At 67.9% G+C, this 56747-nt stretch carries 53 protein-coding genes and 1 other RNA gene (2 of these 54 running past the window's edge); 25 read left to right on the top strand and 29 right to left on the bottom strand.

Going from position 1 to position 56747, the window contains the following annotated elements:
- A protein-coding gene (gene argB / locus H536_RS0117190) for an acetylglutamate kinase (RefSeq protein WP_024351641.1) crosses the window boundary here: on the top strand, positions 1-728 show its 3' portion. The gene continues 175 nt to the left of window position 1, outside the view; 728 of the gene's 903 nt are visible here — the last part of the coding sequence; the start codon falls outside the window, past its left edge; it ends in the stop codon at positions 726-728.
- Here the strand turns inward: argB and H536_RS0117185 are convergent.
- Both H536_RS0117185 and H536_RS0117180 read right to left on the bottom strand, forming a co-directional pair.
- Positions 725-1939 carry an MFS transporter gene (locus tag H536_RS0117185; protein WP_024351640.1) on the bottom strand — a complete coding sequence of 405 codons (1215 nt, stop codon included), beginning with the start codon at positions 1937-1939 and terminating at the stop codon, positions 725-727. The genes argB and H536_RS0117185 overlap by 4 nt on opposite strands.
- Positions 1940-2059: 120 nt before the next feature.
- Positions 2060-2965 (bottom strand): DMT family transporter, encoded by a 906-nt coding sequence (locus H536_RS0117180; protein ID WP_024351639.1) that lies wholly within the window; start codon positions 2963-2965, stop codon positions 2060-2062.
- 88 nt (positions 2966-3053) lie between these two features.
- Between H536_RS0117180 and H536_RS0117175 the strand changes: the two genes are divergently transcribed.
- Positions 3054-3773, top strand: a complete 720-nt coding sequence (locus tag H536_RS0117175; RefSeq protein ID WP_029703511.1) for a pyrimidine 5'-nucleotidase — start codon at positions 3054-3056, stop codon at positions 3771-3773.
- 66 nt (positions 3774-3839) lie between these two features.
- Here H536_RS0117175 and H536_RS0117170 read toward each other — a convergent pair whose 3' ends face one another.
- From H536_RS0117170 to H536_RS0117160, 3 genes are all read right to left on the bottom strand, one after another.
- Positions 3840-4148: a hypothetical protein gene (locus H536_RS0117170; RefSeq protein ID WP_024351637.1), complete on the bottom strand. Its 309-nt coding sequence runs from the start codon at positions 4146-4148 to the stop codon at positions 3840-3842.
- Positions 4149-4324: 176 nt separating this feature from the next.
- Complete coding sequence (locus H536_RS0117165; RefSeq protein WP_244495459.1) at positions 4325-5836, bottom strand: serine protease; 1512 nt, start codon at positions 5834-5836, stop codon at positions 4325-4327.
- A 192-nt stretch (positions 5837-6028) separates the two neighbouring features.
- Positions 6029-7210, bottom strand: a complete 1182-nt coding sequence (locus tag H536_RS0117160; RefSeq protein WP_024351635.1) for a DNA recombination protein RmuC — start codon at positions 7208-7210, stop codon at positions 6029-6031.
- Positions 7211-7375: 165 nt separating this feature from the next.
- Here H536_RS0117160 and def point away from each other — a divergent pair, with 165 nt between their 5' ends.
- The 3 genes from def to truA are packed head-to-tail and all read left to right on the top strand — an operon-like array spanning position 7376 to position 9644.
- Positions 7376-7888, top strand: coding sequence for a peptide deformylase (gene def / locus H536_RS0117155; protein WP_024351634.1), 513 nt, complete (start codon positions 7376-7378; stop codon positions 7886-7888).
- 17 nt (positions 7889-7905) lie between these two features.
- The gene (gene fmt / locus H536_RS0117150) at positions 7906-8865 is read left to right on the top strand and encodes a methionyl-tRNA formyltransferase (protein WP_024351633.1); all 960 of its coding nucleotides are present in this window, start codon (positions 7906-7908) and stop codon (positions 8863-8865) included.
- Complete coding sequence (gene truA, locus H536_RS0117145; protein WP_024351632.1) at positions 8865-9644, top strand: tRNA pseudouridine(38-40) synthase TruA; 780 nt, start codon at positions 8865-8867, stop codon at positions 9642-9644. The genes fmt and truA overlap by 1 nt, the downstream gene beginning before the upstream one ends.
- A 7-nt stretch (positions 9645-9651) precedes the next feature.
- Here truA and H536_RS0117140 read toward each other — a convergent pair whose 3' ends face one another.
- A complete protein-coding gene (locus tag H536_RS0117140; RefSeq protein ID WP_024351631.1) occupies positions 9652-10245 on the bottom strand; it encodes a hypothetical protein in 594 nt (197 codons plus the stop codon).
- Between the two features lie 4 nt (positions 10246-10249).
- Positions 10250-11482: a succinyl-diaminopimelate desuccinylase gene (gene dapE / locus H536_RS0117135; protein ID WP_024351630.1), complete on the bottom strand. Its 1233-nt coding sequence runs from the start codon at positions 11480-11482 to the stop codon at positions 10250-10252.
- Positions 11483-11617: 135 nt separating this feature from the next.
- Here dapE and H536_RS23385 point away from each other — a divergent pair, with 135 nt between their 5' ends.
- Positions 11618-12706: a transglycosylase SLT domain-containing protein gene (locus H536_RS23385; RefSeq protein ID WP_081651967.1), complete on the top strand. Its 1089-nt coding sequence runs from the start codon at positions 11618-11620 to the stop codon at positions 12704-12706.
- A 33-nt stretch (positions 12707-12739) separates the two neighbouring features.
- Here the strand turns inward: H536_RS23385 and H536_RS0117125 are convergent, their stop codons facing one another.
- Both H536_RS0117125 and dapD read right to left on the bottom strand, forming a co-directional pair.
- Complete coding sequence (locus H536_RS0117125) at positions 12740-13510, bottom strand: phosphodiester glycosidase family protein (protein ID WP_244495460.1); 771 nt, start codon at positions 13508-13510, stop codon at positions 12740-12742.
- Positions 13511-13560: 50 nt separating this feature from the next.
- Positions 13561-14415 (bottom strand): 2,3,4,5-tetrahydropyridine-2,6-dicarboxylate N-succinyltransferase, encoded by an 855-nt coding sequence (gene dapD / locus H536_RS0117120; RefSeq protein WP_024351627.1) that lies wholly within the window; start codon positions 14413-14415, stop codon positions 13561-13563.
- Between the two features lie 124 nt (positions 14416-14539).
- On the opposite strand from dapD, the gene H536_RS0117115 reads away from it, so the two are divergent.
- On the top strand, positions 14540-15388 hold the full coding sequence (locus H536_RS0117115; protein ID WP_024351626.1) for an LOG family protein: 849 nt from the start codon (positions 14540-14542) through the stop codon (positions 15386-15388).
- Positions 15389-15632: 244 nt separating this feature from the next.
- On the opposite strand, the gene H536_RS0117110 is transcribed toward H536_RS0117115, so the two are convergent.
- Together H536_RS0117110 and H536_RS0117105 are read right to left on the bottom strand one after the other, a co-directional pair.
- Positions 15633-16949, bottom strand: a complete 1317-nt coding sequence (locus H536_RS0117110; RefSeq protein WP_155898531.1) for a ChaN family lipoprotein — start codon at positions 16947-16949, stop codon at positions 15633-15635.
- A 378-nt stretch (positions 16950-17327) separates the two neighbouring features.
- The gene (locus H536_RS0117105; protein WP_024351624.1) at positions 17328-18560 is read right to left on the bottom strand and encodes a lytic murein transglycosylase; all 1233 of its coding nucleotides are present in this window, start codon (positions 18558-18560) and stop codon (positions 17328-17330) included.
- Between the two features lie 122 nt (positions 18561-18682).
- Between H536_RS0117105 and H536_RS0117100 the strand changes: the two genes are divergently transcribed.
- Complete coding sequence (locus H536_RS0117100) at positions 18683-19075, top strand: GFA family protein (RefSeq protein ID WP_029703500.1); 393 nt, start codon at positions 18683-18685, stop codon at positions 19073-19075.
- Between the two features lie 27 nt (positions 19076-19102).
- Here the strand turns inward: H536_RS0117100 and recR are convergent, their stop codons facing one another.
- Genes recR through H536_RS0117085 form a run of 3 tightly spaced genes read right to left on the bottom strand, consistent with a single transcriptional unit; the run spans position 19103 to position 21960 of the window.
- A complete protein-coding gene (gene recR, locus H536_RS0117095; protein WP_009208116.1) occupies positions 19103-19708 on the bottom strand; it encodes a recombination mediator RecR in 606 nt (201 codons plus the stop codon).
- A 26-nt stretch (positions 19709-19734) separates the two neighbouring features.
- Positions 19735-20058, bottom strand: a complete 324-nt coding sequence (locus tag H536_RS0117090; protein WP_009208115.1) for a YbaB/EbfC family nucleoid-associated protein — start codon at positions 20056-20058, stop codon at positions 19735-19737.
- 9 nt (positions 20059-20067) lie between these two features.
- The gene (locus H536_RS0117085) at positions 20068-21960 is read right to left on the bottom strand and encodes a DNA polymerase III subunit gamma/tau (RefSeq protein WP_024351622.1); all 1893 of its coding nucleotides are present in this window, start codon (positions 21958-21960) and stop codon (positions 20068-20070) included.
- Positions 21961-22236: 276 nt separating this feature from the next.
- On the opposite strand from H536_RS0117085, the gene H536_RS0117080 reads away from it, so the two are divergent.
- Positions 22237-22839, top strand: coding sequence for a methyltransferase family protein (locus H536_RS0117080; protein WP_024351621.1), 603 nt, complete (start codon positions 22237-22239; stop codon positions 22837-22839).
- Positions 22840-22913: 74 nt separating this feature from the next.
- Here H536_RS0117080 and ffs read toward each other — a convergent pair.
- Positions 22914-23011: signal recognition particle sRNA small type (gene ffs / locus H536_RS23835), an RNA gene on the bottom strand.
- A gap of 67 nt (positions 23012-23078) precedes the next feature.
- On the opposite strand from ffs, the gene H536_RS0117075 reads away from it, so the two are divergent.
- Together H536_RS0117075 and nudC are read left to right on the top strand one after the other, a co-directional pair.
- Positions 23079-23492, top strand: coding sequence for an HIT domain-containing protein (locus tag H536_RS0117075; protein ID WP_024351620.1), 414 nt, complete (start codon positions 23079-23081; stop codon positions 23490-23492).
- Between the two features lie 27 nt (positions 23493-23519).
- Positions 23520-24479 (top strand): NAD(+) diphosphatase, encoded by a 960-nt coding sequence (gene nudC, locus H536_RS0117070; RefSeq protein ID WP_024351619.1) that lies wholly within the window; start codon positions 23520-23522, stop codon positions 24477-24479.
- Positions 24480-24503: 24 nt separating this feature from the next.
- On the opposite strand, the gene H536_RS0117065 is transcribed toward nudC, so the two are convergent.
- Positions 24504-25388, bottom strand: a complete 885-nt coding sequence (locus H536_RS0117065) for a prephenate dehydratase (RefSeq protein ID WP_009208110.1) — start codon at positions 25386-25388, stop codon at positions 24504-24506.
- Positions 25385-26119 carry a 3-deoxy-manno-octulosonate cytidylyltransferase gene (locus tag H536_RS0117060; protein WP_024351618.1) on the bottom strand — a complete coding sequence of 245 codons (735 nt, stop codon included), beginning with the start codon at positions 26117-26119 and terminating at the stop codon, positions 25385-25387. The genes H536_RS0117065 and H536_RS0117060 overlap by 4 nt, the downstream gene beginning before the upstream one ends.
- A gap of 193 nt (positions 26120-26312) precedes the next feature.
- On the opposite strand from H536_RS0117060, the gene H536_RS25025 reads away from it, so the two are divergent.
- From H536_RS25025 to H536_RS0117015, 9 genes are all read left to right on the top strand, one after another.
- Entirely contained in the window at positions 26313-27596 is a 1284-nt protein-coding gene (locus tag H536_RS25025) for a c-type cytochrome (protein WP_024351617.1), read from the top strand.
- Between the two features lie 332 nt (positions 27597-27928).
- Positions 27929-29779 carry an extracellular solute-binding protein gene (locus H536_RS0117050; protein WP_024351616.1) on the top strand — a complete coding sequence of 617 codons (1851 nt, stop codon included), beginning with the start codon at positions 27929-27931 and terminating at the stop codon, positions 29777-29779.
- Positions 29779-31659: an extracellular solute-binding protein gene (locus H536_RS0117045; RefSeq protein ID WP_024351615.1), complete on the top strand. Its 1881-nt coding sequence runs from the start codon at positions 29779-29781 to the stop codon at positions 31657-31659. Before H536_RS0117050 ends, H536_RS0117045 begins: the two co-directional genes overlap by 1 nt.
- Before the next feature lie 148 nt (positions 31660-31807).
- Positions 31808-32941: a microcin C ABC transporter permease YejB gene (locus tag H536_RS0117040; RefSeq protein ID WP_024351614.1), complete on the top strand. Its 1134-nt coding sequence runs from the start codon at positions 31808-31810 to the stop codon at positions 32939-32941.
- A gap of 110 nt (positions 32942-33051) precedes the next feature.
- Positions 33052-34176, top strand: coding sequence for an ABC transporter permease (locus tag H536_RS0117035; RefSeq protein WP_029703493.1), 1125 nt, complete (start codon positions 33052-33054; stop codon positions 34174-34176).
- Between the two features lie 79 nt (positions 34177-34255).
- A complete protein-coding gene (locus H536_RS0117030; protein ID WP_024351612.1) occupies positions 34256-35257 on the top strand; it encodes a cation diffusion facilitator family transporter in 1002 nt (333 codons plus the stop codon).
- A 23-nt stretch (positions 35258-35280) separates the two neighbouring features.
- A complete protein-coding gene (locus H536_RS0117025) occupies positions 35281-36948 on the top strand; it encodes an ABC transporter ATP-binding protein (RefSeq protein ID WP_024351611.1) in 1668 nt (555 codons plus the stop codon).
- Entirely contained in the window at positions 36945-37604 is a 660-nt protein-coding gene (locus H536_RS0117020) for an NUDIX domain-containing protein (RefSeq protein ID WP_024351610.1), read from the top strand. Before H536_RS0117025 ends, H536_RS0117020 begins: the two co-directional genes overlap by 4 nt.
- A 3-nt stretch (positions 37605-37607) precedes the next feature.
- Entirely contained in the window at positions 37608-38549 is a 942-nt protein-coding gene (locus H536_RS0117015) for a 2-hydroxyacid dehydrogenase (RefSeq protein ID WP_024351609.1), read from the top strand.
- A gap of 99 nt (positions 38550-38648) precedes the next feature.
- On the opposite strand, the gene H536_RS0117010 is transcribed toward H536_RS0117015, so the two are convergent.
- The 3 genes from H536_RS0117010 to H536_RS0117000 form a co-directional block, all read right to left on the bottom strand.
- On the bottom strand, positions 38649-40856 hold the full coding sequence (locus H536_RS0117010) for a methyl-accepting chemotaxis protein (protein ID WP_024351608.1): 2208 nt from the start codon (positions 40854-40856) through the stop codon (positions 38649-38651).
- A gap of 195 nt (positions 40857-41051) precedes the next feature.
- Positions 41052-41933, bottom strand: coding sequence for a C40 family peptidase (locus H536_RS0117005; RefSeq protein WP_024351607.1), 882 nt, complete (start codon positions 41931-41933; stop codon positions 41052-41054).
- Between the two features lie 78 nt (positions 41934-42011).
- Complete coding sequence (locus H536_RS0117000) at positions 42012-43421, bottom strand: leucyl aminopeptidase family protein (protein WP_024351606.1); 1410 nt, start codon at positions 43419-43421, stop codon at positions 42012-42014.
- Between the two features lie 105 nt (positions 43422-43526).
- Between H536_RS0117000 and H536_RS0116995 the strand changes: the two genes are divergently transcribed.
- Entirely contained in the window at positions 43527-44372 is an 846-nt protein-coding gene (locus H536_RS0116995; RefSeq protein WP_024351605.1) for a tetratricopeptide repeat protein, read from the top strand.
- 302 nt (positions 44373-44674) lie between these two features.
- Here H536_RS0116995 and H536_RS0116990 read toward each other — a convergent pair whose 3' ends face one another.
- The 9 genes from H536_RS0116990 to H536_RS0116945 all read right to left on the bottom strand — a co-directional run bounded on the left by H536_RS0116990 (position 44675) and on the right by H536_RS0116945 (position 53588).
- The gene (locus H536_RS0116990; protein WP_373279286.1) at positions 44675-45655 is read right to left on the bottom strand and encodes a type II secretion system F family protein; all 981 of its coding nucleotides are present in this window, start codon (positions 45653-45655) and stop codon (positions 44675-44677) included.
- A gap of 60 nt (positions 45656-45715) precedes the next feature.
- On the bottom strand, positions 45716-46723 hold the full coding sequence (locus H536_RS0116985; RefSeq protein ID WP_024351603.1) for a type II secretion system F family protein: 1008 nt from the start codon (positions 46721-46723) through the stop codon (positions 45716-45718).
- The gene (locus H536_RS0116980; RefSeq protein ID WP_024351602.1) at positions 46723-48216 is read right to left on the bottom strand and encodes a TadA family conjugal transfer-associated ATPase; all 1494 of its coding nucleotides are present in this window, start codon (positions 48214-48216) and stop codon (positions 46723-46725) included. Before H536_RS0116980 ends, H536_RS0116985 begins: the two co-directional genes overlap by 1 nt.
- Positions 48217-48223: 7 nt before the next feature.
- Positions 48224-49498 carry a CpaE/TadZ family protein gene (locus tag H536_RS0116975; protein ID WP_230788717.1) on the bottom strand — a complete coding sequence of 425 codons (1275 nt, stop codon included), beginning with the start codon at positions 49496-49498 and terminating at the stop codon, positions 48224-48226.
- Positions 49499-49515: 17 nt separating this feature from the next.
- Entirely contained in the window at positions 49516-50178 is a 663-nt protein-coding gene (locus tag H536_RS0116970; RefSeq protein ID WP_230788719.1) for a CpaD family pilus assembly protein, read from the bottom strand.
- Between the two features lie 68 nt (positions 50179-50246).
- Positions 50247-51827 (bottom strand): type II and III secretion system protein family protein, encoded by a 1581-nt coding sequence (locus H536_RS0116965; protein WP_244495461.1) that lies wholly within the window; start codon positions 51825-51827, stop codon positions 50247-50249.
- Between the two features lie 35 nt (positions 51828-51862).
- Positions 51863-52681 (bottom strand): Flp pilus assembly protein CpaB, encoded by an 819-nt coding sequence (gene cpaB / locus H536_RS0116960; protein WP_024351598.1) that lies wholly within the window; start codon positions 52679-52681, stop codon positions 51863-51865.
- 111 nt (positions 52682-52792) lie between these two features.
- Positions 52793-53305, bottom strand: a complete 513-nt coding sequence (locus tag H536_RS0116955; RefSeq protein WP_024351597.1) for an A24 family peptidase — start codon at positions 53303-53305, stop codon at positions 52793-52795.
- Positions 53306-53402: 97 nt separating this feature from the next.
- Positions 53403-53588: a Flp family type IVb pilin gene (locus H536_RS0116945; RefSeq protein WP_024351596.1), complete on the bottom strand. Its 186-nt coding sequence runs from the start codon at positions 53586-53588 to the stop codon at positions 53403-53405.
- A gap of 240 nt (positions 53589-53828) precedes the next feature.
- Between H536_RS0116945 and H536_RS0116940 the strand changes: the two genes are divergently transcribed.
- The 4 genes from H536_RS0116940 to upp all read left to right on the top strand — a co-directional run.
- Complete coding sequence (locus H536_RS0116940; RefSeq protein ID WP_244495462.1) at positions 53829-54293, top strand: pilus assembly protein N-terminal domain-containing protein; 465 nt, start codon at positions 53829-53831, stop codon at positions 54291-54293.
- A gap of 148 nt (positions 54294-54441) precedes the next feature.
- Entirely contained in the window at positions 54442-55635 is a 1194-nt protein-coding gene (locus H536_RS0116935; protein WP_024351594.1) for a phosphopentomutase, read from the top strand.
- Positions 55636-55688: 53 nt separating this feature from the next.
- Positions 55689-56684: an adenosine deaminase gene (locus H536_RS0116930; RefSeq protein WP_029703483.1), complete on the top strand. Its 996-nt coding sequence runs from the start codon at positions 55689-55691 to the stop codon at positions 56682-56684.
- Between the two features lie 33 nt (positions 56685-56717).
- A protein-coding gene (gene upp, locus H536_RS0116925) for a uracil phosphoribosyltransferase (protein ID WP_009208086.1) crosses the window boundary here: on the top strand, positions 56718-56747 show its 5' end (the start). The gene runs 600 nt beyond the window's last position; the window shows 30 of its 630 coding nt (coding positions 1-30); the start codon lies at positions 56718-56720; its stop codon lies off the right edge, out of view.

The raw sequence follows: 56747 nt of genomic DNA, 5'->3' as shown, positions 1-56747 counted from the left end.
AGCAGTCCGGCGTCAATCCGATCGTCGTGCATGGCGGCGGCCCGCAGATCGGCCGCATGCTGTCCCAGATGGGCATCGAATCGCGCTTCGAGGGCGGCCTCAGGGTCACCGACGAGGAGACGGTGAAGATCGTCGAGATGGTCCTTGCCGGTTCGATCAACAAGGAAATCGTCGCGCTGATCAATGCCGAGGGCGAATGGGCCATCGGCCTGTGCGGCAAGGACGGCAATATGGTCTTCGCCGAGAAGGCGCGCAAGACGGTCGTCGATCCCGATTCCAACATCGAGCGGGTGCTCGATCTCGGCTTCGTCGGCGAACCGGTCGAGGTTGACCGCACCCTGCTCGACCTTCTCGCCCGCTCCGAGATGATCCCGGTCATCGCCCCGGTCGCGCCGGGCCGCGACGGCGCCACCTACAACATCAATGCCGATACCTTCGCCGGCGCCATCGCCGGTGCGCTGGAAGCCTCGCGCCTCCTGTTCCTGACCGACGTGCCGGGCGTCCTCGACAAGTCCGGCGAGCTGATCAAGGAGCTCTCGGTCGCCGAGGCCCGCACCCTGATCCGCGACGGCACGATCTCCGGCGGCATGATCCCCAAGGTCGAGACCTGCATCGAGGCCATCGAGAACGGCGTCGAGGGCGTCGTGATCCTCAACGGCAAGAAGCGCCACGCGGTGCTGCTGGAACTCCTGACCGAGCACGGCGCCGGCACGCTGATCGTCCCCTAGGGGCTGCGACGGCGCATGGCCGCGCCGCCAGTGCTGGCCTCGCGTGGCCAGCGTTCGCGGATCATCCGCGGCAGGATGCTCGCTGCGGTGACCGCGGCGATGCCGGCGGCGCCGAGGAACATCGCTTCCGGGCCGAAGGCGCTCGAGGCGAAACCGGCGACGAGCGGACCGACGACGCTGCCAACGGCAACCGCCAGCAGGGCCTCGGTGAAGCTCAGCGACGGCATGGAGGGAAACAGTTCCTCCGACCAGAACGCCATCACCGCGCTCATCATCATCACATAGGCGCCCTGCAGCCCGGCCGAGACGACGACGCCGGCCCAGGAATTCGGAGCCAGCGCGATCAGCGCCAGCGCGGCGGCCGCGGCGACATGCAGAAGCCGCAGGAGCCAGGGCAGCCCGATCAGCGTCTTGACCTGCCCGGTCGTCAGGCCGATGAGGCCGAAAATGCCATAGGACAGGAAGACGATGGCCGGCGCGGCGCCTTCCGGAATGCCGGGCAGTCCGCCGGCCTGCTGGATCCGGTCGGCGGCGAAGGAGATGTAGATCGTCGTGGTGATGCCGAAGGACAGGGCGATCCACAGGAGCGGCCGCGCCGGCTCGGCGATCAGCGATTTCCAGCTTCCTTTCCCCGGGGGCCCGGGATCGCCGGCCAGCTCGCGCAGCGCCCCGATATTGCCGGCCAGCGCCAGTGCCGCCACGACCGCGAAGCCGGCCCAGCCGTAGCGCCAGGACGATTCGCCATAGCTGACCATCAGGGCCGTCGCGCCGGCAGCCGCAACGCCGAGGCTGGTTCCGGTGCTGACCATGGAGAGCGTCGCCGGACGCCGGGCCTCGTCGACCAGACGATGGACGGCGTTGTTGAACGGCGCCCAGGAGAAGCCGGCGCTGGAGGTGGCGAGGAACACGCCGGCGGCCAGCACCCAGGCATTCGGCGCCGCCGCCACGATCGCCATGCCGACCAACGCTGCGAACAGGCCGGACACCACCGGCATGCGCGGCCCGGATCGTGCGGTCATCGCGTAGCTGATCAACAGCCCCAGGAAGAAGCCGAAGAAGCCGATCCCGGAGATCACGCCGGCGATGCCGGTCGACAGGGAGAAGGTCGACTTGAACTCGGCCAGGAACAGGCCGAACCCCATGCGGGCGGGCCCGAAGGTGATGGCGGTCGCCGCGAAGCCTGCCGCGGAAAGCTTGATGAATGGCGTCATGACCTCGCTCCGATCCGGCGAGGAAAAGATCGTGGCCCCGTCACGGTTCCCTTGCGGCCGCCCCGGTTTGCTTCGCTGCGACTTGAACTGCCGTGGCGCTGGCCTGGTGCGAACGCGCTGTCAGGTGGCCGTGCCCAGCAGTGTCAGGATGCCGGCGACGATCAGCAGGCAACCCGCCAGCTCCAGCCGGGCGATCTTCTCGCGGAACCAGAACACCGACGAGGCGAAGGTGAAGATCAGTTCGATCTGGCCGAGCGCGCGGACATAGGCGACCTTTTCCAGCGTCATGGCGGTGAACCAGCAGGCCGAGGCCGAGACGCCGACGAGCCCGACCAGCAGCGCCGGCCGCCAGGCCTTGGCGACGGCGACGAGTTCGGCCCGGTCCTTCAGCGCCATCCAGACGAGCATCACGGCGGTCTGGATGCCAGTCGCCCAGACCAGCGTCGTCGCCGCCCGGGCGAGCACGCCGCCCTCCTCCAGCGACAGCGACGCGCCGCGGAAGCAGACGGCCGAGATGCCGAAGAAGGCGCCCGAGGCGATGCCGATCCCCGCCTCGCGCGAGAAGAGCGCCCGGCGCAGGCTGGTGCCGCCCTTGCGCCCGGCGATCGAGATCAGCCCGACGCCGAAGGCGCCCGCCAGGATGGCGCCAAAGGCGAGCCAGGAGATCGTCTCGCCGAGGATGATCAGGCCGAAGATCGCCGCCTGCACCGGCTCGGTCTTGGAATAGGCCGTGCCGACCATGAAATTGCGGAAGCCGAACAGATAGACCAGCAGGAAAGTCGCGAGGATCTGGGCAATACCGCCGGCCGCAACGGCAATGAGAAATGTCGCGTTCACGCCCGGCAGGGTGGCGCCTCCGACGAGGTCGAGCGCCACGATGTAGAGCACGGCAAAGGGAAAGCCGAAGCCGAAGCGCGCAAAGGTCGCGCCGGTCGAGCCCATCCGGCCCTTCAGCTGTCGCTGCAGCGACGAGCGGAGGTTTTGCAGGAAGGCGGCGGTGATGGTAATCGGAATCCAGAGCGGCACGGGCGATCCGTCAGTTTGTCTTACCGCCCTCGCTCCCCTATTCGGCGACGCTTGGCAAGGCGCCCGACGCTCGAACCTTCCGGACCCCATGACCGCTCACTCGCCGATCCGCCAGACCGCCGATGCCCGCCCGCAGGATTTCGCCCATGTGACGGAGTGGGTCTTCGATCTCGACAACACCCTGTATCCGCGCCACACGAACCTGTTCTCGCAGATCGACCAGCGGATGACCGCCTTCGTCTCGGACTTCCTGACGCTGCCGAAGGACGAGGCGCGGGTGGTGCAGAAGGATTTCTACCGGCGCTACGGCACGACCCTGCGCGGCCTGATGCAGGAGCATGACGTCGATCCCGACGCCTTCCTGCAATATGTCCACGACATCGACTATTCCTGGCTCGCCCCCGACACCGCGCTGGGCGACGAGATCCGCGCATTGCCGGGTCGCAAGTTCATCTTCACCAATGGCGATCGCGGCCATGCCGAACGCGCCGCGCGCCAGCTCGGCATTCTCGACCATTTCGAGGACATCTTCGATCTCGTCGCCGCCGGACTGGTGCCCAAGCCGGCCTCGCAGACCTACGACAAGTTCCTCGGCCTGCACCGGGTCGATGCGGAACGCGCCGTGATGTTCGAGGATCTGGCGCGCAATCTGGAAGTGCCCAAGGCGTTGGGCATGCGCACGGTGCTGATCGTGCCGCGCAACCTGGAAGAGAGCTTCGGCGACGTCTGGGAACATGAAGGCCGCGACGGCGAGCATATCGACTTCGTCACCGACGACCTGACGACCTTCCTGCGCTCCATCCGCTAGGCGCGATGCAAAAGGGCGACCGGATGAAATCCGATCGCCCTGTCTGCGCTTCGCCTGTCATGGGTGTCAGTCGCGGAGAAGCGACCGGTTCGGGCGCGCCAAACCGGCCTGCCCGTCGGTCGCCGCATCCGCCATCAGGTCGGATTCGGCTTTCCCGCTCTTGGGGCCCTTCTGGTTGGCCTCGAAGATCGCTTCCATCTGTTCGGTGCCGTTGGGCGCCGTGCCGCCCTTCGCCTGCTCGCGCTCGGCCTTGCTCTGCGCATCGAGATCGCTGCGCTCCGCCGGGTGCTTCTCGCCGTCCCTGGCCATGTGCTGCGGCGTGTCGCGGTCCTGCTGGTCGCGCATCATCTCCGAGTCGGTGTCGGTCTTCGTCATTGCAATCTCCTGTCCCGGGTCACGGCGCATCGCGCCGGTGATCTTGCGGAAGCAACGCCGCGTCCGCGACACGGGTTCCGGAACGGCCGGTCAGCACGCACCAACGCAAAATGCCGCCGACGGCAGAGAACCGGCGACGGCATTTCTTTATGGACTGCGCGGGAAAGGCCGCGAATTCAGCGACCGACGCAGATGATCGGCAGGACCGAATCCTTGACCGCCGCGGTGGCGTCGGGGACGCTTTCCAGCGGCAGCGAGGCGTCGGCGGTCTTGTAGGCGACGGCGTTGCGGTCGAGGAAGGCCACGGCCGCATCGGGGCGGACGGCGAAATTGATCGACTGCGGGATATCGCCCGTCGCATCGGCGACCGCCACCGCGTTCAGCTTGGCGGTGACCACGCCGACGACACGTCCTGCCAGATCGACGAGGGGGCCGCCGGAATTGCCCGGCTGCACCGGCGCCGAGATCTGCAGATAGCGCTCGTCATTGGCAAGACCCAGGAGCGACGAGACGTTGCCGCGGGTCACGTTGAGGGAATCGGCCAGGATCGAACGCAGCGGATAGCCGAGCGCCAGGACGTCCTCGCCCAGACGCGGCTTCGTGACGGACATCGCCAGCGGTTCGCCGACCACACCGTCGACCTTGACCAGCGCCAGGTCGTTGTCGGTATCGAGGATCGTCTTCGTGGCGACCTGCTGCTCGCCGACGAGCACGCTGGTGCAGGCCCGCACCACATGGGCGTTGGTCAGGAGCCAGCCATCCTCCGAGATGACGAAGCCGCTGCCGGCCATGTCGAATTCCGGCTTCTGGGGAACAGGCGCCGGCTGGGCCTTGGCGGGTGCCGGGGACGGCATCTCGAAGAGGTTCGGCTGCTTCGGATCGACCGAGGCCATCGCGTAGCGGGATTCGAAGGCACCGTTCGTATGGCTGCGAGCCAGCAGCGCCGAGAAGGCGTTCGGCTCGCGCGAAGCGACCAGGGGTGCCTGCGGCTCGCCGGCGAAGGGCTCGAACAGATTGCCGGCCACGGCCACATAGGGCCGCATCACCTTGGCCCGGTCCTTGGCATAGGACACCGAGAAGCCGCGGAGATCGCCGCCTTTTGCCGAGAAGCGCATGACATAGTGATGGTCGCCGGCATTGCCGTCGAGGGTGAACCACTCGCCGCCGAACTCGGCATTGGCGACGCTGCGGTCAGGGGTCGGCGTGCTGAGAACGTCGAACAGGCCGCGCAGGGTCTGGCCGGTACCGGCGATGCGGACGGTCTCGATCTCGACCGTCTTGTCGGCGGCGCGCCACAGATGGCCGACATCCGTCGGTCCCAGATCCTCGACCAGACGCATCGGCAGCGGCACGCGCTGGCCGGTCACCGCATCGTCGATCAGCGCCATGCCGGTCGCCGCCTCGGCGCCGTCGGACTTCTGGATCAGGAGACGCAGCATCGCCTCGTCGATGACGCCGTCCGCGACCATGCCGTGCCGGGCCTGGAAATCGCGGATGGCGCGCAGCGAGGACGCCGCGATGTGGCCGTCGAAGGCACCGGCATAGTCGCCGGTCCAGGACAGACGGATCTGCAGGCCCTTGCGGAAATCGAGATCGGTCTGGTCGTTGTAGGCGACGGCCAGTTGCGAGACCTGCGCGCCGAAAGACGGCGTCGCCATGGGCATGGTGCCCAGAGCCAGTACCGTCATCAAAACCCGCGCCGAGCGCCGCATGTCATCCCCCATCATCAACCGGTGACAGACAAGCAACGTAGGATGCGCGAAATCGATCCACGAGTCCTTTACTTTTTCTTAATATGGTTGCGAATGCAATTCTTCCTGCGACTGACGAAAGTTCCGCCAGTAGACATCCGGCCTGTTGCTGTCGGCTTCAGATCGCGTTCAGACGGCGCCCGGCGCCGTGCGTGTCACCGGCCCGGCGGCCGTTCCGTCATCGCCGAGTTCGGCCGCCTCGATCCGCTCGCCGCGCCGCATCAGCTTGTCGGTCGACACCAGGATCTGGTCGATGTCGCGGCCCGCCTGCCCGAAATGCGTGCGCAGCGCCGACACCCTGGCGTCGAGCCGGACGAGATCCTCGCCCAGAAGCCGGACCTCCTTCTGGATGCGCCCCGCCTCGGCCCGCATCCGGGCATCCTTGAGAATCGCCTGCACCACCTGGATCGACAGGAGCAGCAGCGATGGCGAGACGATCACCACCCGCGCCCGGTAGGCCTTCTGGACGATATCCTCGAAACGCTCGTGCAGTTCGGCGAACACCGCCTCGGACGGCACGAACAGGAAGGCCGTGTCCTGGGTCTCGCCGGGGATCAGATATTTGTCGGCGATGGCCCGCACATGCACGTCCATGTCGCGGCGCATCCGGCTGGCGGCGAAGGTCCGCGCCTCGTCGCTCTCGGCCTCGCGCAGGGCGGTGAAGGCCTCCAGCGGGAACTTCGCGTCGATCGCCAGCGACGGAGCGCCGTTCGGCATGCGGATCAGGCAGTCCGGTCGCTTGCCGTTCGACAGGGTCGCCTGGAAGGAATAGGCGGCCGAGGGCAGCGCGTCGGCGACGATCGCCTGCATCCGCCCCTCGCCGAAGGCGCCACGGCTCTGCTTGTTGGAGAGAATGTCCTGCAGGCGGACGACCTCGCCGGCAAGCCCGCGGATCTCGCCCTGCGCCCGGTCGATCACCGCCAGCCGTTCGGTCAGGGCGGTCAGCGAGGCGCTGGTGGCCGTGCCGGTCTCGCGGATCGACTGGCCGACGCGGGTGGACAGCCCGTCGAGCCGTTCGGCGAGCGTGCGGGTCAGGTCCGCCTGCCGCGAGCCGATGATCTCGGCCATGGTCTGCATGCGGCCGGTGATCTCGGCCTGGGAGCGCAGCACCGCGTCGAGCCGCTCCGACGCCTCGCTGTCGCTGCGGTCGGCATGATCGCCCGCCTCCCGCGCGGCGCGGCTGGCCCGCCGCCACAGGACGAAGAACAGGGCCGCCAGCCCTGCCAGCAACGCTTCGGCCAGCGTCAGCGGATGATCGCCGAGAAAGATGACGGGAGCCGAGAAGGCTGCGGCGAAGGCGGCGCTGTCCATGACCGAACTCTAGCGGGCGACCCTTAACGAATCGGGACCAAAACGCGAACATAGACCATCCCGCCCCACCTGACGACGGCGGAGCCATCATCCGGACCGGCGGAAAGCCGGCCGGGGCCTTCATCCGAGATTGACCGGCTTCGTGCCAGCCATTACCTGAACGCCATGACGATCAAGCCCCTCATCATCCTGCCAGACCCGGTTCTGCGCCAGACCTCCAAGCCTGTCGAAACGGTCGACGACCAGGTGCGTCGCCTCGCCGACGACATGCTGGAGACGATGTACGACGCCCCCGGCATCGGCCTTGCCGCCATCCAGATCGGCGAGCCGCTGCGCATGATGGTGATCGACGTCTCCAAGGAAGAGGAGGAGAACGCGCCGCGCATCTTCCTCAATCCGGAGATCCTGACGACCTCCGACGCGGTCAGCGTCTACGAGGAAGGCTGCCTGTCGATCCCGGACTATTACGCCGAGGTCGAACGGCCGGCCGAGGTCACGGTGCGCTATCTCGGCCTCGACGGGAAGATGCACGAGGAAACCGCTGACGGCATCCTGGCGACCTGTGTACAGCACGAGCTGGACCATCTGAACGGCGTCCTGTTCATCGACCACATCTCCAAGCTGAAGCGCGACATGGTAGTGAAGAAGTTCACCAAGGCCGCCCGCAGGACCGCCTGAGCGACGCGGAGGGGACCATGGCGCTGCGCGTCGTCTTCATGGGAACGCCGGCCTTCTCGGTGCCGACGCTCGCCGCCCTGGCGGCGGCCGGTCACGACATCGCCGCCGTCTACACCCAGCCGCCGCGCAAGGCCGGCCGCCGCGGCCTGACGCTGACGCCCTCGCCGGTTCAGCGCGAGGCCGAACGGCTCGGCCTGCCCGTGCGTTCGCCGCTGAATTTCAAGGACCCGGCCGATCGCGAGGCCTTCGCCGCCCTCGACTGCGACGTCGCCGTGGTGGTCGCCTACGGGCTGCTCCTGCCCCAGGCGGTGCTCGACATGCCCCGCCAGGGCTGTCTCAACGGCCACGGCTCGCTGCTCCCGCGCTGGCGCGGTGCCGCGCCGATCCAGCGCGCCATCGAGGCGGGCGATGCCGAAACCGGCATGATGGTCATGCGAATGGAAGCCGGCCTCGACACCGGCCCGGTTGCGTTGACCGCCGAAACCCTGATCGCCGCGACCGACACGACCGCCGAGCTGCACGACAGGCTGGCGGAGATCTGCGCGACACTGATGGTCGAGGCGCTCGACAAGCTCGAAGCCGGCACCCTGACCTTCGAGGACCAGGATTCGATCGCCGCCCGCACCGGCCGCGCGCCAATCTATGCCGCCAAGATCGACAAGGCCGAGGCGGCGCTCGACTTCACCGGCGACGCGTCCGGCATTGCCCGCAGAATCAACGCCTTTTCGCCCTTCCCCGGCGCCTGGACGATGATGAGCTTCGGCGGCGCCCCCGAACGGGTGAAGTTTCTGCGCGCGGCGGCCGAGACCCGCGACGGCGCACCCGGCACGCTTCTCGACGACCGGCTGCTGATCGCCTGCGGCACGGGCGCGATCCGCATCCTCGAACTGCAGCGCGCCGGCGGACGCCGCATGAGCGCCGAAGAGCTTCTGAAGGGAACGCCGGTTCCGGCGGGCGGCCGCGCCGGCGCGGCCTGATGCCCCGTTTCAAGCTGACCATCGAATATGACGGCAAGCCCTATTGCGGCTGGCAGCGTCAGAAGACCGATTTGTCGGCGCAGGAGGTGATCGAGACCGCGGTGGCAGGCTTCACCGGCGAAGCCGCCACCCTCTTCGCGGCAGGACGCACCGATGCCGGCGTTCATGCGAGCGCCCAGGTTGCCCATGTCGATCTGCAGCGGGACTGGGAGCCGGACACGGTACGCGACGCGCTCAACGCGCATCTGCGCGACGCGCCTATCGCGATCCTCTCGGCCGAGCGGGTGGCCGACGATTTCGACGCTCGCTTCTCGGCCCGCAAGCGCTTCTATCTCTACCGCATCTTCAACCGCCGGGCGCCGCCGGCGCTGCTGATCGGCCGGGTCTGGTGGGTGTCGAAGCCGCTCGATGTCGATGCCATGCACGCGGCAGCCCAGCGCCTTGTCGGCACCCATGATTTCGATACGTTCCGCTCCGCCCATTGCCAGGCGAAGAACCCGATCCGCACGCTGGAGCAGCTGGATGTGGTCCGCGGCCCGGGCGAGGAGATCCACATTCACGCCATGGCGCAGTCCTTCCTGCACAACCAGATCCGCTCCTTTGCCGGATCGCTGAAGCTGGTCGGCGAAGGCCGCTGGACCGAGGCGGATCTCGTCGCCGCGCTGGAAGCCCGCGACCGCAAGCGCTGCGGCCCGGTAGCCCCGCCGGACGGGCTGTATCTGACCCGGGTGGAATACGGCACCGCGCCCAAGCGCACCCTGCCGCCCTATCCGGGCTGAACGCGCGTCAGATCAGCCGGATGCCGGTCAAATCCATCACCGCGCCATAGCTGACCAGCGAGATGACGATCATGCCGATGGTGATGATCGCCGCCCCGGCCATGTCCTTGCCGGTGGCCATGTAGATCAGCCGCACCGTCAGCGCGATGGAGGCGATGGTCACGAGGAGGCCGAGCGCCGACAGGCCATTGCCAGGCCCGAAGGCAAGCATCAGCAGCCAGTAGGGTGCGAACACCCAGGCCAGCAGCGCCCCGCCCCAGTTCGTCGCCACCACCAGCGGCACGATCTTGCGCGAATAGCCGACGCGCTTGGCGACCAGCATCAGGATCAGGATCGGCAGCGTCCAGGCGAGGAAGTCGGCCAGCGCATGGGCGCCATAGACCGGCACCGCGCCGTAGCCCTCCGCCGTGCCGGTGCGCGGCGCCGACGTCTCGAACTCGATCCATGACAGGGCCACGGGCGGCAGCGCCACGAGCATGGCCGAAAACGACTGCCAGAAGCCGTCCGCCGACAGGTCGAGGCGTTTCAGCCCTTCGGCGCGCCCGGCCATCAGAAGGGCGACGCCGGAAAAAAAGTTCAGGACGTGGTCGAGACTCGGCACCAGATCAGGCGTGGGCGGCAAACCAGCGGGCGATGAAGGTTTCATAGATCCTCGTCAGCGTCTCGAGATCCTCGACGGGCACCCGTTCATTGGACATGTGCATCGTCTTGCCGACAAGCCCGAATTCCACAACCGGGCAAAAGTCCTTGATGAACCGGGCGTCCGACGTGCCGCCGGAGGTCGACAATTGCGGCTGGCGGCCGGTGACCGCCTCCACCGCGCCGGCCAGCGCCTGCGTCAACGCGTCGTCCCGCGTCAGGAAGGAGTCCGAGGGCCGTGCCCGCCAGACGATCTCGACATTGGCGGCATCCCGGCCCTCCCGGAACCGGCCCGAAGCGGCCGCCGCCTCGATGCGCCGGGTCAGTTCGTCCTTGAGGCTGTCCGGCGTCCAGCGATCGCTGAATCGCACGTTGAAGAACAGGCGCGCCCGTGCCGGAATGACATTGACCGAGCTGTTGCCCGTGTCGATGGAGGTGATCTCCAGATTGGAGGCCGGAAATTCCGCCGATCCCGCGTCGAGCGGTTCGTCCATCAGCGCCTCGGCAATGGCCGTGAGGGAGCGCAGCGGATTGTCGGCCAGATGCGGATAGGCGACATGGCCCTGAACGCCGGTGACCCGCACTTCGGCCGACAGCGACCCGCGCCGGCCGATCTTGATCATGTCGCCCATCGCCGCCGGATTGGTCGGCTCGCCGACGATGCAGGCGTCGAAGATTTCGCCGCGCGCTCTCGCCCAGTCGAGGAGCTTCACCGTGCCGTTGACCGCCGGGCCTTCCTCATCGCCGGTGATCAGCAGCGAGACCTGCCCGGCCGGGCGCCCGGCCCGCTCCACATGGCGGGCATAGGCCGCAACGAAGGCGGCAATGCCGCCCTTCATGTCGACGGCGCCCCGGCCATAGAGCTCGCCATCGACGATCGCCGCCGAGAACGGGCCCTCGCGCCAGTCGCTCTCGTCGCCCGGCGGCACCACGTCCGTGTGTCCGGCAAAGACCAGATGCGGCCCGGCCGCTCCTGCGCGGGCAAACAGATTCTCGATGTCGGGCGTGTCGATGTCGGAGAACACCGGGCGTTCGACGGCAAAGCCCAGCGGCGCCAGCATCTCTTCCAAAGCGGTAAGCGCCCCGCCTTCGGCGGGCGTCACGGAGGGGCAGCGGATCAGCCGCGTGAGGATCGCGACCGGGTCGGTCGCATCATCGCTGCGGGCGGCGGAAACGGGCAAGGAAACAGTGTCGGTCATGGCCCACCGGGATAGATCAGATGATGCCGCAACGCCACCAGCTGCGGCCGTCTTCCCCGATCCGGCTTCGTGCCACGTTTCCGCCGCCTTCCGGACGGACAGGCAGCACAGGGGACATTGCGCGAGGGAACTTCCATGACACTGCCGAGGACCGCCATTGCCGGCTCTGCGTGCGTCACACGGGCCGCATTGTTCGGCATGATCGCGTCGCTGGCGGCCCTTGCCGGCTGCATCGCCGACGGCCCGGGCGGATCACCCATGGGGATCGCCGTCGCCGGCAAGGAAACGGCAGATGCGGCCGAGGATGCCGACGCACCGGCCGAAGCCGATGTCGCTGTCGCCGCCAGGGAGGCGGAGGCAGGCGCCGAGACCGGCACCATCTCCGGCAGCGCCTCGCTCGACAGGCTGATCGAACGCCATGCCGCCGAGGCCGGCGTTCCCGCCCCCCTCGCCTATGCGGTCGTGCGGGTGGAAAGCCGCTACAATCCGAAGGCGCGCGGCAACGGGGTCTACGGCCTCAGCCAGATCAAGCCGGCAACCGCCCGGTCGCTGGGCTTTTCCGGCCCGACCAGCGCTCTCTTCGATGCCGACACCAACCTCACCTACGGCATGAAATATCTGAAGGGCGCCTGGGAAAAGGGCGGTCACGACGTCTGCCAGGCCTCGATGAAGTACAAGGGCGGTCACCGCGCCACCCGCATGAGCGCCTCGGCCCAGCGCTATTGCTCCGCAGTCAAGGCGCATATGGCCGAAGTGTCGAAGCGCCGCCGGACACCCGGAACGGTCGCCGAGCCCGAATCCGAACCGGGCCTGATGGGCACGCTCGTCGCCGCCGTGACGCCGGCCCCCGAAAAGCCCGCTGCAACGCCGGCCAAGGCCGCACGGCCTGCCGCAGCCGCGCCGACAACGGCCACCGAGGTCGCGACCGCTGCGCCGGCCAGTGAACCGGCCGCAGCGCAACGCGGCGACACGCCCGTGGTCGCAGCCGCCTATGTCGCGGCACCGAAGCCTGCGGCGATCCCGCGGCCCGTTGCGCGTACCGAAGCAGGCGAGACGGCCGCATCAGCGCCCCAGCCTGCGGCGGCCCCGGCTCCTGAAAATGGTAAGGGTGGTCGCATCGCCTCGCGCCCGGCCAGCGCACCCGCCGAGCCCGATTCCCTCGCCGCCCGCATGGCCGGCACGGACGATCCGGCGACGGAACTGCGCGGTAGCGGAGCGGACTGAGCGTCCGCTTCGGCTGAGCCGGTCGGCGGGCCGCTAGTCCGTCTTGTCGGAGACCACCAGCATCGGCCCCAGCCGGTCGCGGCGATAGTCGATGCCGCCGTCCGGATAGGACAGGCTCGACACCTTGCCGTCGAAGAACAGCGCGTCGCGGCAGCCGAGCCGGTCGCGGAAGAACACGGCGAAATCCCAGAAATTGACCGGGCTGCGCGACAGGACGAGACGCACGGTCCGCCCGTCCGCGCTGGCACAGACGCCGTTGCGCACATGCCGGCTGTCGGAACCGTCGATGAAGCGCGGATGCAGCTTGCCGTCGATGAGCAGCATCGGGCCCGACTGGGTCGCGAGCGTCGGCCGGCGGGGCGCGGCGAGATAGGCGTCGGTGGTCAGGACCGCCGCGCGCCCATCCTCGACAAAGAATACGCCATTCGGCTGCATCGAGTAATTGCCGCTGCCGGTTCCGCGCACCAGCGGACTGACCTCGACGCCGTCCTGCACCGCAAGGCCGACCGGACGGCGGTCCTCGTGATACATGCCGGCATTCATGATCAGGCGGACGCGGCCATTGACGCTTGCCGCGGCGCGCTCGAAGGTCCGGTAGGGCGCGTTGCTCGCGTCGACGGCCCGCAGCGCGAGATCGGTGCGATCCAGCGGCACGTCGCAGACCAGATACTCCACCCCCGCCGCAACTTCGCTGCGGCAGAGGCCGTCATGGCCGGCCGGCAGCGAGGGCACGCCCTGCAGCCAGCCGAACAGGCCGCTCGCCGCGATCAGCGAGAGAGGCCAGAAGGTTCGCAGTCGCGCCATCGCGGATCGGCCTTGGGGCAAGGGTCGCGGCTTGGGGCCGCGACGCCGGCTCAGTTGCGCAGCAGCTCGTTGATCGAGGTCTTGGAGCGGGTGCGCTCGTCGACGCGCTTGACGATGACGGCGCAATAGAGGCTCGGCCCCGGCTCGCCATTGCCCATCGGCTTGCCCGGCATCGAGCCTGCGACGACCACCGAATAGGGCGGCACTTCGCCATAGGAGATCGTGCCGGTGGTGCGGTCGACGATCTTGGTCGACTGGCCGAGGAAGACGCCCATGCCGAGCACCGAGCCTTCGCGCACGATGCAGCCCTCGACGACCTCGGACCGGGCGCCGATGAAGCAGCCGTCCTCGATGATCGTCGGACCGGCCTGCATCGGCTCCAGCACGCCGCCAATGCCGACGCCGCCCGACAGATGCACGTTCTTGCCGATCTGCGCGCAGGAGCCGACCGTCGCCCAGGTGTCGACCATCGTGCCCTCGTCGACGAAGGCGCCGAGATTGACGAAGGACGGCATCAGGACGACGCCCTTGCCGATATGGGCCGAGCGGCGCACCACCGCGTTCGGCACGGCGCGGAACCCCATCTCGCGGAAGCGGTCGGCGTTCCAGCCCTCGAACTTCGACGGGACCTTGTCCCACCAGGTCGCCCCGCCCGGGCCGCCTTCAATGACGGTCATGTCGTTGAGGCGGAAGGACAGGAGCACAGCCTTCTTCAGCCACTGGTGCACGGTCCAGCTGCCGTCGGCCTCGCGGCTGGCGACGCGCGCCTCGCCGCGGTCGAGCAGGTCGAGCGACGCCTCGACGGCATCGCGGACTTCGCCGGTCGTCGATGCCGAGATCGAGTCCCGGTCCTCGAAGGCCCGTTCAATGGTGGTTTCGAGGGCGGCGCGATCCGGCGCGGTCATCGGCGAACTCCTGCAGAATGGGGAAAATGCGGGCGCTGCGCACCCTGACCAAGTCGGCGCGGACCCTAGTTGAAGGCCCTGAGGCGGTCAATCGACGGCCCATGCAGGCGACGAGGCAGACACGATGAACGAAACACCCCGCAACCAGAACGGCTGGGACCCCTTTCCGAGCTCGCGGCGGGACAAGGAAGAGACGGCAGTACAGGTCGATACCCCGCAGACCCGCTCCCCCACCTATGCGCTGGCCTATGCCGACGACGACTTCCTGACCCGCGAAGAGACCCGCGGCATCCGGCTTCAACTCGAGCTGATGAAACCCGAACTGGCGCTGAACGAGGCGGGCATCCTGTCCACCGTCGTGCTGTTCGGCGGCGCCCGCATTCCCGAGCCGGGCACCGAGGCCTGGGCGGCGCGCAACGAGACCCAGCGCCGCAACCTCGAGGCCAATTCGAAATTCTACGAGGAGGCCCGCCGCTTCGCCGCCATCGCCTCGCAGCATTCGGCCAACAGCCATGGCGGCAAGGAATATGTCATCGTCACCGGCGGCGGTCCCGGCGTCATGGAAGCCGGCAATCGCGGTGCGGCCGATGTCGACGCCCTGTCGATCTCGCTCAACATCACCCTGCCCCATGAGCAGGCGCCGAACCGCTTCGCCACGCCGGAACTGTGCTTCAACTTCCACTATTTCGCCGTCCGCAAGATGCACTTCCTGCTGCGGGCGAAGGCGATGGCGATCTTCCCCGGCGGCTTCGGCACCATGGACGAATTGTTCGAGGCGCTGACGCTGATCCAGACCCGGCGAATGCAGCGCATTCCGGTGCTTCTGTTCGGGGAGAGCTTCTGGCGCCGCGTGATCGACCTGGAGGCCCTCGCCGAGGAAGGCACGATCGCGCCGGAAGACCTCGATCTCGTGACCTATGTGGACACGGCCGAGGACGGCTGGGCGGCGATCCGGAAATTCTACGATTTCTGAGGATGCAGCGGCGGGACGTCCGACATCACCGCACCGCCCCCTGGCGCCCGTCATCCTCGTGCTTGCCCCGAGGATCCACGCCTCTGCGCCTTAGCGACCATTCCGTCGGAGATCTGCGCCGCGTCACCGGGTACGGCATGGGTCCTCGGGTCAAGCCCGAGGATGACGACCTTGCTTGATGGAGTGGCGCTTCCGCTGAGATTGGGCTCGAAGCCCCGGCAGGCGGAACCTGCGATGGGCGGACTTACTGGTCCGCCTGCCCCATCCGGGCGCGGAGCGCCTCGCAGGGGTCGGAAATGTCGTTGCGCGGCGTGAAGATCGTGTAGTCGTAGGGCGCCGGCGCATCGCTCGTCAGGCCGTAATCGGCGGCCTCGGCCTCGCCGTCGCTGACCTCGACCATCTGCACCGCGACCGTGGCCGCGTCCGGATCGCGTTCCGCGAGGATGTTCGGCACGCCGCGATCCTTGCGGACATGGCCGGAGCCGGCGATCAGCACGGCGCTGCCGCTCTCTTTCGCCGCATCGACCAGCGCATCGGCCAGTGCACCGTCACGGGCCCGCTGGACCGTCGCCATGGCGCCGATGGCGCCCTCGGGCATCAGCCCGCAATGGGCGGTCCTGATGGTGTCGGCCAGTGCGTCCGCCTGTTCCGCCGGCACTTCGAGGCGCAGCGACAGGCGTTCGATCTCGGCTTCGCTCAGGGCGTCGAGGCCGTTTTCGCCGATCGCACGGATCGTCTGGCGGTCGAGATCTCCGGCGCGAAGCGGCAGGCCCTCGGCGACGGCCGCCTCGAAGACGGGCTGGTAGATCGAGAAGGCCGGCCAGCCGCGTTCCGACCATTGCAGATGCTCGGAGAGCGACGCGACATCGCGGTCACCGGTCTCGGCAAACTCCTCCAGAACGTCGGCAAAGCTTTCCGGGATCATCTCGAAGACCACGGCCGGCTCGCTGCCCAGCTTGGCCAGCCCGCCGATGATGTCGGCCTGCAGCTGGTGATGATCGGGATTGTCGTGGATTTCGCCGAGAAGCAGATAGCGGGCGCCGCTGGCGGCCCCCATCAGCGTGTCGCGGCTCGAGCGCGCACCGCGCGCATCGAAGACTTCGCCGACCAGCGGATTGTCGCGGAAATGCTCCGACTGCCAGGCGGTCGCCATCGTCGGCAGGTCGGCGGTCGAAGCACTTGTCGAACGGCCGGTCGTCGCCGCCACCTTCAGCGACAGCGTGCGCGAACTGCCGGCCTGCGCGAGTTCGGCGAGCTTGGCCGACGCGGATGTCGCGACGGGCTTCGACACCGCCGGCTGGGCCAGATCCCGGACATCCGGCGTGCCGTCACCATCGGCGTCGAACGGTTCGACTGTCGCGACCGCGATTTCGGAAAAGGCATTGTCGGCCGGGCGGACGAGGGAAACGTCGAGGGACAGATCGGATTTCGGCGCGACGAACTCGGCGACATCGGTGCCGGCGTCCATCTGCGGCATGACGAGGTCGGCCGTCTTGCCGACGGCGTAACCGAGCCCCGCAAGGAGCATGATGCTGGAAGGTATCCAGATCCGTCGTTTCAATCGGTTTCCCCAAAAACGATTGCAAAGCCCGGAGCGCGAATCGTGCGAGCCGATCCGCAATCTATTGGCTCAGGATGTGGCGAAACTATTGCAGCGAGGGACGAAGGTCACGCAAGCCCTGCAAGGGGTGCAGGTTCGGGCAAGGGCCAGTCACCGGCCGGATGGATAGGGCGGACGGTTCGAAGACCTGCTTCGAACCGTCCGCGTCGCCTCCCCAGGCAACTCCCGCCGCTTGGCAGGCGATCGTGCCGCCTGCTCTCCTCGGGTTCCGTCATCTTCGGTACAAGCCACGTCCCGGCGGCGAAAGGTCGTGGCCGCAACAGGGGAAAGGTTTTGGCAGGGATCGTGTACGAGAGGTTAAATCAACTGTGGATAGCATCACAGCGCGCCGGCGAGCGCCCTTGTCGGCCAGCACGTCTCGCCCATTCCGGACTTGAGCTGGAACGCCCCGATCGAGCGCCGCGTCTTGAAGCCGGCAAGCCCGTCCGCCCCGCCGACATCGTAGCCGCGCGCCTCCAGCTTCTGCTGCATGCGCGCGACGTCGCCCCGCGTCAGCCGGTCGGTGGGCTTCCAGTCTCCCGCCAGCGGTCCCGCCCCGAGCATCCGGTCGGCGACATGGCCGACGAACAGGGCGTAGAGGTCGGAATTGTTATAGGCCTTGATGGCGTAGAAATTCGGCGTGGCGATGAAGGCCGGGCCGAAGCGGCCGGCCGGCATCATCAGGTGGCCCCGCGCCGCCAGTTCGTGGCCCGGAAACGGCCGGCCCGAGACGCGCGTCACGCCGGCGGCGACGAATTCCGAGATCGGACGACCGAGATCCGGCCCCTCATTGGCGCAGGAGACGGCGGCCGGCACCCGCGCCTCGAAGCCCCAGTCGCGGCCCGGCTGCCAGCCGGCCTGCTGCAGGTAATGGGCGATCGAGGCCAGCGTGTCGGGCACCGAATTCCAGATGTCCTTTCGCCCGTCGCCGTCGAAATCCACGGCCAGCGCCAGGAATTTCGACGGCATGAATTGCGGTTGGCCGAGCGCGCCGGCCCAGGACGACTTCATCTCCGAGGTCTTCAGATGGCCGTCGGCGACGATCTGCAGGGCGGCGAGCAGTTCCTCGCGAAACATCGCCTTGCGGCGTGAGAGATAGGCCTTGGTCCCCAGCACCTCGAAGGCGTCATGGGGGATCTTCGCCGCGCCGAAGGCCGATTCCCGCCCCCAGATGGCGACGATGATCGGGGCCGGCACGCCGTAGCGCGCCTCGATCCGGTCGAGAACGGCGCGGTATTTCGCGATCAGGGCGCGCCCCTGGCGGGCATTGCCGGCCACCGCGCCTTCCGACAGATAGGCCGCGCCGCTCTTGAACTCGGCCTGGAAGTTCGTCTCCGCAACGGTCGCCTTCGCGCCGGGAAGCTGCAGGTCGGGCAGCTTCAGATTGGGCGACACGCCCTTGAACGCCGCGTCGAACACCGGCCGCGGCACACCGCGCGCTCTGGCGGCGGGCCAGATGTCGGCCTCGAGGAAATTGCGGAAACCGGCCGTCAGGTTCTGCGCGCTGGCCGGCGCGAACGTCGCAGCACACAGGAGAACGACGGCGGTGAGGAGGCGAAGCGATAGCTGCATCGCTTGAGGGTAGCCGGCTCTGCGAAGCGCGCCAAGACCGGCTGCGATGGATGGACGACGGGCGGCGGCCCGGCCTAGCCTTCGTGCCGCCAAACCGATGAAACAGACGCGGAGGATGCGGCATGGAGCAATATACCGGCGGCTGCCTGTGCGGCGACGTGCGCTTCGTGGCGACGGGCCGGCCCGATCGTGTCGGCCTTTGCCATTGCCTCGACTGCCGCAAGCATCACGGCGCCCTGTTCTACGCCGCCGCGATCTTCCGCCATGACGCCGTGACGCTCACCGGCGAAACGCGTGCCTATGCGGGGCGGCATTTCTGCCCGCGCTGCGGCGCGTCCGTCTTCGCCTGCACCGGTGACGAGACCGAACTGCATCTCGGCGCGCTGGACGCCCCGGACCAGCTGACGCCCACCTACGAATGCTGGACGATCCGCCGCGAAACCTGGCTGCCGCCCTTCCCGGTTGCCGCACGATACGCCCGCGATCGCGACGCCGCGGATGGCGACGAGCCGTAGATCACCGGTGGAAGAATGAAGCCGCCCTCAGAGCCCGGTGCGCGAGCGCATGGCGGCCGAGAGCGTGCCTTCGTCGAGATAATCCAGCTCGCCGCCGACCGGCACGCCGTGGGCCAACCGCGTGACCCGCACCTCGAAGCCCTCGAGCTGGTCCATCAGGTAATGCGCCGTCGTCTGGCCCTCGACCGTGGCGTTCACGGCCAGGATCAGCTCCTTCACCCCGCCCTTGTGGACGCGTTCGACGAGCTGCCGGATGGTGAGGTCGTCGGGGCCGATCCCGTCGAGCGGCGACAGGACGCCGCCGAGCACGTGATAGGCCGCGTTCAGCGCCTTGGCCCGCTCCAGCGCCCAGAGGTCCGAGACGTCCTCCACGACGATCACGATCGACTGGTCGCGCGAACCGTCGGTGCAGATCGTGCAGGGATCGAAGGTGTCGATATTGCCGCAGACCGAGCAGATCGTCACCTTGTCCAGCGCCTCGCCCATGGCGGCCGACAGCGGCGCCAGAAGCTGCTCGCGCCGCTTGACGAGATGAAGCGCCGCGCGGCGCGCCGAACGGGGACCAAGGCCTGGGAGCTTGGCAAGCAGCTGGATCAGCCGCTCGATCTCCGGGCCTGCAATGGGTTTGGCCATAAGGGTCTAGATGCCGCCGGGACGCCTCAGAACGGCAGGCTCATGCCGGGGGGCAGCTGCAGGCCGGCGGTCAGTTCCTGGGTCTTTTCCTGGATGGCCGCATCGAGCTTGCCCTTGGCGTCGTTATGCGCCGCCATGACGAGATCCTCGACGATGTCCTTCTCGTCTTCCTTCAGGAGCGAGGGATCGATCGCGATGCCCTGCATCTCGCCCTTGCCGGTCAGCGTGACCGACACGACGCCGCCGCCGGCCTGGCCGGTCACCGTGATGGAAGCGATCTCTTCCTGGAGGCCGGCCATCTTGGCCTGCATCTCCTTGGCCTGCTTCATCATGCCCATCAGGTCTTTCATCGCGATCTCCTAGATGTCGTCGTCGTCGGACAGCTCCGACGGATCGACCAGAATGTCGTCCTCGACCACGTCCGAAACAAGCGCTGCCTCCTCGGCCGCCGCCTCGGCGTCGCCGCGCAGCCGCACATCGACGACCTTGGCGCCGGGAAACGAGGCGAGGATCGCCGCGACTTCCGGGTCGGATTCGGCGTCGAGCAGCAGCGTGTTGCGGCGTGCGGTCGCGACCTCGTCGAGGGTCGGCTTCGCCTCGCCGTTGGAAATGGTCACAACCCAGCGGCGCCCGGTCCAGTCGTGCAGCTTGCGGGTGAGATCGGTAATCAGCGTGCGCGGCGCCTCCGGCGTCAGCGCGACCTCGAGCCGCCCCGGCACCAGCTTCACCAGCCGCAGATAGCGCCGGATCGACACGGTCATCAGCGAGTCGCGCTTGGATTCGGCCAGCGCGACGAGCTGTTCCAGCGAGGCGATCTCGACCTCCGGCCGTGCCTCTTCGACGGCCGGACGGATCTGCGGCCGCGAGTTCTGCCCGCCGCCCATGCGCGCGCTCATCATCCCGGAGGATTGCGGCCCGCCCGCCGGTGCGGCGGAGCCTTGTGCCGACGGGGCGGCGATGGCCTGCGTTGGCGCAGGAGCCGAACCGCGGGAGCCGGACGCTCCCGCACCGTTGCCGCTGCCCTGCCCGTGCCCGGCCGCGCCGTTGCCGCCGGCCGGTGTCGGGGCCGGCAGATTGCCGAGCTCGCCGCTGCGGATCAGCCGCACCAGATCGTCGGGCGACGGCAGGTCGGCGGCATGGGCGATGCGGATCAACGCCATTTCGGCGGCCTGGCGCGGCGCATTGGCGTTGCGCGTTTCCTCCAGCGCCTTCAGCAGCATCTGCCAGACCTGGCCGAGAGTGCGGATCGACAGGCTCTTGGAAAATTCCAGGCCGCGCTCGGCCTCCATCGGCGACAGCGCGGCGTCCTCCGCCGCATCGGGCACGAAGCGCAGCGTCGTCACGAGATGGGTGAAATCGGCAAGGTCGGCGAGAACCACGGCCGGATCGGCGCCGACGACATACTGGTCGCGCAGCTCCTTCAGCGCCGCCGCGGCGTCGCCCTTCATCAGATATTCGAACAGATCGATGATCCGGACCCGGTCGGCGAGACCCAGCATGTCGCGCACCGCCTGCGCGGTCACCGCGCCCGCCCCGTGGGCGATCGCCTGGTCGGTCAGGGAGAGGGCGTCGCGCACCGAGCCTTCGGCGGCGCGGGCGATCAGCCGCAGCGCATCCTCGTCGACCTCGACATGCTCGGCCGCCGCGATCTTCGTCAGATGCGCCATCAGCGTCGCCGATTCGACGCGCCGCAGGTCGAAGCGCTGGCAGCGTGACAGGACGGTGACCGGCACCTTGCGGATCTCGGTCGTCGCGAAGACGAACTTCACGTGCTCCGGCGGCTCCTCCAGCGTCTTCAGCAGGCCGTTGAAGGCCTGCGTCGACAGCATGTGGACCTCGTCGATGATGTAGACCTTGTAGCGCGCCGAGACCGGGCGATAGCGCACCTGCGCGATGATCTCGCGCACGTCGTCGATGCCGGTATGGGACGCCGCATCCATTTCGACCACGTCGACATGCCGGCCTTCCATGATCGCCTGGCAGTGGATGCCCGGCTCGCCCATGTGGATCGTCGGCTGGTCGATCTCGTCGGTCTGGTAGTTCAGCGCCCGCGCCAGGATGCGCGCCGTGGTGGTCTTGCCGACACCGCGCACGCCGGTCAGCATCCAGGCCTGGGCGATGCGGCCGGTCTCGAAGGCGTTGGTCAGGGTGCGGACCATCGGCTCCTGGCCGATCAGATCGTCGAAGGAGCGCGGGCGATACTTGCGCGCCAGCACCCGATAGGGCGCAGCGTCGCCGGCCTCGGATGAAATCGCAGTGCCGCTTTCGATATCGCTCATCGCGCCCTGGGTCCGGAAATTCGCGTCGCGGGATGGCGGTCGCCTGCCACCTGTCGGCCGGCGCGGCGGCCCCGTGACCGATGCCGCGCTCGCGTCCGGTTCTGAAGCGAATGGGCGGGGGACGCAAGTCCTGCGTGGCCGATGGACACCCGTCGTGATTTCGCCTTGCATGGCGCCGATAGGCGGAGGGAAGATCGCGCAGGACGCGCCGGCTTCAGTCACGAACGGTCGCGCAAACGGAGCGGAACGATGGCACTGACGCAGTATCAGGAGCGGCGCAGGCTGGCGCTGTTCGTCCTGTTGATCGGCGCCTTCCTGGCGCTGCTCTTCGTCGGCTCGGCCTGGAGCGAGGAGGTCCACGAGACCATCGAGGTCGCCGGCCTCGCCCTCATCGTCGTCGGGATCGCCGGCCGGATCTGGTGCACGCTCTATATCGGCGGCCGCAAGGCTTCGGAAATCGTCGCCAGCGGGCCGTATTCGATCTCGCGCAATCCGCTCTACGTCTTTTCCAGCATCGCGGCGGGCGGCGCCGGCGCGGCCACCGGCAGCCTGCTGCTCGGCGCGATCTTCATGCTCGGCTGCGCCGTGGCCTTCCGGGTCGTGATCCTGCGCGAGGAGCGCTATCTGCGCGACGCCTTCGGGGCCGATTTCGACAGCTACGTCGCCCGCGTCCCGCGCTTCCTGCCCAATCCGGCGCTCTACCAGGACATTCGGCGCGTCACCGTCGACACGCGGCTGGTCTATCGCACGCTCACGGACGGGCTGGTGTTCTTCCTCGCCCTGCCGTTCTTCGAGACGGTCGAGCTCCTGCAGGGCAGCGGCTATCTGCCGGTGCTGCTGCGCCTCTACTAGGCGGCTAAACGCGTCACGGGCGCGGCCTGAAGGCGGCACGCTCGCACGCGGTGATATCCTGAAAAGGGGAATGGGTGGGAGGCTGGCACGATGACCCGTGCCGGAGCTCGTTGGGGCTGCTTCCTTCCGGACCTGACCCGGTTGGCGAGTGGCGCGTCCACCACCAACCTCCCGCGCTCCATATCTGCGATCGCTGCCCTAATTGCAACCCGGGCACCCCAGATCGAGGACAGGAATTGATGCCAGCCTTCCAACTCGACCCCTGCCTTGCCAGGGACACGACGTCGATCAGCCGGCTCGGCCTCTGCGACCTGCGCCTGATGAATGACAGTCGCTGGCCGTGGCTCATCCTCGTGCCGCAGCGCAATGCCATTACCGAGTTTCACGAGCTGACGCCGCTCGACCAGACCATGCTGACCTTCGAGATGGGTCTCGTCTCCAAGGCCCTGCAGTCGGCGGTGAAGGCCGACAAGATGAATATCGGCGCCCTCGGCAATATCGTGCCGATGTTCCACCTGCATGTGGTGGCGCGGCGCAGGGGCGATCCCAACTGGCCGGGCCCGATTTGGGGACATGGCACCCCGGTGCCCTATGATGCCGGCGAGGCAGCGCGATTCGCCGACGAGATACGGCGCGCCATCCTGCCGGCCTGACCCTGCGGACAAGCGAGAGAACGACCCTTGAAGGATGACAACCAGCGCGCCGCGATCGCCGATCTGGCGGAGGTGAGCGCCCGCACCGGCTTTGCCGGCAACACGCTGTGGCGCGACGGCGAACGGCGCAGCGACGACAGCCTCGCCGAGGCGTTGGCCCATGACAGGGCACGGATCTTCCTGGCGACGCCCGGTGGCCGATGGCTGTATCGTACCGGTGGTCCGGCCCTCGATGTCGGCTTCGCCCGCACCGACGCCGAGACACTCGGGGCGGATTTTTCCACCTGCATCCTCCTCGGCTTCGAGCCGGACGGCCGCCCGGTGCTGGCCGCCAGCGCCCCGACGGTGACGCTTCCTGCCGAAGGGCTGGAGGACAACGATCTGCGCTCGCTCGCCATGCGGGCGAGTTTCGACCCCGACACCGAGGGCCAGCTCGGCCAGGCCGCCCATCTCCTCGGCTGGCATGCGCGCAACGGTTTCTGCGCCCGCTGCGGCGGGGAAACCCGCTCCGAAGCGGCCGGCTATCGCCGCCGCTGCACGCGCTGCAACGACGTGGTCTTCCCGCGCACCGATCCGGTGACCATCATGCTCGTCCATGACGGCGCCGGCCGCTGCGTGCTGGGACGCCAGCCGCATTTCCCGGAGAATTTCTGGTCCTGCCTCGCGGGCTTCGTGGAGGCCGGCGAGACGGTCGAAGCCGCGGTACGCCGCGAGACGCTGGAGGAATCGGGGCTCGCCGTCGCCTCCGTGCGCTATCTGGCGTCGCAGCCCTGGCCGTTCCCCGGCAGCCTGATGATCGGCTGCATCGCGCGAGCCAGCACCTTCGAGATCGATTTCGACAGCGACGAACTGGAAGCCTGCCGCTGGTTCGACCGCGCGGAAGTGCAGGCGATGCTGGCCGAGGCCCATCCGGAGGGCCTCGCCCTGCCCCGGCGCTTCGCCATCGCCCACCATCTGATCAAGGCCTTTGCCGACGGCGAGGTCTGACGCGGCGCGGCCGGCCCCGGCGGGCTATTCGCCGGCCGGGCGGTCCGTGCCGGCGTTCAGCCGGTCGGGCGCGGCCTCGTAGACCCCGAGGATCGTCACCTTGCGGGTGAAGAAGGCCAGTTCCTCCAGCGCCAGCCGCACCGAATCGTCGTTCGGATGGCCTTCGACATCGGCATAGAACTGCGTGGCGATGAACTGGCCGCCGAGCTGGTAGCTCTCCAGCTTGGTCATGTTGACGCCGTTGGTCGCGAACCCGCCCATCGCCTTGTAGAGCGCCGCCGGCAGGTTGCGCACCTCGAAGACGAAGGTGGTGACCGTATTGCGACCGACCGGGGCCCACAAATCCGTCGGCTGGGCGCCGGGCCGCGACAGGACGACGAAGCGGGTCACGTTGTTGGCCGAATCCTCGACGTCGCGCTCGATGATGTCGAGCCCGTAATGCGAGGCCGCCAGCTCCGGCGCGAGTGCCGCGCGGCTGCGGTCGCCGGCCTGCGAGACCTCCCGCGCCGCGCCTGCCGTGTCGCCGGCCACGACCGGTTTCCAGCCATTGCCGCGAATGTAGCGGCGGCACTGGCCGAGCGCGTGGATGTGGCTCTGCACGGTGCGGATCTCGTCGCGGGCGACGCCCGGCAGCACCATCAGCTGGAAATGGATCGGCATGAAATATTCGCCGACGATCTGCAGGCCGGAATCGGGCATCAGATGGTGGATGTCGGCCACCCGGCCAGCCAGCGTGTTCTCGATCGGGATCATCGCCAGCGCCGCCTCGCCGGATCGCACCGCGTCGAAGGCGTCGTCGAAGGACGGGCACGGCATCGGCTCGTGATCCGGCCGCACCGCCTGGCAGGCCATGTCGGAATTGGCACCGGGCTCGCCCTGGAAGGCAATCTTGGGTCGGATGTCGCTCATGGCTCGACCCCGTACATGATTCGCGCCCGCTCCAAGTCGGCGGGGCCGTCGACGCCCAGCGGTACGGTGTCGATGATCTCGGCGTCGATCCGCATGCCGTCTTCCAGCGCCCGCAACTGCTCCAGCTTCTCGCGATTTTCCAGCGTCGAGGGCCCGAGCGTCACGAAACGTTCGAGGCTCGCCCGCCGATAGGCGTAGAGGCCGACATGATGAAACAGCGGCCCTTCGCCCCAGGGGGCGGTGGCGCGGGTGAAGTAGAGCGCCCGCAGTCGCGACGGGCCGTTGGGCGAGCCGACGATCTTCACCACGTTGGGATTGGTCTTCTCCTCCGCGTCGGTGATCGCGACGCCGAGCGTCGCGATGTCGCAGCGCGGATCCTCGAAGGGGGCCAGCACCTGGCGGATCGCCTCGGGCTCGATGGTCGGCAGATCGCCCTGCACATTGACGATGGTCTCGACCGCACCGTCAGGATCAAGCCCTTGCAGCGCCTCGAAGATCCGGTCCGAGCCCGACTGGTGCTCGACCGAGGTCATCACCGCCTCGTAGCCCGCCGAGACCACCGCATCGAGGATTTCCTGCGAATCCGTGGCGATCACGACGCGACCGATATTGGCCGCCGTGGCGCGCTCGGCGACGCGCACGATCATCGGCCGTCCGGCGATGTCGGCAAGGGCCTTCTGGGGCAGGCGCGTGGAGGCCAGCCGTGCGGGAATGAGAACGAGGATCGACATGAGCGGGCGAGGAACCGGAAATTGAAGCCGCAAAACGCTTGTCTGTAGCGGCGCGGGATGACAAAAGGCGCGGTGGAACCGCCTCTTACAGATATTGCCTTGAAACCGCAAAAGACCTAGGTTCCGCGCGTTTTTGTCAGACAGAAAGCGGCGGCGCCTGGTGCCCCTGCTTGCAGAGGGAGCCCTCCCGCCCATGAATTCGTTCGAGGCCAACAAGATCTTCGGAGCCGTGCTCGGGACCATCTTCGTCCTGTTCGGCGGCAGTCTGCTGGCGGAAGCGCTGTTCCATGCCGAAGCGCCGGAGCAGCCGGGCTACGTGATCGTGGCCGCCGAGCCGGGTGAAGGCGGAGACGCCGCTCCCGCCGCCGCGGAAGATCCGCCGGTCGCCGCGCTGCTGCAGACGGCCGACGTCGAGGCCGGCGCTTCGCAGTTCAAGAAGTGCGCCGCCTGCCACAGCATCGAGAAGGGCGGCCCGAACAAGGTCGGCCCGCATCTGTGGGACGCCGTCATGCGGCCGATCGCGTCGGTCCCCGACTTCGGCTACTCGACCGCCATGCAGGAATTCTCCGAGGGCGGCGAGGTCAAGTGGGACTATGAGCACCTCTACGGCTTCCTGAAGAACCCCAAGGGCTACATCCCGGGCACCGCCATGGGCTTCGCCGGCCTGAAGAAGCCGGAAGACCGTGCAAACCTGATCGCCTACATGCGCGAGCAGGCCGACAGCCCGGCGCCCCTGCCGGAAGCTCCGGCCGAGGCACCGGCTGAAGAGGCCGCTGCCGAAGACACGACCGACGCCGCCACGACGACGCAGGGCGATCCGGCCGCAGGCGGCCAGTCCGCTGCCCAGGCCGGCGGCACGGCCGATGCCGAGCCGGCACCCCAGCCGGGCGCCGAACAGGCTCCGACCATGAGCGAGGAAGAGCGCCCGACGCCGCCTGCCGCCGACGCGCCGCAGGACGCCGGCGCAGCGCAGGCCGAGGACCAGCAGGGCGCCGGCACCGGCACCGAGGCGGCTCCGGGCGCCGAGGAGAACGTTCCGGGCGAAGAGAACGCCGCGGACGAGGAAGCTGCAGCAGCACCGGCCGAAGGCGCGGCGGGCGAGACCCAGGTCGCCGCTGCCGAGCCGGCCGCCGTGTCCGGCGATCCGGAAGCCGGCAAGAAGGTCTTCCGCAAGTGCCAGGCCTGCCACGCCGTCGGCGAAGGCGCGAAGAACAAGGTCGGCCCCGAGCTGAACGGCATCGTCGGCGAGGCCATCGCCGCGGTCGAAGGCTACAGCTTCTCGCCGGCGCTGGTCGTCTATGCCGAGGAGCACCCGACCTGGAACGTCGAGGAGCTGTCCGCATGGCTGGCCGATCCGCGCGGTCTGGTGAAGGGCACCAAGATGGTCTTCCCCGGCCTGAAGAAGCCCGAGGATGTCGCCAACGTCATCGCCTATCTCGCCACCTTCGACGAGAACGGCGCGACCACCGGCAACTGAGCCGGCACGGCACCGACATCGAGAAACATCCGCAAAGCCCCGGCCCTCGCCGGGGCTTTGTTCGTTTCGGCCTGCCGTTGCTCCCGTCAGCCGCTGCCCGAAGCCCTGTCCGGGCTCGATTACGCTTTCGTCACGTGACTTTACCCGCCCCCCTTCCCTAGATTGGGTCAAGACCCGATCGCGGGACCATCGCCCGCCTATTTGCATGGAGGCCGCCCTTGTCGTTGCCGAACCGTCTCGTCCGTCTTGCCGTCGCGAGCAGCCTCGCCTTCGGTGTCATCGGCGCTCCGGCCCTTGCGCAGGACAATGCGGCCACCCAGCCGGACCAGCAGGTGGAGACCGGAACGGCAGAGGCCGAGAACGCGGTGGCCGCCGCCCCGAAGGCCGAGGGCGCCGGGGAATGGCATGAATCCTCGTCGCTGATCGAGGGGTCGAAATATCCGGACGACTTCGCCCATTACGACTACGTCAATCCCGATGCGCCCAAGGGCGGCACGCTGAACCAGATCGCCATCGGCTCCTTCGACAGCTTCAACCCCTTCATCGTGCGCGGCACGCCGGCGGCGGGCCTTGCCACCTTCGGCGGCGGCCTCCTCTACGACACGCTGATGGACCAGTCGCCGGACGAGCCGGGTACGGCCCATGCGCTGATCGCCGAAGCCGTCCGCTACCCGGCGGACTTCTCCTCGGTGACCTACCGCCTCAACCCGGAGGCGCGCTGGCATGACGGCGAGCCGGTGACCGTCGAGGACGTGATCTGGAGCTTCGAGACGCTGACCGAACTGCACCCGCAATGGTCGGCCTATTACAAGAACATCGTCTCGGCGGAGCAGACCGGCGACGGCGAGGTGACCTTCACCTTCGACCAGACCGGCAACCGCGAACTGCCCAACATCGTCGGAGACCTGACCATCCTGCCCAAGCACTGGTGGAAGGGCACCGACGCCAGCGGCAACAAGCGCGACATCACCCAGCCCACCTCCGAGGTGCCGCTCGGCTCAGGCCCCTACCGCATCAAGTCCTACGACATCGGCCAGTCCATCACCTGGGAGCGCGTCGCCGACTATTGGGGCCTCGACAATCCGACCCGGGTCGGCCGCTACAATTACGGCGAGATCCGCTACGTCTATCTGCGTGACACCAACGCGGCCTGGGAGGCGTTCAAGAAGGGCGGCCTCGATGACTGGCGGCTGGAGAACATGTCGCGGCGCTGGGCCGAGGGCTACGACTTCCCCGCCGTGAAGGACGGCCGGGTCATCCGCAAGACCATCGACAGCGGTCAGGTCCAGTCGATGCAGGCCTATGTGCTGAACAACCGGCTGGAGAAGTTCCAGGACCGACGGGTGCGCAAGGCGCTGACGCTGGCCTACAATTTCGAGGAGATGAACCGCACGCTGTTCTTCGGCCTCTACGAGCGCATGCACTCCTATTTCGAGAACAGCGAGCTGGCCGCCAAGGGGCTGCCGGACGAGCGCGAGCTCGCCTATCTGGAGCCGCTGCGCGGCCAGATCCCCGACGAGGTCTTCACCGAGGAGTTCGCGCTGCCCGCCTATAACGATCCCGGCGCAGCCCGAAACTATCTGCGCGAGGCGCTCGGCCTCCTGAAGGAAGCCGGCTACGAACTGCGCGGCACGACGCTGGTGAACGCGCAGACCGGCGAGCCCTTCACCATCGAGTTCCTCGGCAACGACCCGATGGACAACCGCACCCTCGAGCCCTTCGCCCGCCAGCTCCAGCGTCTCGGCATCCAGACCGAGGTGCGGATCGTCGACACCAACCAGTATATCGAGCGCATGAACGGCTTCGAGTTCGAGGTGGTCGGGCTGCGCTATCCGGGCCAGTCGCTCTCCCCCGGCAACGAGCAGCGCGACTTCTGGAGCACCACCGCTGCCGACGCCCCGGGCAGCCGCAACTATTCCGGCATCAAGAACCCGGCGATCGACCAGCTCATCGACGACATCGTCTATGCGCCGGACCGCGAGAGCCTCGTCGCCGCCACGCGCGCCCTCGATCGGGTGCTGCTGTGGGAGTATTACGTCGTCCCGCAATGGTACAAGTCTGAGGACTGGCTGGCCTATTGGGACAAGCTGCAGATGCCGGAAAAGGGTCCGGCCTATAACGGCATCGACCCCTTCTCCTGGTGGACGAAGTCTGCCGAGGCCGACAAGGCTGCAGCGAACTGATGGCGACGGCGCTCGGTCATTTCACCCGCCGCCATTTCGGTCAAATGATGCTGGGTGCCGGCGTCGCGGCGATCCTGCCGGGACGGCCCTTCGCACAGGTGGCGACGGGCCAGCCGCTGCACGGCCTGTCGGCCTTCGGCGAGCTGAAATATCCGCCGGATTTCGACCATTTCGACTATGCGACGCCCGGCGCGCCGGCCGGCGGCCAGATGAACCTGGCCGTCGCCTACTGGGCGCTCAACCAGTCGCCCCTGACCTTCGACACGCTGAACAGTTTCGTCCTGCAGGGCAACGCCCCGCCGCGCATCGAGAAGCTCTACGATTCCCTCGTCGTCGCCGCGATGGACGAGCCCGACGCGATCTATTGCGCGCTGGCCGAAACCGTCACCCTCTCGGCCGACCGCAACAGCTTCACCTTCCAGCTGCGGCCACAGGCGCGGTTCTCCACCGGTGATCCGGTGACCGCCGACGACGTGGTCTTTTCCTACGAGACGCTGAAGGAATTCGGCCATCCAAGCCTGCAGGTGGCGCTCCGCAACGTCGCTGAGGCCGTCGCCGAGGACGCGGCGACCGTCCGCATCACCTTCTCCGGCGCGCAGAGCTACCAGGATGCCCTCGACGCCCTCGGCATGCCGATCCTGCCGCGCGCCTTCTTTGCAGACCGGGACTTCGCCACCGTCAGTACCGAGGCGATCCCCGGCAGCGGCGCCTATGCCATCGGGCGCTACGAGTTCGGCCGCTACATCGAATATATCAAGCGGCCTGACTATTGGGCGAAGGACCTGAATTTCGCCCGCGGTCTCGGCCATTTCGACACGCTTCGGATCGACTTCTTCCGCGATCGCCAGCCGGCACTGGAAGCCTTCAAGAAGGGATTGATCACCTTTCGTGAGGAATTCACCACCAAGGACTGGGCGACCGAATACGACTTCCCGGCGGTCCAGCGCGGCGAGGTCATCAAGCGGGAATTTGCCGCCGAGAAGCGCCCCCGCTTCCAGTGCTGGGCCCTCAACCAGCGGCGCGAGCGCTTTGCCGATGCGCGGGTCCGGCGTGCGATCAACATGTGCTTCGACTTCGAATGGACCAACGCCAACCTCCTGTTCGGCCAGCGCGTCCATTCCGATTCGCCGTTCCAGGGCTCCGAATTCGTCGCCACCGGCAAGCCGTCCGAAGCCGAGCTCGCTCTCCTGGAACCTCTGCGCGGCACGGTCCCCGACGAGGTGTTCGGCGAGGTCTGGGTACAGCCGGTCAGCGACGGCTCGGGCCGCGACCGCCGGCTGCTGCGCGAAGCCTCGCAACTCTTCGCCGAGGCCGGCTGGCGCCGCGATGGCAACCGTCTGGTCAACGCCGCCGGCGAGCCGTTCCGGCTGGAATATCTGACCTATGGCCAGGAGCAGAAGCGGGTCTACGCCAAGTTCGTCGACACGCTGCGCACACTCGGCGTCGACGCCACCATGCGGCTCGTCGATCCGGCCCAGTATCAGGAGCGGATCAACCGCTACGATTTCGACATGGTGCTGGCCGCCTTCAGCCTCGGCGCCACGCCGACGCGCGAGGGCCTGTCGCTGTTCTTCGGCAGCGACGCGGTCGACCGTCCCGGCGCCTACAATTATCCCGGCATGGCCAGCGAGGCCGTCGACACGCTGATCGGCCACGCCGCCCGCGCAACGAACCGCGCGGAACTGGTGACGGCGCTCCTCGCCCTCGACCGGGTGTTGCGCTGGCGGCTCGACTGGCTGCCCAACATCACGGCCGACGGCCATCGCGCCGCCTTCTGGGATATTTTCGGCTTTCGCGAGGACAAGCCGGACTATTCGTGGCCCGTCGAGACTCTATGGTGGTACGAAGCGGAGAAGGCCAAGGCGCTGGGCCGCGGCTGATCCGCAGCCGGGCACCACGCTGAAAACGGGACGGGTCGCGGCCGCGCTTTTGCGATCGCGCCACGCCCGCGTTATCACCGCAATCGGCCGGTAATGCCGGCTGCCGGTTCGCCGGCGCAATCTGCATCTCGGAGACGATCACCCGCCCATGGGCTCCTATATCCTCCGCCGCATTCTGCTGATGATCCCGACGCTCGTCGGCATCATGGCGATCTCGTTCCTGGTGATCCAGTTCGCGCCCGGCGGGCCGATCGAACAGGTCATCGCCAGCCTGCAGGGCGAAGCCGGCGGCGCCATGGACCGGGTGTCCGGTGGCGGCGGCGATTTCGGCTCGGGCTCAAGCGGCGGCAGCGACAATTCCGGCTATCGCGGCGCGCAGGGGCTCGACCCGGCCTTCATCGAGCGGCTCGAAAAGCAGTTCGGCTTCGACAAGCCGCCGCTGGAGCGCTTCGGCATGATGCTGTGGAACTATGTCCGCTTCGATTTCGGCGACAGCTATTTCCGCTCGGTCTCCGTCTGGGACCTGATCCTCGAAAAGATGCCGGTGTCGATTTCGCTCGGCCTGTGGATCACGCTCCTGTCCTACCTGATCTCGATCCCGCTCGGCATCCGCAAGGCGCTGACCGACGGCTCGCGCTTCGACGTGTGGACTTCCGGCGTCGTCATCGTCGCCTATGCGATCCCCGGCTTCCTCTTCGCCATCATTCTCATCGTGCTGTTTGCCGGCGGGTCCTTCTATGACTGGTTCCCCCTGCGCGGCCTCCTGTCCGACGGGGTGCGCGGCGACTGGTGCGCGGTCTGGTCGCCGGCCGGCGATCTCGGCCGCTGCGTGACGCAGACCATCCCGGACTATTTCTGGCACCTGACGCTGCCGCTGATTGCTCTGTCGCTGTCGGCCTTCGCCACGACGACGCTCCTGACCAAGAACTCCTTCCTCGACGAGATCCGCAAGCAATACGTCACGACGGCCCGCGCCAAGGGCCTGTCGGAGCGGCGGGTGCTCTACGGCCATGTCTTCCGCAACGCCATGCTGATCATCGTCGCCGGCTTCCCCGGCGCCTTCATCTCGGCCTTCTTCGCCGGCTCGCTGCTGATCGAGACGATCTTCTCGCTCGACGGACTCGGCCTGCTCGGCTTCGAATCCATCTACCAGCGGGACTATCCGGTCGTGTTCGGCACCCTCTACATCTTCTCCCTGCTCGGCCTCGTGACGACCCTTCTCTCCGACCTCACCTACACCTGGATCGATCCGCGGATCGATTTCGAGAAGCGGGAGGTGTGACGATGGACGACGCACAGAAGGACCGCCTCGCCGCCGAACAGCGCGATCCGACACTGCCCGACGAGCGCGCCGCCGACATTGCACGCGAGCAGACCGCCGGCATCGCCCAGATGGCGCCGGAATCGGAGACGACGAAGCGCCCGCGCCTGTCGCCCCTGAACCGCCGCCGCTGGCAGAACTTCACCGCCAACCGGCGGGGCTTCTGGTCGCTGTGGATCTTCCTGATCCTGTTCGTGATCACCGGGCTGGCCGAACTCGTCGCCAACGACCGGCCGCTGCTGGTCGAGTACAAGGGCGAATTCTACTACCCGATCGTCGTCGACTATCCCGAGGAGGTCTTCGGCGGCTTCCTGCCGGTGACGAACTATCGCGACCCCTTCGTGCAGGACGAGATCGACGCCAATGGCTGGGCGATCTGGCCGCCGATCCGCTATTCCTACCAGACCGTCAACAACGCCATTCCGACGCCGGCGCCCTCCGCCCCCTCCTGGACCTTCACCAAGGAGGAGCGCTGCCAGCGCTATCCGCTCGGCGCCGAGGACCCGAACTGCACCTTCGGCAACATGAACTGGCTGGGCACCGACGATCAGGCCCGCGACGTCGCCGCGCGGCTGATCTACGGCTTCCGCATCTCGGTGATGTTCGGCCTGATCCTGACGGCGGCCTCGGCGGTGATCGGCGTCGCCGCCGGCGCGGTGCAGGGCTATTTCGGCGGCTGGCTCGATCTCCTGTTCCAGCGCTTCATCGAGATCTGGTCGTCGATCCCGGTCCTCTACCTGCTGCTGATCATCGCCGCGATCCTGCCCCCCGGCTTCTGGGTGCTGCTCGGCATCATGCTGCTGTTCTCCTGGGTCGCCTTCGTCGGCGTGGTGCGGGCCGAGTTCCTGCGCGCCCGCAACTTCGAATATGTCAACGCTGCCAGGGCTCTCGGCGTCGGCGACTGGACGATCATGACCCGCCACCTCCTGCCGAACGCGATGGTGGCGACGCTGACCTTCCTGCCCTTCATCCTGAACGGCTCGATCACCACCCTCACCTCGCTCGACTTCCTCGGCTTCGGCCTGCCGCCCGGCTCGCCGTCGCTCGGCGAGCTGCTGGCCCAGGGCAAGAACAATCTGCAGGCGCCTTGGCTGGGCTTCTCGGGCTTCTTCGTGATCTCGCTGATGCTGTCGTTGCTGGTCTTCGTCGGCGAGGCGGTGCGCGACGCCTTCGACCCCCGCAAGAGCTTCGGGTGATGCGGGGACCGCGGGGGGCGTCGCATTCCGTCGGTGGATGCCGCCGGGGCGGCTCCAGCCGCCGGCCGGAGCCTCTCGCATGAGCGATCATTCCCAACATCACCACGGCAGCCACGACCATGCGCACGGCTTTGCCGGCCATGCCGGGGGCGCCAACGAGACGCGGATCGCCATCGCGGCGGTGGCGACCGGCGCCTTCATGGTCGCCGAGGTGATCGGCGGTCTGGTCTCCGGCTCGCTCGCGCTCCTTGCCGATGCCGGGCACATGCTGACCGACTTCGCCGCCCTGGCGCTCGGCTGGTTCGCCTTCCGGCTGGCCCGCAAGCCCAGCGATGCGCGCCGCACTTTCGGCTATGACCGCTTCCAGGTGCTGGTCGCCTTCGTCAACGGCCTCGCCCTGTTCCTGATCGCCGCCTTCATCATCTACGAGGCCTGGCACCGCCTGCAGGCGCCGAGCCCGATCCTCGGCGGTACCATGATGGCGGTCGCGGTCGCCGGCCTTGCGGTCAATATCGGCGTCTTCCTCGTCCTGCACGGCGCCGACCGCGACAATCTCAACATCCGCGGCGCGGTGCTGCATGTCCTCGGCGATCTTCTCGGCTCGGTCGCCGCGATCCTCGCCGCGATCGTCATCCTGTGGACCGGATGGACGCCGATCGACCCGATCCTGTCGGTGCTGGTTTCGGTGATCATCCTCGTTTCGGCCTGGCGGCTGGTGCGCGATGCCGGCCATGTGCTGCTCGAAGGCGCGCCCGGCGACGTCGACATCGCTGAGATCGCGCCGCATCTGGTTGGCGCGGTGCCGGGCCTGCGCGAGGTCCATCACGTCCACGCCTGGTCGATCACGCCGGAACGCACGATGGCCACGCTGCACGCCTGCATCGCCGAAGAGACCGACGGCACGGCCGTCGTGCGCACCATCAAGGCCGAACTGCGCCAGCGCTTCGCCATTCACCATGCGACCGTCGAGATCGAGCGCGGCATCTGCGCCGACGACGGCCGCGACCATCATGGCGAGGCACCTGCTGCCGCCCCATGTCACATGCCCGCCCGAGGGGCGGCCGCCACGTCCCCGCGATGACGCCGGAACAAGGATTTCAACGCTTGAGCCCGACCGCCAATATCGCCCAGCCCCCCGCACCGCAGGACACGCTGCTGTCCGTCGAGAATCTGTCGGTCGCCTTCACCCAGGGCGGCAAGACGCAGCTCGCCGTCGACAACGTCTCCTTCTCCATCGGCCGGGGCGAGACCGTCGCGCTGGTCGGTGAATCCGGCTCCGGCAAGTCGGTGTCGGCGCTGTCGATCCTGAAGCTGCTGCCCTATCCGGCGGCCAGCCATCCCGGCGAGGGCCGGGTGATGTTCGACGGCCAGAACCTGATCAACGACGACGAGCGCGATCTGCGCAAGGTCCGCGGCAACCGCATCTCGATGATCTTCCAGGAGCCGATGTCGTCGCTCAACCCGCTGCACACGATCGAGCGGCAGATCGGCGAGGTCCTGAAGCTGCATCGCGGCATGCGCGACAAGCAGGCGCAGGAACGCACGCTCGAACTGATGCGGCAGGTCGGCATCCGCGATCCGGAAAAGCGGCTCGACGCCTATCCGCACCAGCTTTCAGGCGGCCAGCGCCAGCGCGTGATGATCGCCATGGCGCTCGCCAACGAGCCGGACCTTTTGATCGCCGACGAGCCCACCACCGCCCTCGACGTGACGGTGCAGGCGCAGATCCTCGAACTTCTGAAGGTCATGCAGACCCGTCAGAACATGGGGATGCTGTTCATCACCCACGATCTCGGCATCGTGCGCGCCATCGCAGACCGCGTCTGCGTGATGTACCGGGGCAAGATCGTCGAGGAAGGCCCCACCAAGCGCATCTTCGAGGCGCCCGAGCACCATTACACCAGGCATCTCCTGGCCGCCGAGCCGAAGGGCCAGCCACCCGCCGCCAACGCCAATTCCCCGGCGGTCGTCGAAGCGAAAGACGTGAAGGTCTGGTTCCCGATCAAGACCGGCTTCTTCCGGCGCACCACCGACCATGTGAAGGCGGTCGACGGCATCGACCTCACCGTGCGCGCCGGCCAGACCGTCGGCGTCGTCGGCGAATCCGGCTCCGGCAAGACCACGCTGGGCCTGGCGCTGACGAGGATGATCGGCTCGACCGGCGAAATCCGCTTCGACGGCGAACGCATCGACGAACGCTCCTTCAAGGCGATGAAGCCGTTGCGCGAGCGCATGCAGATCGTCTTCCAGGACCCGTTCGGCTCGCTCTCGCCGCGCATGCCCATCGCCGACATCGTCGCCGAGGGGCTAGAGATCCACGAGCGCAAACTGTCGGCCAGCGAACGCGACGCCCGCGTCGTCACCGCACTGAACGAGGTCGGTATCGACCCGGCGACCCGCTTCCGCTTCCCGCACGAATTTTCCGGCGGCCAGCGCCAGCGCGTGGCGATCGCGAGGGCCATGGTCCTCAATCCGCGCTTCGTCATGCTCGACGAGCCGACCTCGGCCCTCGACATGAGTGTGCAGGCTCAGGTGGTGGACCTGCTGCGCGATCTCCAGAAGAAGCACAATCTGGCCTATCTGTTCATCAGCCACGATCTGCGCGTCGTGCGGGCGCTGGCCAACGAGGTCATCGTCATGCGCAATGGCCGCGTGGTGGAGCGGGGACCGTCCGACGAGATCTTCGACAACCCGAAGACCGATTATACCAAAGCGCTGATGGCCGCCGCCTTCGACATCAAGGCCGCACCGACGGGAATTGTATCGCAATGAGTACAGGTCACTACCGCGACAGGCTCGACGACCAGCCGATAGAGACGGAGCTCGTCAGCGACGAACTGCTGCATGGCGGCTTCCGCGACTTCAAGGTGGCGACCCTGCGCCATGCCCGCCTCGATGGCGAAGGGATGGTCGGCCCGGTGCGGCGCGAATATCTGCACACCGGCTCGGTGGTCGTCGTCATCCCCTACGATCCGGTACTGGATTCCATCGTAGTCATCCGCCAGTTCCGCCTGGCTGCCGCGCTGAAGACCGAATGCGGCGCGGCGCTGGAGCTGCCGGCCGGCATGGTCGATGCGGGCGAAAGCATCGAGGCCGCAGCCCGGCGTGAGCTGACCGAGGAGACCGGCCTCGTCCCGCAGGCCGTGGAGGACTGCTTCCGGATGCTGGCCGCGCCGGGCCTCACCGACGAGCACGCGACGATCTTCCTGGCGCTGGTCGACGCGTCGAACCTTGCGACCTCGGCCGGGAATGCCGAGGAGGACGAGGACATCCGCCCGATCCTTGCGAAGGTCGACGATCTCGTCGCCGCCGTCGACGACCGGCGGGTCGAGAACGGCTATCTCATCGCCTGCGCCCACTGGTTCGCGCGGCTCGGCCGCTCGCGGGCCCAGGCGCTGCTCGGCACGCTCGACGGCCCGGAGGACTGATCCATGACCATTCTCCTCTCCGTCACCGGCTTCGACCCGAAGCGCTGGCGCGCCGCCCTGGAAGCAGCCGATAGCGGCCGCGACATCGTTCTGGAGCCGGCCCATTCGACTGACCCCGCCATCGAATACGCCGTCGTGTGGAAGCAGCCGCCGGGCCTTCTGGAAGGCCTGCCGAACCTCAAGGCGATCTTCTCGCTCGGTGCCGGCGTCGATCACATCTTCGCCGACAAGGCCCTGCCCGACGTGCCGGTGGTGCGCATCGTCGCCGACGATCTCACCTCGCGGATGAGCGAATATGTCGTATGGCGGGTGCTCGACCATTTCCGCCGTGGGCGCGCCTATCGCACCCAGCAGGCCCAGACGATCTGGCACGAGCGTCTGCAGCCGGCGGCACGAGAGATCACCGTCGGCATCATGGGCTTTGGCGAACTGGGGCGCGACGCGGCCGGCAAGCTGCAAGCCCTCGGCTTCAACATCGCTGGCTGGAGCCGCACCGCCAAATCGGCCGAAGGCGTCGAGACCTTCGCCGGCGAGGACGGGCTGGACGGCTTCCTGGCAGCCTCGGACATCGTCGTCGTGCTGCTGCCGCTGACCGCCGACACCCGCGGCATCATCGACGCCGGGTTCCTGTCGCGCCTGAAGCGCCGCACGCCGCTGGGTGGTCCGGTGCTGATCAATGCCGGTCGCGGCGGCCTGCAGAACGAGGCCGCGATCCTCGAGGCGCTGGATCAGGACACCCTGATGGAAGCGTCGCTCGACGTCTTCAATGTCGAGCCGCTGCCGGCCGATCATCCGCTCTGGCGCCATCCGCGCGTCTTCGTCACGCCCCATGCGGCGGCGGTCTCCGACCCGGATGCGCTGGCCCCCGCCGTCATGCGCCAGATCGCGGCCCATGAGCGCGGCGAGCCGCTGCGCGGCGTCGTCGACCGCACCGCCGGCTACTGACCGACAGCCAGGCGCAAACGGAAACGCCGGACAAGGGAAAAGCCCCTGCCCGGCGTTCGACTGCGCAACGGGGCGGCCCGAGCCGCCCGGTGACAAGGCTCAGAACTCTTCCCAGCCCTCGCTCTGCGGCGCGGTGTTGCGGGCCGCCGCGGCGCCGCCGCGACCGGTCTGGCGCATCTGGACGACGGGCGCCTTGGGGGCAGCCGGGCGCGACCGCGACGGGCGTGCCTGCCGGCCAGTCTCCGCGCGGGTGCGGAAGCGGCCGGTGAGCTGATCCAGCGCATCGGCGTCCTTGGCCAGCGTCTGGCTGGCCGCCGTTGCCTCTTCCACCATGGCGGCGTTCTGCTGGGTCACCTTGTCCATCTGGTCGGCCGCACCCGAGACTTCCCGCAGGCTCGTTGCCTGTTCGCGAGCGCTCGACGCAATGGTCGAGATGACCTCCGCCATGGCGCTGACTTCGGTGACGATCTCTTCCAGCGACTTGCCGGACGCCGTGACCAGCTCGACGCCGGTGCCGACCTGCTCGCGGGACGTGGCGATCAGCGTCTTGATCTCCTTGGCCGCTTCCGCCGAGCGCTGGGCGAGGCCGCGCACTTCCTGGGCGACGACCGCAAAGCCCTTGCCCGCCTCGCCGGCCCGCGCTGCCTCGACGCCGGCATTCAGCGCCAGAAGATTGGTCTGGAAGGCGATCTCGTCGATGACGGAGATGATCGAGTTGATCTTCTCGGAAGACTGCTCGATCTGGCCCATGGCCGCGACCGCCTTGCCGACCACCTCGCCGCCCTTCTGCGCCTTGCCCCGTGCGTCCGAGGCGACGCGCTGTGCCTGACCGGCGCTCTCTGCCGTATCGTTGACCGCCTGGGTCACCACGCTGAGCGCCGCGACCGTCTGTTCGAGGCTGGCGGCCTGCTGCTCGGTGCGATGCGCGAGGTCGTTCGAGGCGGTGGTGATCTCGCCCAGGCCCATGCGAATCGAGCCGACCGCATTGACGACGCCCCCGACGGTTTCCTCCAGCGTGGCGACGGACTGGTTGTAGAGGTCGCAGATCTCCTCGAAGCCCACCATGCGGGCACGGTCGAGGCGGGCGGTGAGGTCGCCCTCAGACAGCGCCCGGAAGGCCGGCGCGATACCGGCGATGAACGCCTGGCGTGCCGTCTCCGCCGCGTCGATCTCGGCGCTGCGCCGCTGTTCCAGGCCCAGCCGCTCGGCTTCCTGGCGTTCGGCGATCATCGCGCGCTTCTGCTCCTCCGAACGGCGGAACGACAGGAGGGCCTTCACCATGTCGCCGATCTCGTCCTTGCGGTCGCCGTCGGGTACGCGGGCGGTCATGTCGCCGGCGGCGAAGTCACGCATGGCGGCGGCGGTGACCGAGATCGGCGTGGCGATCGACCGACCGACGACAAGGACGGTGGCCGCGATGATCAGCGTCAGCAAGGCCGCCAGGGCCAGAACGATCTTGAGGGCCAGGGACGAGGCCGCGGCACTGGCCGCCTCGGCGTCGACGCGCGTCGACGCCACGCCCGACAGGATCGTCTGGAACAGCGGCTCGACCTCGGCGAAGACGGCGCTCAGTTCCTGACGCAGGGCCGCTTCCGCCGCCATCGCCTCGGCATAGCCGGCAAAGTTGCCGGTGTAGATTGCAAGGTCGGCCAGCACCGCATTGCGCGTCTGCACCGAACCGAAGGCGGCCGGGCCGACGCTCGCCAGGTCGCTGGCCTGGGCGTTCAGCCGCTCGACATATTTGAGGTCGCCGCGAAGGATGAAATCCTTCTCGTGCCGGCGCAGCATCAGCATCATCACCTGCAGCGAGGGATTTCCCACCTCGCTCAGTTCGGCTTCGAGGTCGTGGACCGCAGTGCGCAGCGCGCCCCGCAGGCCGGAATTCTCGTCGAGGCCCAGCGAGCGATTGACCGCCGCCGCCTGCTCGAACAGCTCGCCATAGCGGGTGAAACTGCGGCGCATAGCCTCCGCTTCGCCGGCCAGCCGGCTCAGACCGCCCGCCTGCAACCGGTCGGAGAGGTTCTGGAACGCGTCCGCGAGGCGGGCGCGGACGGCGGCGTGCTTGGCGATATCGGCCTCGGTCCGGCGCAGGAAGAAGTCCTTCTCGGCGCGCCGCGCCTGCAGGAAGTCCACCTCGATGCGCTGCGTCACGCGTTCGGCGTCACGCGCGCTGTCGATCACCGCCGCATAGTCGGACCGGATGCTCTGGTCGGTGACGAAGATGGCGGCGAGAGCCAGCATGCCGGCGATACTGACCGCCGCGATCGCGGCGATACGGGTGGAAATCTTCAGGTCCGAGAGCTGCACGGCAGAGCATGTCCTATGGCATCAAAGGCGTTCGGGGAGGGCGAACGCGGCAATCCATGCGTCTAGGCTGCGCTGCTTAACAACGCCTTAACCATCCAGGTTTTCAGCGCTTCGTAAGCGGGCCAAACCATTGCAATTCCTGACGTCCTGCGGCGGCGGCGCGCCATGCCTCGCCGCGGCGCAGGCGGGCGCGGATCAGCCGTGGACCGCAGCGGCGGGCCGCAATCGCCTGACGCTGGTGACCGCAATGCCCCGCTCCTCGAAGCGCGCCATGGTCTCCATCAGAGGCTCGATCGCCGTCAGCATGTGATGCGCGTTGGCGTGCAGAAGCCGGGCGCCGTCGAGCATGATCCCGACATGCCCCTTCCAGAAGACCAGATCGCCGCGCTGCAGCGCCTCGACGCCGGCAACCCGCGTGCCGAGCGCGCGCTCCTGCATGTCGGTGTCGCGCGGCGCCTCGATCCCGGCCATCTGGCAGGCGATCTGGACGAGGCCCGAACAGTCGATGCCCGACACGCTCTTGCCGCCCCACAGATAGGGCACGCCGAGGAAACGCTCGGCGATGGCGACATAGTCGGCGGCGACGCTGGCGACCGGCTCCAGATGCTGGAGGACGACCGCCCCCGCCGGCTCGATCCGGGCATAGGCGGCGTTGTGGTCCTGCCCGGCACCGACCACCGCCAGGGCGGCGCCCATCGGCAGGTCGTGGAGCGGCGGCAGCTTGATGTCGTAGCCGGGAAAGACCAGCGTGCGCGGGACGCAGACCCGGTGCGTCGGGGCGGCGCCGGGCCGGCCGAGCGCCGCGCTCGGCACGTAGCCGACATAGCCGTCATTCCGGAGCTGCACCCAGGCCCAGCCTTCGTCATCCTCGTCGAAGACGGTGACGGCCTCGCCGAACAGTGCCTCGGTATCGAGCGGGGCATTGCCCGCCGGATGCCGCCGGACCGGCGCCAGGGCGGCGATGATCCGGCGCGGGACCCCGTCGACGAAGCGATCGGCCGTGACCTGCCCCTCGAGCCGGCGGTCGGCGAGATCGGGGCGCACGGCGTTGAGGCGGGGATCGGGGGAGCCGGTCATGAACGCGTCTGCCTTGCTGTGCGAAACGAAGAAGATGCAACCGGCCCGCATAAGCCGATCGCCTGAGGTGCCAAGCCGTCAGCGCCGCGGAAAGCGCGCCTTCAGCACCTGGAAGAGGGCACGGGTGGCATGCGCCTCGCCGCCGATGGGGCCGATCGGGCTCGCCTTGGCGCGCCAGCCATAGACGTCGAAATGCGACCAGCTTTCGGCCTTTTCGACGAAGCCCTGCAGGAACAGTGCGGCCGTCACCGCACCGGCGAAGCCGTCGCTGGTGACATTGTTGATGTCGGCGACCCGTGAGGAGAGGTTGGCGGCATAGGGCGCCCAGAGCGGCATCCGCCAGACCGGGTCGGCCACCGCCATACTCGCCGCGGCGAGATCCCCGGCAAAGCCGTCATCGTCGGTGAAGAAGGGCGGCAGGTCGGGCCCGAGCGCCACGCGGGCGGCACCGGTCAGGGTCGCCATGTCGATCAGGAGCTGCGGCGCCTCCTCGTCGGCCAGCGCCAGGGCGTCGGCGAGCACCAGCCGGCCCTCGGCATCGGTGTTGCCGATCTCCACCGTCTTGCCCTTGCGGCTGTGCAGGATGTCGCCGGGACGGAAGGCGTTGGCCGAGATCGCGTTCTCCACCGCCGGGATCAGCACCCGCAGATGCAGATCGAGGCCGCGGGCCATGATCATGTGGGCAAGGCCCAGCACGTTCGCGGCGCCGCCCATGTCCTTCTTCATCAGGAGCATGCCCGAGGCCGGCTTGATGTCGAGGCCGCCGGTGTCGAAGCAGACGCCCTTGCCGACGAGGGTCACCTTCGGCGCGTCCGCCCGGCCCCAGCGCATGTCGATCAGGCGCGGCGCCGAGGCGCTGGCCCGGCCGACGGCGTGGATCATCGGGAAGTTCTCTTCAAGCAGCGCGTCACCCTCGATCGTCGTCACCGCGGCGCCGAACCCATCGGCCATCGCCCGGGCCGCCGCTTCCAGTTCGGCCGGTCCCATGTCGCTGGTCGGGGTGTTGATGAGGTCACGGGTCAGCGACACGCCGGCCGCCAGCGCCTGCGCCTCGGCGGCGTCGACGTCGCCGGGCGGCGCGAAGCGGATGACGGCCGCCGCGTCCTCGTCCTTGCGCCCGGTGCGGTAGCGATCGAAGCGATAGCCGCCGAGAAGCACCGCCAGTGTCGCCAGCGATCCGTCGAGATCGGCGCCATCGGCAAGCTGCCAGTCGCCCGCCGGCAGATGGGTCGCCAGCGCACCGGCCGCGAGTGCCCGCCGCGCTGCCGCGCCCTCCCCCGTTCCGGCGGCCTTGCCGAGGCCGAGAATGGCGCCGGCGGTCGCCCCGTCGGCATCGGGCACCAGCAGCACCTGGCCGGCGCCGGCCTCGAACCGCGTCGCCCGGGCCCAGCGCCGCGCCGCCTCCGGCAGGTCGTCGAGCCCGTCACGGGTCGCCGTCCAGACAGGCAGGGCGGTCGCGGCATTGTCGCTGGCAAGGGTGATCGGCATGGGGCGTGTCCTGGGGTTTGCGTCCTGGGACCGGCATTAACCGGTCATTAGGGTTAACGAAATACTCTCACCGTCGAAGGCCGTCCCGTTTTCGATGCGGCCGACATGCAGGCGGAACAGGAGCAGATCATGGTCGGGCGCGGAACTAGTTCGGGACGCCGTGCAAAACAGGGGCTGCTCCTTGGCGCATGCCTCGCCCTGATGGTGACCCAAGGCTGCGGCTCCGTGTCCAACGAGACCACCGGCTCGATCCAGCGCCCCGCGCAGCAGGGCCGCACGGTGGCCCAGATGAACACCACCGAATTGCAGTCGGCCGTGCGCACTTATGGCGCCGCCTATGACCGTGATCCCAAGAACAAGCCCACCGGCCTCTCCTATGCCGCCGCCCTGCAGATGGCCGGACGCAACGACCAGTCGCTGGCGGTGATGCAGCAGATGGCGATCGCCCATCCGGAAGATCGCGACGTCCTCGCGGCCTACGGCAAGGCGCTGGCCGCGGCCGGCGACCTGCCCAAGGCGCTGGAGACCATTCGCCGCGCCCAGACCCCGGACTATCCCGACTGGCGGCTCTATTCCGCCGAGGGTGCCATTCTCGACCAGATGGGCCAGCAGGTTCCGGCGCGCACGCTCTATCGCAAGGCGCTGGACATGCAGCCGAACGAGCCGACGATCCTGTCCAATCTCGGCATGTCCTACCTTCTCGGCAACGATCTGAAGTCGGCCGAATCCTATCTGCGCTCCGCCGCCTCCCAGCCGGGCAGCGACAGCCGCGTGCGCCAGAACCTGGCGCTGGTCGTCGGCCTGCAGGGCCGCTTCGACGAGGCCGAGAAGATCGCCAGCAGCGAACTACCGCCGGCCGAGGCGGAAGCCAATGTCGCCTTCCTCAAGGCGATGCTCGCCCAGCAGAACACCTGGGCGATGCTGAAGGACAAGGACAAGGCCGAGAACTGATCGGTCCCACCGCTTCACGCTGACGGTTCGAAGACACGAAAAGGGCGCATCCTCGGGGGTGCGCCCTTTTTGCGTTGACCGCTGCTGCGGCCCGCCCCTGGGCCGCCTCGATCAGGGCAGACGGACAGCGGTCGCTCAGCTTCATGTGTTCGGGTGCTGCGCCGACCCTCGCTGTGATGGTTCGGGATCGTCCCCGCGCGTTCATGCAGGGACCAAGCCGCCCCCTAGCGAGGCCGGCTCCACGGCGCGGCCAGACACGGTCCGGCGGGCGGCAGGCGCCGGGCACCCTGCTGGCGGTGCCGCTACTGGACGGCCATGACCTTGATGATCGCCGGGCCGATGATGACGGCGAACAGCACCGGCAGGAAGAACACGATCATCGGCACGGTGAGCTTCGGCGGCAGCGCGGCGGCTTTCTTCTCCGCAAGATTCATCCGCTGGTCGCGGTTTTCCTGCGACAGCGTCCGCAGCGCGGTGCCCAGCGGCGTGCCGTAGCGCTCGGCCTGGACCAGCGCCGTACAGACCGTGCGCACGCCGTCGAGGCCGGTGCGGGTGGCCAGATTGTCATAGGCCACCTTGCGGTCCGGCAGATAGGACAGCTCGGCGCAGACCAGCACCAGTTCCTCAGCCAGCGGGATCGACTGGATGCCGATCTCCTCGGCCACCCGGCGGAAGGCCGCCTCGATCGAATTGCCCGATTCCACGCAGATCAGCAGCAGATCCAGGGCATCCGGCCAGGCCCGGCTGATCGACAACCGGCGCTTGGTGGCGCGGTTCTTCACGAAGAAGATCGGCGCGACGAAGCCGACATAGGCGACGCCGAGGCAGATCGCGATGCGCATCATCGTCGGATGCGTGTCGAGGAGGCCGAGGCCGAAGACGTAGAACAGCGCGAGGGCGAACATCAGGAGCGGCAGCACGGCGCGCGCGAACAGGAACAGGGTCAGCGGCCGCTGGCCGCGATAGCCGGCATTGCGCAGGCTCGTCACGGTCTTGTCGTCGGCCAGCGCCGTGCGCAGGTTGAGCCGTTCGACAACGAGGCTGGCGACGCCCTTGCTGTCCTGCTGGCGCAGGCCCGAGCGACCGCGCTCGTTCTCAGCCGCCATGCGCGCCCGCTCGCGCGCCCGCATCTCGTCGCGCTCCAGCGCCACCGCCTTCATCCGGCTTTTCAGCTGGTTGCCGGCGAGCATCGGCATGGCGATGGCGATGAAGGTGGTGAACACCGCGATCGCCATGACCACGCTGGCGGCGACCGCCGGGGACACTCCGATGAGCGCGAACATTTCCATACTCGTCTGCACCTTCCGCTTCGGCTGCGCGTTCTGAGCGGCGCCGGTCGGCCCTTAGAAATCGAAGCTGATCATCTTCTTCATCACGAAGACGCCGGTCGCCATCCACAGCCCCGAGATCGCCAGGATCAGATGGCCGGTGCCGGAGGTGAACAGGACCGAGATGTAGTCGGGCGTCGTGATGTAGACGAGGCTGGCGACGACCACCGGCAGCGCGCCGATGATGCCGCCGGAGGCCTTGGCCTCCATCGACATCGCCTGCACCTTCGCCCGCATCTTCTTGCGGTCGCGCAGCACGTTCGACAGGTTGCCGAGCGCTTCCGACAGATTGCCGCCGGCCTGCGACTGGATGGCGATGACGATGGCGAAGAAGTTCGCCTCGGGCGTCGGAATGTTGCGATAGAGCTTCTCGACCGCCTCGGAGATCGGCACGCCCATCTGCTGGCTCTCGATGATCTTGCGGAACTCGCTGCGCACCGGCTCCAGCGTCTCGCCGGAGACGATCCTGAGCGTGTCGTTCAGCGGCAGGCCCGATTTCACGCCGCGCACGATCAGATCGATGGCGTTGGGAAATTCCTCGCCGAATTTCTGGAAGCGCTTCTTGCGCGCCCGCGACAGGAGGAAGCGCGGCAGGCCGAGCCCGCCGACGACGACCGCGCCGATCAGGAGCAGCAACGGCGCGCCGAAGATCGCCGCCACGAACAGGCTGACGAAGCCCATGGCGATGCTGAGCAGCACGAACTGCTTGACGCTCATCGTCCAGCCGGCCTGTTCGAGCTGGCGCTGCAGGGTCAGCTTGCCGGTGTGCTTGTCGCGCTCCTTCTGGCGCGATTCCAGCTCCTTCAGCGACGACTGGATCGTCTTGCGGCGCTTGTCCTGCTCCTTCAGCCGGTCGCGGGCGACCTTCAGCGAGCGCCGCTCGGTGTCGTCGCGCGTATATTGCGCACGCCGGTTCTCCACCTTGCGTTCCTTGGCGATCCGCGGCTGCAGGAAGGCGAAGGCGAGCGCGCCGGCGGCGATCGTCGAGAACAGGATAAACAGGATGACGCCGGCCGGGCTCATTACAGCATCCCCGCCGGCTCGTCGGCGCCCGACGCGTCGAGGGCGGCGGCAAGGCGCTGCTCCTCGTTGTAGTAGCGCGCCCGGTCCCAGAAGGCCGGCCGGCCGATGCCGGTGGAGCGGTGGCGGCCGATGATCCGGCCCTGCGCGTCCTCGCCGGTCATGTCGTAGACGAACAGATCCTGCGTGGTGATCACGTCGCCCTCCATGCCCAGCACTTCTGTGATGTGGGTGATCCGGCGCGACCCGTCACGCAGGCGCGCGGCCTGGACGATCACGTCGATGGAGCCGACGATGATCTCCTTGACGGTGCGCGAGGGCAGCGAGAAGCCGCCCATGGCGATCATCGATTCCATGCGGTTCAGGCACTCGCGCGGCGAGTTGGCGTGGATCGTGCCCATCGAGCCGTCATGGCCGGTGTTCATCGCCTGCAGGAGGTCGAAGACCTCCGGTCCGCGCACTTCGCCGACGATGATGCGTTCGGGCCGCATGCGCAGGCAGTTCTTGACCAGGTCGCGCATGGTGATCTCGCCCTCGCCCTCGATGTTGGGCGGTCGGGTTTCCAGGCGCACGACATGGGGCTGCTGGAGCTGCAGCTCGGCCGAATCCTCGCAGGTGATGATCCGCTCGTCGGTGTCTATATAGCGGGTCAGGCAGTTCAGAAGCGTCGTCTTGCCCGAGCCGGTACCGCCGGAGATGACCACGTTGCAGCGGACCCGGCCGATGATCTGCAGGATCTGCGCGCCTTCCGGCGAGATTGCGCCGAACTGGACGAGCTGGTCGAGGGTGAGCTTGTCCTTCTTGAACTTACGAATGGTCAGCGTGGTGCCGTCGATGGACAGCGGCGGCGCGATGACGTTGACGCGGCTGCCGTCGGGCAGGCGCGCGTCGCAGATCGGCGATGTCTCGTCGACGCGCCGGCCGACCTGGCTGACGATGCGCTGGCAGATGTTCAGGAGCTGCTGGTTGTCGCGGAAGCGGACATTGGTCTCCAGCACCTTGCCGGCGACTTCGATGAAGGTCTGGCGGGCGCCGTTGACCATGATGTCGGCGATGTCGTCGCGCGCCAGCAGCGGCTCCAGCGGCCCGTAGCCGAGGACGTCGTTGCAGATGTCGCTGAGCATGTCCTCCTGTTCGGAGATCGACATGGCGAAGCTCTTGATCGCGACGATGTCGTTGACGATGTCGCGGATTTCCTCGCGCGCGCTCTCGGCGTCGAGGCGAGCGAGCTGCGACAGGTCGATCGTATCGATCAGCGCCGCGAAGACCTCGGCCTTGCGGGCGTAATAGCTGTCCGGCCGCACGGCCGCGGAATTGTCGCTCGCGGCGGCGGCCTCCCGCGGCGCCGCTGCCGCCGGCGGCGGCGTGACGGGCGCCCGCGACACGGGCTCGCGCGGCTTGGGCGCCGGGACCGGCGCGGCCGACGGCTTCGGCAGGGTCGAAGTCAGACCCATGCCGGGATTGCTGCGAGGCTCGTTTCCGCGTTTGCCGAACATGCTGCCGCTACTCCCTGGTTGCTTTGCCGCTGTGGCGCAGCCGCTGGAGAAGGCCCTGCTTCTTCGGCTTCTTGGCCGTGCCGCGTCCGGTCAGGACGTGGGCGACGTGCTCGAAGGCCTCCACGGCCGGATGCTTGCCGTCGAGTTCGGCGAGCATCTGCCCGTTATTGGCCGCATTGCCGAAGGCCTGCGGGTCGAAATTGATCTGGGCGATCGGCTCGAGGCCGAGCGGATCGGCGAATTCCTCGGGCGAGATTTCCGGACGCCGCGGGATCGCCAGCTGGTTGAGGATCAGATGCGGCACCGGATCGTTGGGCCGCAGCTTGGCCAGCATGTCGACGAGGTTCTTGGCATTGCGCAGATTGGCCAGATCCGGCGTCGCGGTGATGACGATCTGGTCGGCCGAGGCGAGAACGCTGCGGGTCCAGTCGTTCCACACATGCGGGATGTCGAGCGCCACCACCGGCGCGCCGCGCTGGGCGGTCTCGATCAGCGCCGAGAAGGCTTCGGTCGAGAAGTCGTAGGTGCGGTCGAGCAGCGACGGCGCGGCCAGCAGCGACAGATGCTCGGCGCATTTCGACAGCAGCCGGTCGAGCATGGTGTCGTCCATGCGCTCGGCCGAGAACACCGCCTCGGCGATGCCCTGGGCCGGGTCCTGGTCGAAATTGATGTTGGCGGTGCCGAAGGGCAGATCGAGATCGGCGATCACCACGTCGCTGGAGAACAGCTTGGAGATCGACCAGGCCAGATTGTGGGCGATCGTCGATGAGCCGACGCCGCCCTTGGCGCCGACAAAGGCGATCGAGCGGCCGAGCGGCTCGGAATCGGGCGCGGTGAACAAAGAGCCGATGATCGTCATGATGTCGGCGATCGAGACCGGCGCGACGAGATATTCCGACACGCCGCGATGCATCAGGTCGCGGTAGAGCGCCACGTCGTTGTAGTGACCGATGATGATCACCTTGGAGCCCGGGTCGCAGACCTCCGACAGGGATTCCAGCTCGCCGATCAGTTCAAGCGGCGGCAGCTTGGATTCCAGGATGACGAGGTTGGGCGTCGGCGCGCCGGAGAAATGCTCCACCGCGGCGCGGATGCCGCCGAGATTGACCCGCATGTGGGTCTTAGCCATGCGCCGGTCCGCCCCGGCATTCTCGATCGGCCGGGCGACGGCCTCGCTTTCGCAGAAGGCCTGGATGGAGATGCGGGGGATCGGCCGGACGTTATCCAGACCGGCCGGATCGTCGAAGCTGGTGTCCGGCGCAGCGCGCGAAGCGGTAGACATGGTTTCCGCGGCTCCCATCAGTATTCGATTTCGCTGGAACCGGCCGCCGTCGTCGTCGGCTCGCCGCGCCGGTAATTGTCGAGCACCGTGGTGCGTCGGCCGGCATCGATGGAATCGACGCCGCGCGGCGACAGCAGATCACGCGGATCGGCAATCTGGGCGGCAAGGTTCTGCTGACTGGCGCAGCCGAAATTGAAGTAGTTCTTGTTCTCGGACGTGTCCGTCATGTCGTCGGGCCAGCGCCCGCACGGACCGGTCTTGGCGACCAGCGTCGCATAGGTCAGCCGGATCGGCGTCGGCCCTTCGGCGCCCACCGCCGAATAGGGCTGCACGAAGATCCGGTCGCGCGAGATGTAGCGGCCGCGCAGCGCCTCGACGATCTCGTGCGAGACCCGGTCGGCGGCATACTGGTTGGCCGAGCCGGTCGGCAGCATCACTTGGATGGAATCGGCGCCCGAGGCGCGGAACCGGTCGCCGAAATGCTCGACGCGGCCGCGATTGGCGTAGGACAGGCGGGCGTCGGACATCACGATCGGAATGTCGATGGCTTCCTGGTCCTCCGACACGACGATCGGATGCCGGGTGCGGTAATCGTCGGGGATCGAGCCGACCTCGACATTGTGGACGTTGGCGCAACCGCCGGCGATCAGCATCGCGGCCAGCGGCAACAGGGCGGCCATGGACGTCCGGGGACGGCGGCGGCCGATGATCTGCGAACGGTCTTGCACCTGCGATCTCCCAGAACCGGTCATTTGTAGATGAAGCCGACGACGCCGTGATACCGGCCGGGTGGCAGCTTGGTTTCCATGTGGCCGTAGACGCGATTGACGCGGCCGAGGAAGTTGGCGGCACCGTCGCTGGACAGGGCGAAGCCGTCGTCCGGGCGGGCCAGCGCCTGGCGCGGAACCGGGCGCACCAGATAGGGCGTGACGATGATCACCAGCTCGGTCTCGTAGCGCTGGAAGTCGCGCGAGCGGAACAGCGTGCCCAGCACCGGGATCTTCGACAGGCCGGGGAAGCCCGACATGACCTGGCGGGATTCGTCGCGCACGAGACCGGCGATGACCAGCGAGCCGCCCGACGGCAGCTCGACCGTCGTATCGGCCAGACGCTTGCGGATGCCGATGACGGCAGAACCCGACGCGGTCGAGCCACGGCCAAGATTGAACGGCGATTCGAAGGTTGGTTCGGAGACGCTGGTGCGCACCTTCAGGCTGATCCGGCCGGGCGACAGGACGACCGGCGTGAAGTCCAGGCCGATGCCGTACTCGACCAGCCGGCTGTCCAGCGTGACGACCTCGCCCTCGACCTCGGTGTCGACGATGCGGCCTGCATCGTCGCGGATGTTGGTCCGCTTTTCGGGCGTAATGGTGCGGCCGTCCGGGATGGAGAATTCGCCGCCGACCTTGAAGCTCGCCTTCTCGCCGCTGATCGCCGTCAGGCTGGGCTCGGCGAGGGTCCGCATGACGCCCGCCTGGTTCAGCGCCCGCAGCTGCGACTGCACGGTGTCGCCGCCCGAACTGTTGGTGATGCGGCCGAAGGTGTTGGACAGCGGATTGCCGAGACCGAAGAGATTGTCGGTGGCGGCCGAATAGGCGACGCCGTCGATCGAGCCGCTGGCGATGGAATCGATGCCGAGCTGCTTGACCACCGAGCGCTGGACCTCGGCGACGGTGACCTTCAGCGTCACCTGGTCCTCGCCCTGGATCTGCAGAAGATTGACGATCTGGCTCTGGCGCCGGTCTTCCTGGGCAAAGCCAACATCGCCATCACCGCCGCCGGCGCCGCCCGAGGCGGTGGCCTGCTGGATGTACTGACCCGTGGTGCCCTCGCCGCCGGTCACGAACAGCCGCGCCAGACGCTCGACCTTGGCCGCGTCCTGGGGCGTCTGCACGGTGCCGTTCAGGACGACGTTGTCGTTCAGCATCTCGACCTGGACGACCGAGGACGGAACGTATTTGCGGATCGTCGCCTCGAGGCCGTTGATGTCGCGCTCGATCTTCAGGTCGATAGACGCGATCTGGCGGTTCTGCCGGTCGAAGACGACGATGTTGGTCTGGCCGATCTGCTTGCCGAAGATATAGATGCGGCGCGCGTCACGCGTAACCGCATCGGCCACCGCGGGGTTGGCGACGAGGATGTCGTGGGCGTCGGCCTCGAGCACGATGACCTTGGTCTTGTTCAGACCGAGATTGATGGACTGGGAGCCCTGGCGGACGTTGACGACGGTCTGCTCGGCCTGGGCCGGCAGGGTCGTTGCCAGTGGCGCGAGTGCCGTGGACGCCGCGGCCATGACGACCACCAGTTTGCGAAGCCGGGCGCGTAGCATGTCGGATCCTCTCCAATCGTTCATCGGGTTGCCCGTCATTCCTTGGTGGTGATTTCGGAGGACTGGCCGTAGCGCACGACCCGGATCTTGCCGTTCCGGGCGTTCTCCTGGGCGAGCAGGAAGGCCGCATAGCCGGGCGAACCGGGCACGGAATCGGCGAGCGAGCGCAGCGACAGCACCAGACGGTCGGCGATCTGCTGGGCAGCGGTGAGGGCTTCGGCCTGGTCGGGATCGACTTCCAGCGTCGCGGTCGATCCGACCACGACCTTCTCGCCGTCCTTCTCCTGGATGGTCTGGTCGATGGCCAGGACCCGCAGATTGCGCAGGACGGTCTCGGTCAGCACCTGGTCGCCACGGTTCTCCGAGCTGGACACCCGGCGGGTCATGATGACGTCGACATGGTCGTTCGGCAGGACGAAGCCGCCGGCCGAGGTCTCAGCCGCGATCTGGACGGCGACCGCCCGCTTGCCGGCCGGCAGGACGGCGGACATGAAGCCCTGGTCCGAGCGGATCAGCTTGGATTCGCGCACCGGTTCGCCGGCGAAGAAGGACTGGCGGGCCAGCGAGCCCTTGAGCGTCTCGATGGCGTCGGGCCGGTCGGATTTGCGGATCAGCGTCGGTCCGATGCCGTCCTCGGGCCAGCTCTGCCAGTCGAGCGCCTCGTCCACCGCCTCGCCCATCGACAGGTCGCGGGACGTGACCAGCACTTCGGCGAGCTTGATCGGCGGCTCGGCCGGCGCCGCGGTGATGATCACCGGTTCGGCCTTTTCGGGCTGCAGGTTCAAGGCGACGAATGCCGCACCCATGGCTGCGACCAATGCGACCGCCACAACTGCCATGCGGGCTAGATTCATCGGGCTACTCCTCGCAAACGAGGCCGCGACCATGCGGCTGTTCACGACGGTTATCGCCGACAAACCCTCAATGTATGGTTAACGAAACCTCTCCCGCCCGATCGGCAGGCCTCAGAACGGGGCGCTGCGGGCCGCGATGTCGATCCAGACACTGCCGGAATAGACGGTCAGGCCGGCCAGGCCGAGGGCGATTCCATAGGGAATGCCGGTCTCGCGTTCGAGCAGGCGATCGATGAAGGCGACGCCGGTCACGGGCTGCAGAAAGGCCCGGATGGTCAGGAGCCCTATCGTCAGGAGCCCGCCATAGATGCTGGCGAAGAGGATGTATTCGAGGAGCATGGGGGTGGGCCCGAACCACACCGCGGTGGCGGCCAGGAGCTTGGCGTCGCCGCCGCCCATCCAGCCCGCGGCGAACATGCCGAAGCAGACGGTCAGGCAGACGAGGCCGATGCCGAGATGGGCACCGATCGCACCGGGCGCCATGCCGGCCGCATAGGCGACGACGGGAAAGGCCAGGGCGAGGAGGATGGAGACGCGGTTGGCGATGGTCATCGTCACCAGATCCGACGCGGCCGCATAGAGCATGGCGAAGGGGAAGATGACGAGGAGCGCAAGAGCCGTCACACGCCTACTCCAATATCCAGGACCGGGCGAAGCATCTGCTCCGTCCCGGTCCTGATGATCTTGAAATCACGCGGCATCTCCACGCGATGCGTCGCAATTAGTTGATCGTGGAAGGCGTGGAGCCGAGCATCGTGCCGATGTTGGTGAAGGAGGTGGTCAGGCCGCCGGTCACGAACGGGAAAGCGGCGATCAGGGCGACAGCCATGATGGCGGCGATCAGGCCGTATTCGATGGCGGTCGCGCCGGACTCATCCTTGGCGAAGCGAGCGAAAAGCTTGGACATTGGGAACTCCTTGATATCCAGATACCCGTTTGAAGCAGTATCCCCGTCGACTGCCTTGTCGATCGGATTGAGCCATGTCTAAGGGTGGCCGGTTGCGATCGTCTTAAGCGGCGTGGTTTATTTTCCCTTCGCCTCTTGCGTCGAATTTTCACCTTTGCTTCACGACCGGGCTTAATCCTGCGTTTACCAAGACCGTTCTACCTAGAGTGAGGACTCCAGCAGCAGAACGGGATGAGCCACATGACCAGCACACTGCGCGCCGCACTGGCTGCGATCGCCGTTCTCGCCGCATGCGGGAATGCCGCCGCCTTCGACAGCCGCGACGTCCTGCCGGTCGAGGTGGATCACGCCCGGATCGTCCAGATCGACAACCCGGCGGCCACGGTGATCGTCGGCAACCCGGCGATCGTCGACGTGGAGGTGCTGTCCTCGAACCGCCTGGTCCTCACGGGCCGCAGCTACGGCATCACCAATCTCGTCATCCTCGACGCCAATGGCGACATCGTCATGGACCAGCAGGTCGCGGTGCAGAGCTTCGAGGACAACACGGTGCGGGTCTACCGCCAGGCCAGCCGCGTCACCTATGCCTGCGCCCCCAAATGCGAGCCGACGGTGACCATCGGCGACAATGTCGACAGCTTCGGCGAGGCCGCGCAGCAATATGCCCAGCGCCAGGGCATGGCGATGGATGCCGCCAAGCAGTAATGCCGCGCCTGCTCCTCGCGCCGCGCTATCCCACCTCCCCTGTGAAACCCTCCCGGTCCGCCTATCTGCCTGACCACACGCCGCGGCGGCCCTGGCCGGCCGTCGGCGCCTGACAGGCCGGGACTCCGGTCGCGGCAAGGAGAGAATGTTGGCGCGCGCTGTTCTGATCGTTCTCGATTCCTTCGGGATCGGCCATGCAAGGGATGCCGAAGCCTTCGGCGACGCGGGAGCCGACACCTTCGGCCATATCCTCGAACGCGCCGAAGCCGGCGAGGCCGACCGTGCCGGCATCAGACAGGGCCCGCTCGCCCTGCCCAACATGCGCCGCCTCGGCCTCTTCCATGCCGCCGGTCTCGACGGCGACGGATCGCCCGCCGGCCTCTGGGGCTCGGCCGGCGAGGTCTCCCATGGCAAGGACACCCCGTCCGGACATTGGGAGATCGCCGGCGTGCCGGTGACCTTCGACTGGGGCTATTTCCCCCACACCGTGCCGACCTTCCCCGCCTCCCTGATCGCGCAGATCGGCGACGACGCCGACATTCCCGGTATTCTCGGCGACTGCCATGCCTCGGGCACCACGATCATCGCCGAACTCGGCGAGGAGAGCATCGCGTCCGGCAAGCCGATCTTCTACACCTCCTCCGACAGCGTGCTGCAGATCGCCGCCCACGAGACCCATTTCGGCGTGGAGCGGCTCTACGCGCTCTGCGCGGTCGCACGGCGGCACGTCGATCCCTTGAATATCGGCCGGGTCATCGCCCGGCCCTTCACCGGCGAGACCGCCGCGACCTTCCGCCGGACCGCCAACCGCCGCGACTATTCGGTGCCGCCACCCGAGCCCACCATCCTCGACCGCGCCGTCGCCGCCGGCCGCCGGGTCATCGCGATCGGCAAGATCGGCGACATCTTCGCCCACCAGGGCATCTCCGAGGTGCGCAAGGGCGACGGCAACATGGCGCTGTTCGACGCCATGCTGGGCGCCTTGGACGACGCGAGCGACGGCGACATCGTCTTCGCCAATTTCGTCGATTTCGACATGCTCTACGGCCACCGGCGCGATGTCGCCGGCTATGCGGCGGCGCTGGAATCTTTCGACGCGCGTCTGCCCGAGCTCGAAGCGCGACTGCGGCCGGGCGATCTCGCCATCATCACCGCCGATCACGGCTGCGACCCGACCTTCCGCGGCACCGACCACACCCGCGAGAACGTGCCCGTGCTCGGCTTAGGGCCGGGCATCGCCGCCCGCGCCATCGGCCACCGCGAGACCTTCGCCGATATCGGCGAGAGCGTTGCCGCGCATCTCGGCCTGCCGGAAGGCCGCCACGGAACGAGCTTCCTGTGAAGGCGGACGCCGCCCCGGCCCTCGCCCGCGCAAGCTCCGGCGGTGCCGTCCCCATGGCCGAACTCCACTGCCATATCGAGGGCGCGGCCCGCCCCGCACTGGTGCTGGAACTGGCGGAACGCCACGGCATCGACCTCGGCGGCATCGTTCGCGACGGCGCCTATGTCTGGGACGACTTCACCAGCTTCCTCGCAGCCTATGATCGCGCCTCGCTGGTCTTCCGCGACGCGGCTGACTATTGCCGCCTCGCCGAGGACCATCTGACGGGCCTTGCCCGCGCCGGCGCGGTCTACGCCGAATTCTTCATCTCACCCGACCACGCGGCAACGGCCAGTGTGCCGGGCGATGCCTATCTGGGCGGTCTCGCCGAGGGTATCCGCCGGGCGACGGCCGCGACCGGCATCGAGGCGCGGATGATCGTGGTCGGCGTTCGCCATCTCGGTGCCGATCGGGTCGAGGCCGCCGCACGCTTTGCGGCGACCCATGCGGTGCGCGAACCGCTTCTGACCGGCTTCGGCCTTGCCGGCGACGAGCGCATCGGCACGCCCCGGGACTTCGCCCCTGCCTTCGACATCGCCCGCGACGCCGGGCTCGGCCTGACCGCCCATGCCGGCGAATTCGACGGCGCGGAGAATGTCCGCGAGACGGTCGAGATCCTTCGAACGAGCCGCATCGGCCATGGCGTGCGCGCGGTCGAAGCGCCGGACGTGGTGCGGATGCTGGCCGACAAAGGCATCGCCCTCGAAATCTGCCCCCACTCCAACCTTGCGCTTGGCGTCTATCCGGACGTGGCATCGCATCCGCTGCGGCCACTGGTCGAGGCCGGATGCCGGGTCACGCTGAACTCCGACGATCCGCCCTTTTTCGCCACCGATCTTGCGGCCGAATACGCTTTTGCTGCGTCTGCCGGCTTCGGGCCGGGCGACCGTCTCGGCTTCACCCGCAACGCCATCGAGGCCGCCTTCGTCGACGAAGCGACCCGGCAGCGTCTCCTCCAACAACTCGTTGTCTCGGCGATCGCCCTTGGCGCGCCGTCATCGTCCGGTTAAGCAGAAGCCAAATCAGCCAGAAAGCGAGGCCCCATGGACGGCGTCACCGTGATCGACCACCCG

The organism is Aurantimonas coralicida DSM 14790 (assembly GCF_000421645.1).
Lineage (GTDB): Bacteria > Pseudomonadota > Alphaproteobacteria > Rhizobiales > Rhizobiaceae > Aurantimonas > Aurantimonas coralicida.
This window is presented reverse-complemented; position numbering and strand designations above follow the sequence as displayed.

What these genes read in the sequence shown, in the direction of transcription:
- H536_RS0117185 (WP_024351640.1), bottom strand. Translation starts at nt 1,939, where the DNA reads ATGACGCCATTCATCAAGCTTTCCGCGGCAGGCTTCGCGGCGACCGCC.
- H536_RS0117175 (WP_029703511.1), top strand. Translation starts at nt 3,054, where the DNA reads ATGACCGCTCACTCGCCGATCCGCCAGACCGCCGATGCCCGCCCGCAG.
- H536_RS0117170 (WP_024351637.1), bottom strand. Translation starts at nt 4,148, where the DNA reads ATGACGAAGACCGACACCGACTCGGAGATGATGCGCGACCAGCAGGAC.
- H536_RS0117165 (WP_244495459.1), bottom strand. Translation starts at nt 5,836, where the DNA reads ATGACGGTACTGGCTCTGGGCACCATGCCCATGGCGACGCCGTCTTTC.
- H536_RS0117160 (WP_024351635.1), bottom strand. Translation starts at nt 7,210, where the DNA reads ATGGACAGCGCCGCCTTCGCCGCAGCCTTCTCGGCTCCCGTCATCTTT.
- def (WP_024351634.1), top strand. Translation starts at nt 7,376, where the DNA reads ATGACGATCAAGCCCCTCATCATCCTGCCAGACCCGGTTCTGCGCCAG.
- fmt (WP_024351633.1), top strand. Translation starts at nt 7,906, where the DNA reads ATGGCGCTGCGCGTCGTCTTCATGGGAACGCCGGCCTTCTCGGTGCCG.
- truA (WP_024351632.1), top strand. Translation starts at nt 8,865, where the DNA reads ATGCCCCGTTTCAAGCTGACCATCGAATATGACGGCAAGCCCTATTGC.
- dapE (WP_024351630.1), bottom strand. Translation starts at nt 11,482, where the DNA reads ATGACCGACACTGTTTCCTTGCCCGTTTCCGCCGCCCGCAGCGATGAT.
- H536_RS23385 (WP_081651967.1), top strand. Translation starts at nt 11,618, where the DNA reads ATGACACTGCCGAGGACCGCCATTGCCGGCTCTGCGTGCGTCACACGG.
- H536_RS0117125 (WP_244495460.1), bottom strand. Translation starts at nt 13,510, where the DNA reads ATGGCGCGACTGCGAACCTTCTGGCCTCTCTCGCTGATCGCGGCGAGC.
- dapD (WP_024351627.1), bottom strand. Translation starts at nt 14,415, where the DNA reads ATGACCGCGCCGGATCGCGCCGCCCTCGAAACCACCATTGAACGGGCC.
- H536_RS0117115 (WP_024351626.1), top strand. Translation starts at nt 14,540, where the DNA reads ATGAACGAAACACCCCGCAACCAGAACGGCTGGGACCCCTTTCCGAGC.
- H536_RS0117105 (WP_024351624.1), bottom strand. Translation starts at nt 18,560, where the DNA reads ATGCAGCTATCGCTTCGCCTCCTCACCGCCGTCGTTCTCCTGTGTGCT.
- H536_RS0117100 (WP_029703500.1), top strand. Translation starts at nt 18,683, where the DNA reads ATGGAGCAATATACCGGCGGCTGCCTGTGCGGCGACGTGCGCTTCGTG.
- recR (WP_009208116.1), bottom strand. Translation starts at nt 19,708, where the DNA reads ATGGCCAAACCCATTGCAGGCCCGGAGATCGAGCGGCTGATCCAGCTG.
- H536_RS0117090 (WP_009208115.1), bottom strand. Translation starts at nt 20,058, where the DNA reads ATGAAAGACCTGATGGGCATGATGAAGCAGGCCAAGGAGATGCAGGCC.
- H536_RS0117080 (WP_024351621.1), top strand. Translation starts at nt 22,237, where the DNA reads ATGGCACTGACGCAGTATCAGGAGCGGCGCAGGCTGGCGCTGTTCGTC.
- H536_RS0117075 (WP_024351620.1), top strand. Translation starts at nt 23,079, where the DNA reads ATGCCAGCCTTCCAACTCGACCCCTGCCTTGCCAGGGACACGACGTCG.
- H536_RS0117065 (WP_009208110.1), bottom strand. Translation starts at nt 25,388, where the DNA reads ATGAGCGACATCCGACCCAAGATTGCCTTCCAGGGCGAGCCCGGTGCC.
- H536_RS0117060 (WP_024351618.1), bottom strand. Translation starts at nt 26,119, where the DNA reads ATGTCGATCCTCGTTCTCATTCCCGCACGGCTGGCCTCCACGCGCCTG.
- H536_RS25025 (WP_024351617.1), top strand. Translation starts at nt 26,313, where the DNA reads ATGAATTCGTTCGAGGCCAACAAGATCTTCGGAGCCGTGCTCGGGACC.
- H536_RS0117045 (WP_024351615.1), top strand. Translation starts at nt 29,779, where the DNA reads ATGGCGACGGCGCTCGGTCATTTCACCCGCCGCCATTTCGGTCAAATG.
- H536_RS0117040 (WP_024351614.1), top strand. Translation starts at nt 31,808, where the DNA reads ATGGGCTCCTATATCCTCCGCCGCATTCTGCTGATGATCCCGACGCTC.
- H536_RS0117035 (WP_029703493.1), top strand. Translation starts at nt 33,052, where the DNA reads ATGGCGCCGGAATCGGAGACGACGAAGCGCCCGCGCCTGTCGCCCCTG.
- H536_RS0117030 (WP_024351612.1), top strand. Translation starts at nt 34,256, where the DNA reads ATGAGCGATCATTCCCAACATCACCACGGCAGCCACGACCATGCGCAC.
- H536_RS0117020 (WP_024351610.1), top strand. Translation starts at nt 36,945, where the DNA reads ATGAGTACAGGTCACTACCGCGACAGGCTCGACGACCAGCCGATAGAG.
- H536_RS0117015 (WP_024351609.1), top strand. Translation starts at nt 37,608, where the DNA reads ATGACCATTCTCCTCTCCGTCACCGGCTTCGACCCGAAGCGCTGGCGC.
- H536_RS0117005 (WP_024351607.1), bottom strand. Translation starts at nt 41,933, where the DNA reads ATGACCGGCTCCCCCGATCCCCGCCTCAACGCCGTGCGCCCCGATCTC.
- H536_RS0117000 (WP_024351606.1), bottom strand. Translation starts at nt 43,421, where the DNA reads ATGCCGATCACCCTTGCCAGCGACAATGCCGCGACCGCCCTGCCTGTC.
- H536_RS0116995 (WP_024351605.1), top strand. Translation starts at nt 43,527, where the DNA reads ATGCAGGCGGAACAGGAGCAGATCATGGTCGGGCGCGGAACTAGTTCG.
- H536_RS0116990 (WP_373279286.1), bottom strand. Translation starts at nt 45,655, where the DNA reads ATGTTCGCGCTCATCGGAGTGTCCCCGGCGGTCGCCGCCAGCGTGGTC.
- H536_RS0116985 (WP_024351603.1), bottom strand. Translation starts at nt 46,723, where the DNA reads ATGAGCCCGGCCGGCGTCATCCTGTTTATCCTGTTCTCGACGATCGCC.
- H536_RS0116980 (WP_024351602.1), bottom strand. Translation starts at nt 48,216, where the DNA reads ATGTTCGGCAAACGCGGAAACGAGCCTCGCAGCAATCCCGGCATGGGT.
- H536_RS0116975 (WP_230788717.1), bottom strand. Translation starts at nt 49,498, where the DNA reads ATGTCTACCGCTTCGCGCGCTGCGCCGGACACCAGCTTCGACGATCCG.
- H536_RS0116970 (WP_230788719.1), bottom strand. Translation starts at nt 50,178, where the DNA reads ATGGCCGCCCTGTTGCCGCTGGCCGCGATGCTGATCGCCGGCGGTTGC.
- H536_RS0116965 (WP_244495461.1), bottom strand. Translation starts at nt 51,827, where the DNA reads ATGCTACGCGCCCGGCTTCGCAAACTGGTGGTCGTCATGGCCGCGGCG.
- cpaB (WP_024351598.1), bottom strand. Translation starts at nt 52,681, where the DNA reads ATGAATCTAGCCCGCATGGCAGTTGTGGCGGTCGCATTGGTCGCAGCC.
- H536_RS0116945 (WP_024351596.1), bottom strand. Translation starts at nt 53,588, where the DNA reads ATGTCCAAGCTTTTCGCTCGCTTCGCCAAGGATGAGTCCGGCGCGACC.
- H536_RS0116940 (WP_244495462.1), top strand. Translation starts at nt 53,829, where the DNA reads ATGACCAGCACACTGCGCGCCGCACTGGCTGCGATCGCCGTTCTCGCC.
- H536_RS0116930 (WP_029703483.1), top strand. Translation starts at nt 55,689, where the DNA reads ATGGCCGAACTCCACTGCCATATCGAGGGCGCGGCCCGCCCCGCACTG.